The 57,671-nt window shown below is 70.7% G+C and carries 49 protein-coding genes and 2 pseudogenes; 18 read left to right on the forward strand and 33 right to left on the reverse strand.

Features of this window, described 5'->3' with window-relative positions:
* A pseudogene (locus BST11_RS28180) lies at positions 1 to 614 on the forward strand (PE family protein); the annotation flags it as partial.
* Here the strand turns inward: BST11_RS28180 and BST11_RS17580 are convergent.
* The 3 genes and pseudogenes from BST11_RS17580 to ffh all read right to left on the reverse strand — a co-directional run bounded on the left by BST11_RS17580 (position 545) and on the right by ffh (position 4,986).
* A pseudogene (locus BST11_RS17580) lies at positions 545 to 2,195 on the reverse strand (serine/threonine-protein kinase). The pseudogenes BST11_RS28180 and BST11_RS17580 sit on opposite strands and share 70 nt — an antisense overlap.
* Before the next feature lie 34 nt (positions 2,196 to 2,229).
* Complete coding sequence (locus BST11_RS17585; RefSeq protein ID WP_142276417.1) at positions 2,230 to 3,312, reverse strand: metal-dependent hydrolase family protein; 1,083 nt, start codon at positions 3,310 to 3,312, stop codon at positions 2,230 to 2,232.
* A gap of 99 nt (positions 3,313 to 3,411) precedes the next feature.
* Complete coding sequence (ffh, locus tag BST11_RS17590) at positions 3,412 to 4,986, reverse strand: signal recognition particle protein (protein WP_083139199.1); 1,575 nt, start codon at positions 4,984 to 4,986, stop codon at positions 3,412 to 3,414.
* 167 nt (positions 4,987 to 5,153) lie between these two features.
* Between ffh and BST11_RS17595 the strand changes: the two genes are divergently transcribed.
* Both BST11_RS17595 and BST11_RS17600 read left to right on the forward strand, forming a co-directional pair.
* Complete coding sequence (locus tag BST11_RS17595) at positions 5,154 to 5,945, forward strand: alpha/beta hydrolase (protein WP_083139200.1); 792 nt, start codon at positions 5,154 to 5,156, stop codon at positions 5,943 to 5,945.
* 110 nt (positions 5,946 to 6,055) lie between these two features.
* Positions 6,056 to 7,762, forward strand: a complete 1,707-nt coding sequence (locus BST11_RS17600) for a DEAD/DEAH box helicase (RefSeq protein WP_083139201.1) — start codon at positions 6,056 to 6,058, stop codon at positions 7,760 to 7,762.
* Here BST11_RS17600 and BST11_RS17605 read toward each other — a convergent pair.
* The 11 genes from BST11_RS17605 to sepIVA all read right to left on the reverse strand — a co-directional run bounded on the left by BST11_RS17605 (position 7,759) and on the right by sepIVA (position 21,097).
* Entirely contained in the window at positions 7,759 to 10,194 is a 2,436-nt protein-coding gene (locus BST11_RS17605; protein WP_083139202.1) for a [protein-PII] uridylyltransferase, read from the reverse strand. The genes BST11_RS17600 and BST11_RS17605 overlap by 4 nt on opposite strands.
* A 45-nt stretch (positions 10,195 to 10,239) precedes the next feature.
* Positions 10,240 to 10,578, reverse strand: coding sequence for a P-II family nitrogen regulator (locus BST11_RS17610; protein WP_067320752.1), 339 nt, complete (start codon positions 10,576 to 10,578; stop codon positions 10,240 to 10,242).
* A gap of 2 nt (positions 10,579 to 10,580) precedes the next feature.
* Complete coding sequence (locus BST11_RS17615; RefSeq protein ID WP_083139203.1) at positions 10,581 to 11,960, reverse strand: ammonium transporter; 1,380 nt, start codon at positions 11,958 to 11,960, stop codon at positions 10,581 to 10,583.
* A gap of 191 nt (positions 11,961 to 12,151) precedes the next feature.
* Positions 12,152 to 13,417, reverse strand: a complete 1,266-nt coding sequence (gene ftsY, locus BST11_RS17620) for a signal recognition particle-docking protein FtsY (RefSeq protein WP_083139204.1) — start codon at positions 13,415 to 13,417, stop codon at positions 12,152 to 12,154.
* 84 nt (positions 13,418 to 13,501) lie between these two features.
* The gene (smc, locus tag BST11_RS17625) at positions 13,502 to 17,101 is read right to left on the reverse strand and encodes a chromosome segregation protein SMC (RefSeq protein WP_083139237.1); all 3,600 of its coding nucleotides are present in this window, start codon (positions 17,099 to 17,101) and stop codon (positions 13,502 to 13,504) included.
* A gap of 172 nt (positions 17,102 to 17,273) precedes the next feature.
* The gene (locus BST11_RS17630; RefSeq protein WP_083139205.1) at positions 17,274 to 17,552 is read right to left on the reverse strand and encodes an acylphosphatase; all 279 of its coding nucleotides are present in this window, start codon (positions 17,550 to 17,552) and stop codon (positions 17,274 to 17,276) included.
* Positions 17,542 to 17,961, reverse strand: a complete 420-nt coding sequence (locus BST11_RS17635; RefSeq protein WP_083139206.1) for an OsmC family protein — start codon at positions 17,959 to 17,961, stop codon at positions 17,542 to 17,544. Before BST11_RS17635 ends, BST11_RS17630 begins: the two co-directional genes overlap by 11 nt.
* Positions 17,962 to 18,120: 159 nt before the next feature.
* Positions 18,121 to 18,990: a DNA-formamidopyrimidine glycosylase gene (gene mutM / locus BST11_RS17640; RefSeq protein WP_083139207.1), complete on the reverse strand. Its 870-nt coding sequence runs from the start codon at positions 18,988 to 18,990 to the stop codon at positions 18,121 to 18,123.
* Positions 18,991 to 18,994: 4 nt separating this feature from the next.
* Entirely contained in the window at positions 18,995 to 19,708 is a 714-nt protein-coding gene (gene rnc, locus BST11_RS17645) for a ribonuclease III (protein WP_083139208.1), read from the reverse strand.
* Positions 19,705 to 20,301 carry a YceD family protein gene (locus tag BST11_RS17650; protein WP_211284732.1) on the reverse strand — a complete coding sequence of 199 codons (597 nt, stop codon included), beginning with the start codon at positions 20,299 to 20,301 and terminating at the stop codon, positions 19,705 to 19,707. The genes rnc and BST11_RS17650 overlap by 4 nt, the downstream gene beginning before the upstream one ends.
* Positions 20,302 to 20,359: 58 nt before the next feature.
* On the reverse strand, positions 20,360 to 21,097 hold the full coding sequence (gene sepIVA, locus BST11_RS17655) for a cell division protein SepIVA (RefSeq protein ID WP_067320808.1): 738 nt from the start codon (positions 21,095 to 21,097) through the stop codon (positions 20,360 to 20,362).
* Positions 21,098 to 21,426: 329 nt separating this feature from the next.
* Between sepIVA and BST11_RS17660 the strand changes: the two genes are divergently transcribed.
* Entirely contained in the window at positions 21,427 to 22,599 is a 1,173-nt protein-coding gene (locus BST11_RS17660) for a permease (RefSeq protein ID WP_142276415.1), read from the forward strand.
* Positions 22,600 to 22,701: 102 nt separating this feature from the next.
* Here BST11_RS17660 and coaD read toward each other — a convergent pair whose 3' ends face one another.
* The 5 genes from coaD to BST11_RS17685 all read right to left on the reverse strand — a co-directional run bounded on the left by coaD (position 22,702) and on the right by BST11_RS17685 (position 26,438).
* Positions 22,702 to 23,181 (reverse strand): pantetheine-phosphate adenylyltransferase, encoded by a 480-nt coding sequence (gene coaD / locus BST11_RS17665; RefSeq protein WP_083139210.1) that lies wholly within the window; start codon positions 23,179 to 23,181, stop codon positions 22,702 to 22,704.
* Positions 23,182 to 23,204: 23 nt separating this feature from the next.
* Positions 23,205 to 23,759, reverse strand: coding sequence for a 16S rRNA (guanine(966)-N(2))-methyltransferase RsmD (gene rsmD, locus BST11_RS17670; protein ID WP_083139211.1), 555 nt, complete (start codon positions 23,757 to 23,759; stop codon positions 23,205 to 23,207).
* A gap of 10 nt (positions 23,760 to 23,769) precedes the next feature.
* Positions 23,770 to 24,402 carry a vitamin K epoxide reductase family protein gene (locus tag BST11_RS17675; protein ID WP_083139212.1) on the reverse strand — a complete coding sequence of 211 codons (633 nt, stop codon included), beginning with the start codon at positions 24,400 to 24,402 and terminating at the stop codon, positions 23,770 to 23,772.
* Positions 24,402 to 25,163, reverse strand: a complete 762-nt coding sequence (locus tag BST11_RS17680) for a DsbA family protein (RefSeq protein ID WP_083139213.1) — start codon at positions 25,161 to 25,163, stop codon at positions 24,402 to 24,404. Before BST11_RS17680 ends, BST11_RS17675 begins: the two co-directional genes overlap by 1 nt.
* Before the next feature lie 117 nt (positions 25,164 to 25,280).
* The gene (locus BST11_RS17685) at positions 25,281 to 26,438 is read right to left on the reverse strand and encodes an alpha/beta hydrolase (protein WP_083139214.1); all 1,158 of its coding nucleotides are present in this window, start codon (positions 26,436 to 26,438) and stop codon (positions 25,281 to 25,283) included.
* Positions 26,439 to 26,749: 311 nt separating this feature from the next.
* Here BST11_RS17685 and BST11_RS17690 point away from each other — a divergent pair, with 311 nt between their 5' ends.
* Together BST11_RS17690 and BST11_RS17695 are read left to right on the forward strand one after the other, a co-directional pair.
* Complete coding sequence (locus BST11_RS17690; protein WP_083139215.1) at positions 26,750 to 27,607, forward strand: aldo/keto reductase; 858 nt, start codon at positions 26,750 to 26,752, stop codon at positions 27,605 to 27,607.
* A gap of 399 nt (positions 27,608 to 28,006) precedes the next feature.
* A complete protein-coding gene (locus BST11_RS17695) occupies positions 28,007 to 29,071 on the forward strand; it encodes a YVTN family beta-propeller repeat protein (protein ID WP_158086798.1) in 1,065 nt (354 codons plus the stop codon).
* Between the two features lie 41 nt (positions 29,072 to 29,112).
* On the opposite strand, the gene BST11_RS17700 is transcribed toward BST11_RS17695, so the two are convergent.
* Genes BST11_RS17700 through BST11_RS17710 form a run of 3 tightly spaced genes read right to left on the reverse strand, consistent with a single transcriptional unit; the run spans position 29,113 to position 33,736 of the window.
* Complete coding sequence (locus BST11_RS17700; protein ID WP_083139217.1) at positions 29,113 to 29,823, reverse strand: HNH endonuclease family protein; 711 nt, start codon at positions 29,821 to 29,823, stop codon at positions 29,113 to 29,115.
* Positions 29,820 to 32,039: an ATP-dependent DNA helicase RecG gene (gene recG, locus BST11_RS17705; RefSeq protein WP_083139218.1), complete on the reverse strand. Its 2,220-nt coding sequence runs from the start codon at positions 32,037 to 32,039 to the stop codon at positions 29,820 to 29,822. Before recG ends, BST11_RS17700 begins: the two co-directional genes overlap by 4 nt.
* Before the next feature lie 2 nt (positions 32,040 to 32,041).
* A complete protein-coding gene (locus tag BST11_RS17710; protein WP_169834926.1) occupies positions 32,042 to 33,736 on the reverse strand; it encodes a DAK2 domain-containing protein in 1,695 nt (564 codons plus the stop codon).
* A 271-nt stretch (positions 33,737 to 34,007) separates the two neighbouring features.
* Between BST11_RS17710 and rpmB the strand changes: the two genes are divergently transcribed.
* On the forward strand, positions 34,008 to 34,202 hold the full coding sequence (gene rpmB / locus BST11_RS17715; protein ID WP_067319654.1) for a 50S ribosomal protein L28: 195 nt from the start codon (positions 34,008 to 34,010) through the stop codon (positions 34,200 to 34,202).
* 12 nt (positions 34,203 to 34,214) lie between these two features.
* Here the strand turns inward: rpmB and BST11_RS17720 are convergent, their stop codons facing one another.
* Complete coding sequence (locus tag BST11_RS17720) at positions 34,215 to 35,036, reverse strand: mycofactocin-coupled SDR family oxidoreductase (RefSeq protein ID WP_083139220.1); 822 nt, start codon at positions 35,034 to 35,036, stop codon at positions 34,215 to 34,217.
* A gap of 2 nt (positions 35,037 to 35,038) precedes the next feature.
* Positions 35,039 to 35,953 carry an SDR family NAD(P)-dependent oxidoreductase gene (locus BST11_RS17725; RefSeq protein ID WP_083139221.1) on the reverse strand — a complete coding sequence of 305 codons (915 nt, stop codon included), beginning with the start codon at positions 35,951 to 35,953 and terminating at the stop codon, positions 35,039 to 35,041.
* Between the two features lie 61 nt (positions 35,954 to 36,014).
* On the opposite strand from BST11_RS17725, the gene BST11_RS17730 reads away from it, so the two are divergent.
* The 4 genes from BST11_RS17730 to BST11_RS17745 are packed head-to-tail and all read left to right on the forward strand — an operon-like array spanning position 36,015 to position 39,730.
* Positions 36,015 to 36,458, forward strand: a complete 444-nt coding sequence (locus BST11_RS17730) for a nuclear transport factor 2 family protein (RefSeq protein ID WP_083139239.1) — start codon at positions 36,015 to 36,017, stop codon at positions 36,456 to 36,458.
* A gap of 3 nt (positions 36,459 to 36,461) precedes the next feature.
* Positions 36,462 to 37,661, forward strand: a complete 1,200-nt coding sequence (locus BST11_RS17735; protein ID WP_083139222.1) for a sulfotransferase family protein — start codon at positions 36,462 to 36,464, stop codon at positions 37,659 to 37,661.
* On the forward strand, positions 37,654 to 38,898 hold the full coding sequence (locus tag BST11_RS17740; protein WP_083139223.1) for a hypothetical protein: 1,245 nt from the start codon (positions 37,654 to 37,656) through the stop codon (positions 38,896 to 38,898). The genes BST11_RS17735 and BST11_RS17740 overlap by 8 nt, the downstream gene beginning before the upstream one ends.
* A gap of 1 nt (position 38,899) precedes the next feature.
* Positions 38,900 to 39,730: an oxidoreductase gene (locus BST11_RS17745; protein WP_083139224.1), complete on the forward strand. Its 831-nt coding sequence runs from the start codon at positions 38,900 to 38,902 to the stop codon at positions 39,728 to 39,730.
* Positions 39,731 to 39,733: 3 nt separating this feature from the next.
* Here the strand turns inward: BST11_RS17745 and BST11_RS17750 are convergent, their stop codons facing one another.
* The 4 genes from BST11_RS17750 to BST11_RS17765 are packed head-to-tail and all read right to left on the reverse strand — an operon-like array spanning position 39,734 to position 42,649.
* Positions 39,734 to 40,666 (reverse strand): NADP-dependent oxidoreductase, encoded by a 933-nt coding sequence (locus BST11_RS17750; RefSeq protein ID WP_083139240.1) that lies wholly within the window; start codon positions 40,664 to 40,666, stop codon positions 39,734 to 39,736.
* Positions 40,667 to 40,680: 14 nt separating this feature from the next.
* Positions 40,681 to 41,364 (reverse strand): uracil-DNA glycosylase, encoded by a 684-nt coding sequence (locus BST11_RS17755; protein WP_067319668.1) that lies wholly within the window; start codon positions 41,362 to 41,364, stop codon positions 40,681 to 40,683.
* Positions 41,361 to 41,651 (reverse strand): DUF1330 domain-containing protein, encoded by a 291-nt coding sequence (locus BST11_RS17760; RefSeq protein WP_083139225.1) that lies wholly within the window; start codon positions 41,649 to 41,651, stop codon positions 41,361 to 41,363. Before BST11_RS17760 ends, BST11_RS17755 begins: the two co-directional genes overlap by 4 nt.
* A 26-nt stretch (positions 41,652 to 41,677) precedes the next feature.
* Positions 41,678 to 42,649: a thiamine-phosphate kinase gene (locus BST11_RS17765; protein WP_083139226.1), complete on the reverse strand. Its 972-nt coding sequence runs from the start codon at positions 42,647 to 42,649 to the stop codon at positions 41,678 to 41,680.
* Positions 42,650 to 42,792: 143 nt separating this feature from the next.
* Between BST11_RS17765 and BST11_RS17770 the strand changes: the two genes are divergently transcribed.
* Positions 42,793 to 43,371, forward strand: a complete 579-nt coding sequence (locus BST11_RS17770) for a DUF3515 domain-containing protein (RefSeq protein WP_083139227.1) — start codon at positions 42,793 to 42,795, stop codon at positions 43,369 to 43,371.
* On the opposite strand, the gene BST11_RS17775 is transcribed toward BST11_RS17770, so the two are convergent.
* Positions 43,368 to 44,477, reverse strand: a complete 1,110-nt coding sequence (locus tag BST11_RS17775) for a D-alanine--D-alanine ligase family protein (protein WP_083139228.1) — start codon at positions 44,475 to 44,477, stop codon at positions 43,368 to 43,370. The genes BST11_RS17770 and BST11_RS17775 overlap by 4 nt on opposite strands.
* Before the next feature lie 77 nt (positions 44,478 to 44,554).
* Positions 44,555 to 45,586 (reverse strand): NAD(P)H-dependent glycerol-3-phosphate dehydrogenase, encoded by a 1,032-nt coding sequence (locus BST11_RS17780; RefSeq protein WP_083139229.1) that lies wholly within the window; start codon positions 45,584 to 45,586, stop codon positions 44,555 to 44,557.
* A gap of 129 nt (positions 45,587 to 45,715) precedes the next feature.
* Between BST11_RS17780 and cofC the strand changes: the two genes are divergently transcribed.
* The 3 genes from cofC (at position 45,716) to mutT1 (ending at position 49,689) form a co-directional block, all read left to right on the forward strand.
* Positions 45,716 to 46,393, forward strand: a complete 678-nt coding sequence (gene cofC, locus BST11_RS17785) for a 2-phospho-L-lactate guanylyltransferase (RefSeq protein ID WP_083139230.1) — start codon at positions 45,716 to 45,718, stop codon at positions 46,391 to 46,393.
* 70 nt (positions 46,394 to 46,463) lie between these two features.
* Entirely contained in the window at positions 46,464 to 48,659 is a 2,196-nt protein-coding gene (locus BST11_RS17790) for an RNA degradosome polyphosphate kinase (RefSeq protein WP_083139231.1), read from the forward strand.
* An 82-nt stretch (positions 48,660 to 48,741) separates the two neighbouring features.
* Positions 48,742 to 49,689: an 8-oxo-(d)GTP phosphatase MutT1 gene (gene mutT1, locus BST11_RS17795; protein WP_083139232.1), complete on the forward strand. Its 948-nt coding sequence runs from the start codon at positions 48,742 to 48,744 to the stop codon at positions 49,687 to 49,689.
* 64 nt (positions 49,690 to 49,753) lie between these two features.
* On the opposite strand, the gene BST11_RS17800 is transcribed toward mutT1, so the two are convergent.
* The 3 genes from BST11_RS17800 to leuC form a co-directional block, all read right to left on the reverse strand.
* Positions 49,754 to 50,431, reverse strand: coding sequence for an HU family DNA-binding protein (locus tag BST11_RS17800; protein ID WP_083139233.1), 678 nt, complete (start codon positions 50,429 to 50,431; stop codon positions 49,754 to 49,756).
* A 214-nt stretch (positions 50,432 to 50,645) separates the two neighbouring features.
* A complete protein-coding gene (leuD, locus tag BST11_RS17805; RefSeq protein ID WP_083139234.1) occupies positions 50,646 to 51,242 on the reverse strand; it encodes a 3-isopropylmalate dehydratase small subunit in 597 nt (198 codons plus the stop codon).
* A gap of 18 nt (positions 51,243 to 51,260) precedes the next feature.
* Complete coding sequence (gene leuC / locus BST11_RS17810; protein ID WP_083139235.1) at positions 51,261 to 52,688, reverse strand: 3-isopropylmalate dehydratase large subunit; 1,428 nt, start codon at positions 52,686 to 52,688, stop codon at positions 51,261 to 51,263.
* 52 nt (positions 52,689 to 52,740) lie between these two features.
* On the opposite strand from leuC, the gene BST11_RS17815 reads away from it, so the two are divergent.
* The 3 genes from BST11_RS17815 (at position 52,741) to BST11_RS17825 (ending at position 57,474) form a co-directional block, all read left to right on the forward strand.
* Positions 52,741 to 53,442: an IclR family transcriptional regulator gene (locus BST11_RS17815; RefSeq protein WP_068214211.1), complete on the forward strand. Its 702-nt coding sequence runs from the start codon at positions 52,741 to 52,743 to the stop codon at positions 53,440 to 53,442.
* Between the two features lie 130 nt (positions 53,443 to 53,572).
* Entirely contained in the window at positions 53,573 to 54,490 is a 918-nt protein-coding gene (locus BST11_RS17820; protein ID WP_083139241.1) for an IclR family transcriptional regulator, read from the forward strand.
* 608 nt (positions 54,491 to 55,098) lie between these two features.
* Positions 55,099 to 57,474 carry a PPE family protein gene (locus tag BST11_RS17825; RefSeq protein WP_158086799.1) on the forward strand — a complete coding sequence of 792 codons (2,376 nt, stop codon included), beginning with the start codon at positions 55,099 to 55,101 and terminating at the stop codon, positions 57,472 to 57,474.
* The last annotated feature ends 197 nt before the right edge of the window (positions 57,475 to 57,671 follow it).

The raw sequence follows: 57,671 nt of genomic DNA on the forward strand, positions 1-57,671 counted from the left end.
AGATGTGTATAAGGGGCGGGTACACGGACAGCCCGGCCGCGGGAGGCAACGGCGGCACCGGCGGCACCGGCGGCGTCGGCAACGCGGGTGGCAGCGGCGGCCACGGCGGCAACGGCGGCGCCGGCGGCGCCGGCGGCGGGAACGGCGGCAACGGCGGCGCCGGCGGCAACGGCGCGGCGGGGGGCAACGCCGGCGCCGGCGCCGCGGGCGGCACCGGCGGGGCCGGCGGTGACGGTGGCGCGGCGAACGGCATCGGCGCCAATACCGGCTCCCTTGGTTTGCCGGGCGGACCTGCCGGCGACGGCGGCGACGGCGGCACCGGAGGCGCCGGCGGCGATGCGGGCACCGCCGGCGACGGCGGCAACGGCGGTGCCGGGGGGGCGGCGCCGGGCGGCACGCCGGGCGCCGGCGGCACCGGCGCGGCCGGAGGGACGGGCGCTACGGGCGGTTCCGGCGGCGACGGCGGCGCCGGCGGCGCCGGCGGCACCGCCACCGGCTTCGGGGGTGCCAACGGCGCCGACGGTTCCGACGGTGCCGAGGGCGCCTACGGCGCCAACAGCGCCCACGGCGCCCACGGCTCCGATGGCGTCGCGGGCGGCAACCCCCACCCGTGACCCGTCGTAGCGGGCGCGACGGGATCAGCGCGGGAGCGGCACGGTCACGCCGGCCGGCACCTCACCCGTGCGGGCGGCCAGGACGGGCGTCCGCAGCACGGCCCCGAGCTGCTGACACTCGTTGCTGTGCACGGTGACCGTGAGCTCGCCCAGCAACGCGCCGTCGTCCCGGAGCCGCAGCGACAGCGCCTGCGTCGTGGCCTGCGTCGCCACGGCCCCGTCGGGCCCGACGCACGGGAACATCGTCGCCTCGGTCCGCGACACCCAGCGGCCGTCGCGATAGTCCAGCACGATGGGCCCGCCGCCGGGCGACTTCGCGCGCGTGAGGTCGGCCTCGTCGAGCAGCGCCCCGACGGCCGTACACCGGCCGGGCGCACAGGACGAGCGGAAGGCCCACCACGTCATCGCGTCGGGACGTTGGGGGTGGGGCCTGTCGTTGAACGTCTGCTTGGTCCGCCGAACCTCGAGCCGATAGGTGCCGTCGAGCGGGGTCGGGGGCGCGAGCGCCGGGGTCGCGGGAGTGGCCCGGGGGCTCGCGGCCGGGCGGGCGGGCACGGCGCCGATGTCGGTGCCGGTTTCGGCGTAGCGCCCGACGACGAAGCCGACGGCGAGCAGCCCGGCGGCTAGGACCGTCGCGGCGGCGCCCACCACGACCCGGCGCGGCCGACGCCTCCCCGGCGTGACCACGACCGGCGGCCGCGCGCCCATCGGGGGTGGCCGCGCGCCCATCGGGGGTGGCGCGGACACGCCGTGGCTTTCGGGCCACGCGTACGCCGGATAGTCCACCACCGGGGCGGCTTGGGGACCGCGATCCGTGTTCACCGCGATGCCGGCCAGTTGGCTTGCCGCCTCGGCGAACTCGCGGCAGCTGCCGAACCGCTGCGCGGGGTCCTCGGCGAGCGCCCGGGAGAACACGCCGTCGAGGCGCGCGAGCTCCGGACGCCAGTCGCCGAGCCGGGCGCCGGGATCCGGCAGGGCCCCGCTCAGCAGGTAAAACGCGGTGGCGGCCAGCGCGTACTGGTCGGCCCGCCCGTCGATGGGGGCACCCGTCAGCTGTTCGGGCGCGGCGTAGCCGGCCGCGCCGGGTGGCCGGCCCGCGCCGAAGTCGGTCAGCAGGATGCGTTGTTCGCCTTCCCCCCGGCCCGTCACCAGGATGTTGGCCGGTTTGACGCCGCGATGCAGCAGTCCGTGGTCGTGCGCGTGGTCGAGGGCACCGGCGACGGCGGTCACCAGGTCCGCCACCTCGCCCACCGGTGCGACCGCCGGGAATCGGTCGGCCGCCAGGCGCGCGGCGTCACTGCCCTCGACGTACTCCGTCACGCTGTAGAGCCGGCTTTCGAACTCGCCGCGTTCGCGCACCCCGACGATGTTCGGGTGGTAGAGGCTGGTCGCGAACGGGGTCTCGGCCCGGAACCGCCGGCGGAATTCGCCGTCCTTCGACATCGCCGCCGAGAGCACCTTCAGCGCCTGCCACCGCGACGATCTGGGGTCCTGAACGAGGTAGACCACACCGGTCGGGCCGGTACCCAGCCTTCGCGCGACCACGTAGCCGGCGAAGGTCGCGCCGCTGACCAACGCCATTCCGCGATCCTATCCGCCCGGCGCGCGCACGGCCCTAGGGCCGAAAGGCCTTGCCTCGCAATATCACCAGGTCGGGACGGCGCAGCACGTCCGGACCCGACCGCGGGTCCTCGGCGTAGCAGAGCAGGTCGGCCGAGGCGCCGTGCTCGAGACCGGGCCGGCCCAGCCAGCGCCGGGCATCCCAGCACGCCGCGCCGAGCGCCTCGGTGGGGCTCATCCCGATGCCCTTGAGCGCCTCCACCTCGTCGGCGATGCGTCCGGGCGCGACCATGGTGCCGGCGTCGCTGCCGGCGTAGATCGGCACGCCGGCCTCGCGGGCCGCGGCGATCCGCGGCAGGGCGCGGGCGTGCAGGTCGCGCATGTGCGCGGCGTAGGCGGGGTACTTCGACGCCGCCTCGGCGATGCCGAGGAAGTTCTCGACGATGTTGACCAGCGTGGGGACCAAGACGGTTCCCCGCTCGACCATCAGCTCGATGGTGTCGTCGGTGAGACCGCTGCCGTGCTCGATGCAGTCGATGCCGGCGTTGATCAGCCCGGGCAGCGCGTCCTCGCTGAAGACGTGGGCGGTGACGCGTGCGCCGTGGGCGTGCGCGGTCTCGATCGCGGCCTTGAGCACGTCGTCGGACCACAGCGGGGCCAGGTCACCGGCACCGCGGTCGATCCAGTCGCCGACCAGCTTGATCCAGCCGTCGCCGCGGCGCGCCTCCTCGGCCACCGCCGCGGGAAGTTGCCACTCGTCTTCCAGCTCGCGCGAGAAGCCCGCCGCGTAACGCCTGGGCCGGGCCAGGTGCTTTCCGGCCCGGATGATGCGGGGCAGGTCGTCGCGGTCGTCGAGGCTGCGGGTGTCGGTGGGTGAGCCGCAGTCCCGCAACAACAGCGCGCCGACGTCGCGTTCGATCTCGGCCTGGCCGATCGCCTCCTCGATGGGGATCTCGCCGTGGTCGCCCAGCCCGACGTGGCAGTGGGCGTCGACCAGCCCGGGCAGGATCCAGCCGCCGCCTCCAGCAGCCCCGAAGACGGTGTCGGCGCCGGCGACGGGTTCCGTGCTGATGCGCCCGTCGGCGATCCACAGCCGGATCTCGGCCTCGTCGGGCAGCCCCACACCCCGCACGTGCATGCGCACGGCGCGGCTATTTCCGTCCGGTCCAAGCGTGACGACCTGGGGGCACCTCCCGCTTGCGGGGGACTTCACCCGGCTCCGCCGCGCTCGCGATCGTCACGACTTGCCCGGGAACTTGAGCTTGGACAGGTCGAAGTCGGCCAGCCCCGGCGGCAGCTCGTTGAGGCCCTCGGGCAGCTGCGACAGGTCGGGGAATCCCGCCGGCATGCCCGGCATTCCCGCCCCGAGCGGGTTTTTGGCCTTGGGCGGTGTGGGGCCCCGGCCCCCCTTCTTGCCTTTCTTTCCGCCCTTGCCCTTGGCCCCCTTGGCCTTTCGCGTCGCCGACTTGCGGCCCATCCCCGGGATGCCCATGCCGCCGAGCATCGACGACATCATCTTGCGGGCCTCGAAGAAGCGGTCGACGAGCTGGTTGACCTCCGACACCGTCACCCCCGAGCCGTTGGCGATGCGGAGCCGCCGCGAGGCGTTGATGATCTTGGGGTCGGCGCGTTCCTGCGGCGTCATGCCGCGGATGATGGCCTGCAGCCGGTCGAGTTGGCTGTCGTCGACCTGCGCGAGCGCGTCCTTCATCTGGCCGGCGCCGGGCAGCATGCCCAGCAGGTTGCCGATCGGGCCCATCTTGCGGATGGCCAGCATCTGTTCGAGGAAGTCCTCGAGCGTCAGCTCGCCGGTGCCGATCTTGGCCGCGGCCTCCTCGGCGCGCTGGGCGTCGAAGACCTGCTCGGCCTGTTCGATCAGGGTCAGCACGTCGCCCATGCCCAGGATGCGGCTCGCCATCCGGTCGGGGTGGAAGACGTCGAAGTCCTCCAGCTTCTCGCCGCTGGAGGCGAAAAGGATTGGCACACCGGTGACCTCGCGCACCGACAGCGCCGCGCCGCCGCGGGCGTCGCCGTCGAGCTTGGTCAGCACCACGCCGGTGAAGCCGACGCCCTCGCCGAACGCCTGGGCGGTGGTGACCGCGTCCTGGCCGATCATGGCGTCCAGGACGAACAGGACCTCGTCGGGATCGACGGCCGCGCGGATGGCCGCGGCTTGGGCCATCAGCTCGTCGTCGATGCCCAGGCGCCCGGCGGTGTCGACGATGACGACGTCGAAGTGCTTGGCGCGGGCCTCGGCGAGCCCCGCCGACGCGACGGCGACGGGGTCGGGGGGCCCGACGTCGGGCCCGGGCGCCCCGGCCCCCGGGTGCGGGGCGAACACCGGGATCCCGGCGCGCTCGCCGACGACCTGCAGCTGGTTCACCGCGGCCGGCCGCTGCAGGTCGCAGGCCACCAGCAGCGGCGTGTGCCCCTGGCCGCGAAGCCAGGCGGCCAGCTTGCCGGCCAGCGTGGTCTTACCGGAACCCTGCAGACCGGCCAGCATGATCACCGTCGGCGGGGTCTTCGCGAACGCCAGCTGGCGGGTCTCGCCGCCCAGGATGCCGATCAGTTCCTCGTTGACGATCTTGACGACCTGTTGGGCCGGGTTGAGCGCGCCTGAGACCTCGGCGCCGCGGGCTCGGTCTTTGATGCGGCCCACGAACGCGCGGACCACGGGCAGCGAGACGTCGGCCTCCAGCAGCGCCAGCCGGATCTCGCGGGTGGTGGCGTCGATGTCGGCGTCGGTGAGTCGCCCCTTGCCCCGCAGCCCCTGCAGGGCACCGGTCAATCGGTCGGACAGCGATTCGAACACGCCCGCCAGCCTAGTGGTGCTCATCAGACCCGCGCTGCGCGCCGCCGCCCCCGCGACACATAACCGCGCGCAAACACGCCGGATCGCGTCGCCGTGGCATATGTTTCGGCGAGGGAGACAACGCGAGGCCGGGCGACGGCGAAGGGTGAACTGCAAAGGAGCAGTCCATGCTCGAGGTGATCGACAAAGGTTCCTGCGGCGCGGCGCATCCGGTGCCGCTGCTTTTCGTTCACGGCGGCTGGCATGCCGCGTGGTGCTGGGAGCACTTCCTGGACTTCTTCGCCGACGCCGGCTACCGCGCGGTGGCGATCAGCCTGCGCGGGCACGGCGGCAGCCCCGTGGCCGTACCCCTGCAGAAGGTGTCCGTCGCCGACTACATCGACGACGTCCGCTCGGTGGCCGACGACCTGGGCGGCGCGCCGGTGCTGATCGGCCATTCGCTGGGCGGCTACGTGATCCAGCGCTACCTCGAGGACCGAGCCGCCCCGGCCGCGGTGCTGGTGGGCTCCCTGCCGCCGCAGGGCGTGCTCCCGGCGGCGCTGCGGGTCTGGCGCCGCCGCCCGTGGATGACCGTGCACTCGTTCAACGACCCCACGCTGGTCAAGTTCCTGCGCACCCGGGCGCTGGCCCGCGGATACCTGTTCTGCGCCGACACGCCCGAGTCCATCGTCGAGTCCTGCTATCAACGCGTCGGGCCCGAGAGCATCCGCGCGGCGATGACCGATCCGATGTTCCGCCGGGTCGACACCAGGCGGGTGAGCACCCCCATCCTGGTCCTCGGCGCCGTGCACGACGGCTTCGTCAGCGTGCGCTCGGTGCGCGCCACGGCGCGCGCCTACCGGACGGAGCCGGAGTTCTTCGACATGGGCCACAACATGATGCTCGAACCGGGCTGGGCCGAGGTGGCCAAACGGATCGACGCGTGGCTTGACAGCCGCGATCTGGCCAGCGCCGGCTAACCGGACTCGGGTCGCTGCCGCGCCGAAAAGCGTTGGCATGCTACATTTCACAGCCGTCACCAAAGCGAGCCGGCCGCGTCGACGACGCAACTTCGGGGGGAGCTGTTTCGATGCAACCGGCCAGCGACACCGGCTTGCCGCTGCGCGGCTGGCAGCGCCGCGCGCTGGTGCGCTACCTCTCCGCGCGGCCGCGTGATTTCCTGGCCGTGGCCACCCCCGGCTCGGGGAAGACCACGTTCGCGCTGCGGGTCGCGGCCGAGTTGCTCGGCCAGCGCGCCGTCGAGCAGGTCACCGTCGTCGTGCCCACCGAGCACCTCAAGGTGCAGTGGGCGCTGGCCGCGCAGCGGCACGGCATCGCCCTGGACCCGAGGTTTTCCAACACCGGCGCGCGGACCTCGCCGGAGTATCACGGCGTGATGGTGACCTACGCGCAGGTCGCCGCGCGCCCGACGCTGCACCGGGTGCGCACCGAGCAGCGCACGACCCTGGTCGTCTTCGACGAGATCCATCACGGCGGCGACGCCAAGACCTGGGGCGAGGCCATCCGCGAGGCCTTCGGCGACGCGACCCGCCGACTCGCCTTGACGGGCACGCCGTTTCGCAGCGACGACAGCCCCATCCCCTTCGTCACCTACGAGCCCGGCGCCGACGGGGTGCTGCGGTCGCGGGCCGACCACGTCTACGGCTACGCCGAGGCCCTGGCCGACGGGGTGGTGCGGCCGGTGGTGTTCCTCGCCTACTCGGGGCAGGCGCGCTGGCGCGACAGCGCCGGCGAGGAGCACGCCGCGCGGCTGGGCGAGCCGTTGACCGCCGAGCAGACGGCACGGGCGTGGCGCACCGCGCTGGACCCCGCCGGCGAATGGATGCCCGCGGTGATCGCGGCCGCCGACGAGCGGCTCCGCCAGAAGCGTGCGCACGTGCCCGACGCCGGCGGCATGATCATCGCCTCCGACCGCACCGCGGCCCGCGCGTACGCCGCCCTGCTGACCAAGCTGACGTCGGAGGCGCCGACGGTCGTGCTGTCCGACGACCCGGGATCGTCGGCGCGCATCACCGAGTTCGCCGGGGGCACCGGCCGGTGGCTGGTCGCGGTGCGCATGGTGTCCGAGGGCGTCGACGTGCCCCGCCTGTCGGTCGGGATCTACGCCACCAGCGCCTCGACGCCGCTGTTCTTCGCGCAGGCCATCGGCCGGTTCGTGCGCTCGCGCCGGCCCGGGGAAACCGCGAGCATCTTCGTGCCGTCGGTGCCCAGCCTGCTGCAGCTGGCCAGCGAGCTGGAGGCCCAGCGCGACCACGTGCTCGGCCGGCCCCACCGCGACACCGGCGATCCGCTCGACGCCGGCCCCGCCACCCGGACGCGCACCGAAAAGACCGAAGCCGACCAGGGTTTCACGTCGCTGGGCGCCGACGCCGAGCTGGACCAGGTCATCTTCGACGGGTCCTCGTTCGGCACCGCCGCCCCGGCCGGCAGCGACGAGGAGGCCGACTACCTCGGCATCCCCGGGCTGCTCGACGCCGAGCAGATGCGCGCCCTGCTGCACCGGCGTCAGGACGAGCAGCTGGCCAAGCGCGCGGCTTCGGGATCGGGGGGGACGCCCGCGCCGCCGGTTTCGCTGCACGGTCAACTGCGCGAGCTGCGCCGCGAGCTCAACACCCTGGTCTCGGCCACCCACCACCGCACCGGAAAGCCGCACGGCTGGATCCACAGCGAACTGCGCCGCCGCTGCGGGGGGCCGCCGATCGCCGCGGCCACGCGCGAGCAGATCCAGGCCCGCATCGAAGCCCTGCGGCAGCTGAACTCCGAGCGCTCGAGCTAGCCGGCGGCGTCGCCGGATTCGGAGCCGCCCAGCACCGCCTGCAACTGCTTGTCCACCGCCGCCCGCGCGTCGTCGGGCGCCGCGACGCAGAACACGTCGGCGGCCGTCGAACCGAACGTGTTGACCTTGGCCCACGCGAGGTCCACTTCGGCGCGCTCCAGCGCCCGCGTCAACAGCGCCAGCAGGCCCGGGCGGTCCATGGCCCGCACCTCCAGCACGAGCTGGCCGTCGGCTCCGGTGTCGATCCACAGGATGCGGGGCGGGGCGGTGGGGCGGGTCACGGGCACCCCGGCCTGCACCTCGCCCGCCCGGGCGGACGCGAAACCCGCCTCGCCGTCCCGCTTTTCGACCATGGCCAGGACGTCGATGTCGCCGGCGAGCGCGCCGACGAACTGCTGGCGCAGCAGCTCGGCCGCCGCCGGCGCGCCGAAGAGCGGCGACACCACGAACTCGGTGATCGCCACCCCCCGGTAGCTGTTCACCGTCGCCGAATGCACCCCCAGCGAGTTCAGCGCGAGCACGGCGGCGGCCTTGGACACCAGCCCGCGCTGGTCGGGGGCGACCATGACGACCTGATACATGCGCGCGCTGTCACCCGGCGTGATCTCCACGTGGACGCCGCGGTCGGCGGCCAGCGAAAGGTAATGCGGCGCAGCGGGATCGGCCTGCGGCAGCGGCTCACCGGCCATCACCAGCCGGCAGCGCCGCACCAGGTCCTCGATCAGCGACGCCTTCCACTCGCTCCACACCCCGGGGCCGGTGGCCTTGGAGTCCGCCTCGGTCAGCGCGTGCAACACCTCCAGCAGCTGCGGGTCCCCACCCATCGCCTCCGACACGCGCTCGATGGTCTTGGGGTCGTTGAGGTCGCTGCGCGTGGCCACGGCCGGCAGCAGCAGGTGATGGCGGACCAGCTTCGACAAGAACTCGGCGTCCTTGGGCGCCACCCCGATCCGCGGCCCGATCTCGAGGGCCATCTCGGCGCCGAGCACGCTGTGGTCGACTCCCCTGCCCTTGCCGATGTCGTGCAGCAGGGCGGCCAGCGCGAGCAGGTCGGGCCGCGCCACCCGGGTGGCCAGCGGCGCCGCGTTGACCGCGGTCTCGACGAGGTGCCGGTCCACCGTCCACTTGTGCGCGACGTCGCGGGGCGGAAGGTCGCGGATCGCGGCCCATTCCGGCAACAACCGGTCCCACAGCCCGGTGCGGTCGAGCGCCTCGACCGTCGCGACCGCGGTGGGGCCCGCGGACAGCACGACCAGCAGGTCGTCCAGCGCCTCCTTGGGCCACGGGATCGGCAGGTCGGGCGCGGCGGCGGCCAGCCTGCTCAGCGTGGCGGCGCCGATCGGCAGCCCGCTGTCGGCCGACGCGGCGGCCACGCGCAGCACCAGCCCGGCGTCGGTCTCGGGCGAGGCGTCGCGGGCGAGCACGATCTCCCCCGCGTACTCGACGACACCCTCGTCCAGCGGCCGGCGCTTCGGCCGGCGCACCAGCGCCGACACGCCGCGGCGCGGCAACGCGTTTTCGGCGGTCCGCAGCCCGGTCTCGGCGTGGTAGGCGATGGTGCGTCCGGCGTCGGATAGCTTGCGCGCCAAGTCGAATCGGTCACCGATGTGCAGGGCCGCGCTGATCTCGTCGGCGTACTGCGCCAGCAGCTGGTCGCGCCCGCGCCCGGACACCCGGTGCAGCTCGGTGCGCACGTCGAGCAGCGTCAGGTAGGCGTCGTCCAGCGACCCGCCGGGCGCCTCCGGGCGGGCCATGCCGTGCCGGTCGATGAGCTGGGCCACCCCGAGCGCATCGAGCAGTTGCACGTCGCGCAGCCCGCCGCGCCCCGACTTCAGGTCCGGCTCGGCGCGCTGCGCGATCCGGCCGCACCGCTCCCAGCGGGCACCGGTGATCTCGACCAGTTCGTCCATGCGCGAACGAATTGCGCTGCGCCACTGGCGTCTTGCGCCCGCGATCAATTCCTCGGACAGCTGCGTGTCGCCGGCGACGTGCCGCGCGTCCAGCATTCCCAGGGCGGCGACCACGTCGGTGTTGGCGACCGCGAGCGCCCCGGAGACGGTGCGCACGCTGTGGTCCAGCCGAACGTTGGCGTCCCACAGCGGGTACCACAGCGCGTCGGCCACCTCCTGCAGCACCTCGGCGGAGGCGTTGGCGTGCAACAACATCAGATCCAGGTCGGAATGCGGCAACAGCTCGTGGCGGCCCAGCCCGCCGATCCCGACGATCGCGAAGCCGCTGGCGTCGGTGATCCCGACCTCGTCCGCCTTGGCCGTCAGCCACGATTTGTGCAGGTCCAGCCAGGCGTGCCGCAGCTCGGCCGCGTGCAGCCCCGAGCCCACCGACAGCAGCTGACGCCGCGAGGCGGCCAAATCGTTTGCGCCGCCGCCGTTTCCCGCCGTACTCCCGGACGGATCGGGCGACTCGGGGATCATGCCCTCCCGGCCCGCCCGGGTCGGATCACCAATGTGCGGCTGGTGTCACAGCGCATCGGTCCCGCGTTCACCGGTGCGCACCCGCACGATGGTTTCCACGGGGGTGACCCAGACCTTGCCGTCGCCGATCTTGCCGGTGCGCGCCGCGCGAACGATGGTGTCCACGACCTTGTCGACGATGGAATCGTCGACGACGACCTCGATGCGAACCTTCGGCACGAAGTCCACCGAGTACTCGGCGCCCCGATAGACCTCGGTGTGGCCCTTCTGCCGCCCGTAGCCCTGGACTTCGCTGACCGTCATGCCCAGGACGCCGGTCTCCTCGAGGTTGGTCTTTACGTCGTCGAGGGTGAACGGCTTGACGATTGCGGTGATCAGCTTCATGACTATTCCGCCTCCACTCTCTGGCCCACTCGCTCCTCCTCGAGGCCGTTACGGGTGTCCTCCACGGCGACCCGGGGAGGTAGCACCGACCCCGTGGCGACTGCGAAATCGTAACCGCTTTCGGCGTGCTCGGCCTCATCGATGCCCGAGGCCTCCGCCTCGGGATCGAGGCGCAGCCCGATGGTGTATTTCAGGATCAACGCCAGGATAAGCGTGACGACGCCCGAGTAGATCAGAACGCTGAACGCGCCGATGGCCTGGCGTTCCAGCTGCGCCCAGCCGCCGCCGTAGAACAGCCCCTTCGACACCCCGGCCACGCCGTTGATGGCCGGGCTCTCCGGGGCGGCCAGCAGGCCGACCAGCAGCGTGCCCGCCAGGCCGCCCACCAGGTGCACCCCGACCACGTCGAGCGAGTCGTCGAAGCCGAACCTGAATTTCAGCCCGACCGCCAGCGCGCACACCACGCCGGCCACCACGCCGACCACCAGGGCGCCCAGCACGTTGACCGACGAGCACGACGGGGTGATGGCCACCAGCCCGGCGACGATGCCCGACGCCGCTCCCAGCGTCGTGGCCTTGCCGTCGCGGATGCGTTCGGTGAGCATCCAGCCCAGCATGGCGGCGGCCGTCGCGATCGTGGTGGTCACGAAGGTCGTCCCGGCGACGCCGTTGGAGGTGGTCGCCGAACCGGCGTTGAACCCGTACCAGCCGAACCACAGCAGGCCCGCGCCCAGCATCACGAACGGCAGGTTGTGCGGCCGGAACAGCGTCGCGGGCCAGCCGCGGCGCTTGCCGACCACGATCGCGAGCATCAGGCCCGCGACACCGGCATTGATGTGCACCGCGGTTCCGCCGGCGAAGTCGATCGCGTGCAGCTTGTTGGCGATCCAGCCGCCGTGCTCGGACGCGAACCCGTCGAACGCGAAGACCCAGTGGGCGACCGGGAAGTACACGAACGTGGCCCACAGGCCGGCGAACACCAGCCACGCCCCGAACCTCAGCCGGTCGGACACCGCGCCGGAGATCAGCGCGACGGTGATGATCGCGAACATCAGCTGGAAGGCCACGAACACGGTGGCGGGCAGGGTCCCGGCCAGCGGGATGTCCGTCGCGGCGGTGCCCTTGCTCGGGTCGGCGGCCACGGCGTTCACGCCGATCAGGCCCTTCAGGCCCCAGAACGAGGTCGGCTTGCCGACGAAGTTGCCGGCGTCGTCGCCGAAGGCGAGCGAGTAGCCGTACAGGGCCCACAGCACGGTGACGACGCCCATCGCGCTGATGCTCATCATGAGCATGTTCAGGACGCTTCGGGCGCGCACCATGCCGCCGTAGAAAAACGCCAGGCCCGGCGTCATCAACAACACCAACGCGGCACTCGCCAGCATCCAAGCGGTATCGCCGGTATTGGGCTGGCCCAGTATCGGGTATGTCACTCGCGGTCTCCTCCGGTCGGCCCCTCACTGGTCGTCCGACACGTGCCTGACGACCTGATCCAGAACCTTGCGGAATTGTTGTTTCGGCGATGGGACCGCCGTGTTTCGGCGTCATTAACGTCCCGCGTGAGGTGGTTACGAAGTCAGCCGAGCAGCGCGTCCACGAAGGCCGCCGGTTCGAAGGGCGCCAGGTCGTCGGGGCCCTCGCCGAGCCCTACCAGCTTCACCGGCACCCCGAGTTCCTGCTGGACGCGGAAAACGATGCCGCCCTTGGCCGTTCCGTCCAGCTTGGTCAGCACCGCGCCGGTGATGTCGACGACGTCGGCGAACACCCGGGCCTGGGCCAGCCCGTTCTGCCCGATGGTGGCGTCGAGCACCAGCAGCACCTCGTCGACCGCGGCGCGCCGGGTGACCACGCGCTTGACCTTGTCGAGCTCGTCCATCAGCCCGACCTTGGTGTGCAGCCGCCCGGCGGTGTCGATGACGACGACGTCGGCGCCCGCGGCGATGCCCTTGTCGACGGCGTCGAACGCCACCGACGCCGGGTCGGCGCCCTCGGGGCCGCGCACGACCTCGGCACCGACCCGCGCGGCCCAGGTCTCGAGCTGATCGGCGGCCGCGGCCCGGAACGTGTCCGCCGCTCCCAGCACGACGCGGCGGCCGTCGGCCACCAGCACCCGCGCCAGCTTGCCGACGGTGGTGGTCTTGCCGGTGCCGTTGACGCCCACGACCAGCAGCACCGACGGGTGGTCGGCGTGCGGCAGCGCGCGGATAGCGCGGTCCATGTCGGGTCGCAGCTCGGTGATCAGGACGTCGCGCAGCACGGCCTTGGCGTCGGCCTCGGTGCGCACGTTGCCGCCGGCGAGCCGGCTGCGCAGCCGGGCGATCACCGACTCGGTGACCACGGGGCCCAGGTCGGCGACCAGCAGCGTGTCCTCGACGTCCTGCCAGGAGTCCTCGTCCAGGTCGCCACCGCCGATCAGCCCCAGCACGCTGCGCCCGAGCGCGTTCTGCGAGCGGGCCAGCCGCCCGCGCAGACGCTCCAGCCGGCCTTCGGTGGGCGCGATGGCCTCCACCTCGGGGGCGGCCGGCGGCGCGGGCGGCGCCTCGGGCGGCGGGGCCGCGGGCGCCGGCGGCTCGGGGAGTTCGACGTCGGCGATCGTGCGCCTGGGCGCGTCGCGGGGAACGGTGGCGTCGTCGCCTACCCCGGGCAACCCGGTGGTGTCGACGCCTTGGCTGAACGTGATGCCCGACGACGTGGTGTAACCGCCGGAGCGATCGAGCGCCCCGGGCTCCGGGCGCTGCAGGCGGATCCGTCGCCGGCGGGACAGCGCCAGGCCCAGGACCAGCGCGGCAATGACGACCAGAACAGCGACGACCGCGATCGCGATCCAAAGACCTTGTGACACGCCGACAATCCTTCCAGCCGCGGTTGCCCGGGCACGCAACGGGCTTCAACGGGCTTCAGCGGACACCGCGTCCGCGCCGAGGGGTCAGTTCGAGCTCGAGACCAGCTGCTCGACCTGCTGCCCGCGCATCCGCTGGGAGATCACCGCGGTGATGCCGTCGTTCTGCATGGTCACGCCGTACAGCGCGTCGGCGACCTCCATCGTGGGCTTCTGGTGGGTGATGATGATGATCTGCGAGCGGGCCCGCAGCAGCTCGAACAGCCCGATCAGGCGCCGCAGGTTGGTGTCGTCGAGCGCGGCCTCGACCTCGTCCATGATGTAGAACGGCGACGGGCGGGCCCGGAAGATCGCCACCAGCATCGCCACCGCCGTCAGCGCCTTCTCGCCCCCGGACAGCAACGACAGCCGGGTGATCTTCTTGCCCGGCGGGCGCGCCTCCACCTCGATGCCGGTGGTGAGCATGTCGTTGGGGTCGGTCAGCCGCAGCCGCCCCTCCCCGCCGGGGAACAGCGCGGCGAACACCTCGGTGAATTCGCGTTCGACGTCGGCGAACGCGTCGCTGAACACCTGCAGGATGCGGGCGTCGACGTCGGCGATGACGTCGAGCAGGTCCTTGCGGGCGGCCTTGACGTCCTCCAGCTGGGTGGACAGGAAGTTGTAGCGCTCCTCCAGCGCGGCGAACTCCTCCAGCGCCAGCGGGTTGACCCGGCCCAGCTCGGCCAGCTCGCGCTCGGCGCGTTTGGCGCGGCGCTCCTGGGTGGGCCGGTCGTAGGGCATCGGCGCCGGCGCGACCACCTGCTCGCCGCGCTCTCGGGCCTGCTCGAACTCGGCCATCTCCAGCTCGGTCGGCGGCAGCGGAACGTCGGGCCCGTACTCGGCGACGAGGTCCGCCGGCGCCATCCCGAACTGCTCGAGCACCATCTGCTCGAGCTGCTCGATGCGCATGGCGGCCTGGGCGTTGGCCACCTCGTCGCGGTGCAGCGAGTCGGTCAACTGGGCCACGCGGGCGCCCAGCGCGTGCACCTCGTCGCGCACCGCGGCCATCGCCGCCGAACGCTCCTGTCGCTCGGCGACCAGCGAATCGCGGATCGCCGACGCGGCGCCGACCACCGAGTCCAGCCGGGCCGCCAGCGCCCGCCCGGCGTCGGCCACCGCCGCGGCCACCGCGGCCGCGCGCAGCCGCGCCGCCCGGGCCTGCTGCGCCCGCAGCCGCGCCTCGCGTTCGGCCGCGGCCGCGCGGCGCAACGAATCCGCCCGTCCCCGAACCGCGTTGGCCCGCTCCTCGGCGGTCCGCACCGCCAGCCGGGCCTCCACCTCCACGCCGCGCGCGCCCTCGGCGGCGGCGGCGATCTGCTCGCGGTTGACCGGTTCGGCCGCGTGCACCTGCTGGGTTTCCTGCGCGTTGCGCAGCCGGGTTTCCAGCTCGGTGACCTCGTCGACGGTCTCCGCGCGCCCGGCCTCCAGCTCCTCGCGCTGGCGCAGCAACGCGCCCCACTCCTCGTCGGCGGCGCGGGCCTCCTGCCCGAGGCGGCCCAGCTGCTCGTACATCGCCGAGATGGCGGTGTCGGACTCGTTGAGCGCCGCCAGCGCCTGCTCGGCCGAATCCTGGCGCGCGCCCTGCTCGGCCAGCGCGCCGGACAGCGCCGCGCTCAGCCGCTCCACCCGCGCTTCCGCGGCGGCCAGCTCGTCGTGGGCCTTGTCGATTTCCGAGGTGAGCTCCAGCGTGGACAGCTTGCGGTCCGAGCCGCCGCTCACCCAGCCGGCGCCCACCAGGTCGCCGTCGAGCGTGACCGCCCGCAGCCGGGGGCGGGCCGCCACCAGCTCCAGCGCGGCGCCGAGGTCGGCGACCACCGCGACGCCCGACAGCATGGCGACCATCGCCCCGCGCAGCCGCGGGGGCGCGTCGACCAGGTCGAGCGCCCACAGGGCGCCGCCCGGCAGCGCGGGGGCGGGGGCGGGTTCCTCGGCCGGCCAGTCGCCCAGGACCAAAGCCGCGCGGCCCCCGTCGGCCTGCTTGAGGGCGGCGACGGCGGAGCGGGCCGCCCCGAGGTTTTCGGCGGCCAGCGCGTCGGCTGCCGCTCCGAGCACCGCGGCCAGCGCCGCCTCGTAACCCGAGCGCACCTTGACCAGCCTGGCGATCGGCCCGAGAAGCCCTGTGCCAGGGTGGTTTCGGGCGAGCCAGGCCGCACCGTCCTTGCGTTCCAGCCCCACCGAGAGCGCGTCGATGCGCGCGCGCAGCGAGGCCACCTCCCGTTCGGCGGCCCGCTCGGCGGTCTGCAGTTCGGCGACGCGCTCGTCGGCGGCCCGCAGCGCGGCCACCGTGCGCTCGTGGTGCTCGTCGAGACCGACCTCGCCCTGGTCCAGTTCGCCGACCCGCGCCTGCACGGTTTCGAACTCCGCGCGGGTCTGCTGGGCGCGGGCGGCGGCGGCTTCGATGCGCTCGGACAGCCGCGCGACGCCGTCGTCGATCGATTCGACCCGCGCCCGCATGGTCTCCACCTGACCGGCCAGCCGCGCCAGACCCTCGCGCCGGTCGGCCTCCGCGCGCACCGCCGCGAGATGCGCCCGATCGGCCTCGGCGGCCTCGCGCTCGCGCTCCGCCAGCTCGGCGCGCGCGGCGTCCAGGCGGGAGCGGGCCGCGGACAGGTCGGCCAGCAGCCGCTGCTCGGCCAGCTCCACCTGCTGGGCCTCGGCCTCGAGGGCGTCGGGGTCGGTGTCGCTGGGCGGCAGCGGCTCGAGGTCGAGGTGCTGAGCCCGCTCGCTGGCGATGCGCACCGTGGCGGCCACCCGTTCGGCCAACGCGGACAGGCCGAACCAGGTGTGCTGCACCGAGTCGGCCCGCCCCGAGAGCTCCGCGAGCGCGGTCTCGTGCGCGCTCAGCTCGTCGGAGGCCGCCGCGAGGCGGGCCGCGGCCTCGTCGTGCTCGCGGCGCATGATCGCCTCGGCCTCGAAGATCGCGTCGCGCTCGGTCTGCCGGTTGACCAGGTCGTCGGCCGCCAGGCGCAACCGCGCGTCGCGCAGGTCGGCCTGGATTCGTGCGGCCCGCTGTGCCATTTCAGCTTGACGCCCGAGCGGTTTGAGCTGGCGGCGCAGCTCGGTGGTCAGGTCGGACAGCCGGGCCAGGTTGGCCTGCATCGCGTCGAGTTTGCGCAGCGCCTTCTCCTTGCGCTTGCGATGCTTGAGCACGCCGGCGGCCTCTTCGATGAACGCGCGGCGATCCTCCGGGCGCGACTGCAGGATCTCGTCGAGCTTGCCCTGCCCGACGATGACGTGCATCTCCCGGCCGATCCCCGAGTCGCTCAGCAGTTCCTGCACATCCATCAAACGGCAACTGCTGCCGTTGATTTCGTACTCGCTGGCGCCGTCGCGGAACATCCGCCGCGTGATCGACACCTCGGAGTACTCGATCGGCAGCGCGTTGTCCGAGTTGTCGATCGTGACGGTGACCTCGGCGCGGCCCAGCGGCGCCCGCGAGGACGTGCCGGCGAAGATGACGTCCTCCATCTTGCCGCCGCGCAGGGTCTTCGCCCCCTGCTCGCCCATCACCCACGCCAGCGCGTCGACGACGTTGGATTTGCCCGAGCCGTTGGGCCCGACGACCGCGGTGATGCCCGGCTCGAAGCGCAGAGTCGTCGGCGAGGCGAAGGACTTGAAGCCCTTCAGCGTCAGACTCTTGAGGTACACGGCGTGCCAGACTACCGCCCAAATCGGCCGGGTCGCCGTCACCGAGGGGTGTCGCCGGGCCCGAAATACGCGCGACGGTCACCGGTCGACGCACTGGCCACAGTGGCCACATCAGTCACTGAAGAGGAGGGCATGATGCCCTCCGCTATGTGACAGCGCCGGCGCTATCACCTCAGCGCTCGACGAAGCCGTCGAACCGCTCCTGGGCCTCCGACCAGTCGGCGACGACGTTGTCGACGCGTCCCGGGGTGTCGCCGCCTTCCAGCAGCCGCAGCAGCTTCTCGCCCGCCTCCCGCGGCCCCTGGGCGACCACCAGCACACGGCCGTCGGGCTGGTTGGCCGCGTACCCGGTCAGGCCGAGCTCCAGCGCGCGGCAGCGGGTCCACCAGCGGAAACCGACGCCCTGGACGCGCCCGTGCACCCAGGCGGTCAGCCGGACGTCACGATCCATCGGCGATCTCGAAATTGACGGTCGTCCCGGACTTGAGCGTGCGCCCGACGGTGCAGACCAGGTCGACGGCCCGGTTGGCCACCACCAGCAGCCGCTCCTTTTCCTGCTCGGACAGCCCGGACAGGTCCAACTCGAGCGTCTCCTCGAGCAGCGGATAGCGTTCCTGCTCGCGGTCGGCGGCGCCGGACACCCGGACCACCGCCTTGTAGTCGTCGCCCAGCCGGCGCGCCAGCGGCTCGTCGGTCGACATGCCGCTGCACGCCGCCAGCGCGATCTTGAGCAGCTCACCCGGGGTGAACACCCCCTCGACGCCCTCGGAGCCGACGAGCACCTGCGCGCCGCGCGAGCTGTACCCGGTGTAGCGGCGAGTTCCGGTGCGTTCCACCCACAGTTGCGTCGGTTGCGTCATGGCCTCATTTCTACCGGGCGGCCGGCCCGGCGGCGGCGGCCGCCATCGAGTGTGCGGATACGGCTTCCGGCGTGAAGCCAGGGCGAGATTTTCGGCGTTCGGCCGCCCCACGCGCACACCCGACGCCCCACGCGCACACCCAACGCCCTGGGCGCACACTCAAAGCCGTTGGCGCACAGCCGAACCCCGCGGCCGGGGCTGGCACCTCGGGCAGTAGAACGACGAGCGGTTCATGAACTTCTCCCGGCGCATCACCGCGCCGCAGCGCCGGCACGGCTCGCCCTCGCGGCCGTAGGCGTCCAGGCTCCGGTCGAAGTACCCCGACTCGCCGTTGACGTTGACATACAGCGAGTCGAAGGAGGTCCCGCCCTGGGCCAGCGCCTCGCGCATCACCTCGGCGGCGGCGTCGAGCACGGTGGTCAACTGGCGGCGGCCGAGTGTGGCGGCGATCCGCGCGCCGTGCACCTTGGCCCGCCACAGCGCCTCGTCGGCGTAGATGTTGCCGATCCCCGACACCACCTGCTGGTCGAGCAGCTGACGCTTGAGCTCGGAATGCTTGCGGCGCAACGCTTTCACCACCGCATCGGCGTCGAACCGGGGGTCCAGCGGGTCGCGCGCCAGGTGCGCGACGGGCGCCGGCACCACGCTGCCGTCCACCTCCACCAGGTCGGCGAGCATCCAGCCACCGAAGGTGCGCTGGTCGGCGAAGCTCAGCACGGTGCCGTCGTCGAGCAACGCCGAGATGCGCACGTGGTCGGCGCGCGGGACGCTGCCCAGCAGCATCTGCCCGCTCATGCCGAGGTGCACTACGAGCGCGGTGTCACCGTCGAGCAGCAGCCACAGGTACTTGCCGCGCCGGTCGGTTCCGCTGATCCGCGCGTCGAGCAGGCGGGCGGTGAGGTCGGCGGGCCCGGCCTCGTGGCGGCGCACCGCGCGGGGGTGGTGCACCCGCACCGCGCTGATCGTCTTGCCCACCACGTGGGCCTGTAAGCCGCGGCGCACCACCTCGACTTCTGGCAGTTCTGGCATCGAGCTACGCGGACGTCTGCCCCGCGGTGTCCAGCGCCTCGAGCACCTTCCAGGTCGCGGCCGCGGCCTTCTGCTCGGCCTCCTTCTTGGAGCGGCCCACACCCGACCCGTATTCGGTATCCGCCAAGACGACGACCGCGGTGAATTCCTTGTCGTGGTCGGGGCCGGTGGAGGTGACGACGTAGGACGGGGCGCCCATGCCCCGCGCCGCGGTCAGCTCCTGCAGGCTGGTCTTCCAGTCGAGCCCGGCCCCCAGCGTGGGCGCGGCGTCCAGCAGCGCGCCGAACAGCCGCAGGATCACCTCCCGCGCGGTGCCGATGCCGTGCTGCAGGTAGATGGCGCCGAGCAGCGACTCCATCCCGTCGGCCAGGATGCTCGACTTGTCGGCCCCGCCGGTGTTGGCCTCGCCGCGGCCCAGCAGCAGGTGAACGCCCAGCCCCTCGTCGGTCAGGTTGCGCGCGACGTCGGCCAGGGCCTGGGTGTTGACCACGCTGGCCCGCAGCTTGGCCAGGTCACCCTCGGACCGGTCGGGGTGGCGGTGGTAGAGCTCGTCGGTGACGGTCAGGCCCAAAACCGCGTCGCCGAGGAACTCCAGGCGCTCGTTGGTGGGCAGACCGCCGTGCTCGTAGGCGTAGCTGCGATGGGTCAACGCCAGCGACAGCAACTCCTCGGGCAGGTCGACGCCGAGCGCGTCCAGCAGGGCTTGCCTCGACGTCACGACTCCTCCCCCGAGGTGTCCCCCCCGGGCGGATCGGTCGGCAACATCCCCGCCAGCTTGGCCCACCGCGGGTCGATGCGGTCGTGGCGATGGCCGGGCTCGGCGGCCAGCGCGACACCGCATTCGGGGCACAACCCCGGGCAGTCCGGCCGGCACACCGGCGAGAACGGCAGCTCGAGCACGACGGCGTCGATGACGGGCTGCTCCAGGTCGACGGTGTCGTCGACGATGTGGCCCACCTCGTCCTCTTCGGTGGTCGCCTCCGTCGTGCTGTTCGGATAGGCGAACAGCTCGGTCAGCCCGACCTGCACGCGCCCGGTGACCGGGGTGAGACAACGGGAACATTCGCCGACCGTGGGCGCGGCGACCGTCCCGCTCACCAACACCCCCTCGGACACCGACTCCACGCGCAGGTCCAGTTCCAGCGGGGCGCCCCGGTCGATCGCGATCATGTCCAGCCCGATGCGCGACGGGCTGGGGACGGTGTCGCGCAGCGTGACCATCGCGCCGGGGCGTCGCCCCAGCCGGGTGATGTCGACCCTCATCGGCGAGGTGGAATGGCGCTGCGCCGTGCTGCTGTGCTGCCGCGTCATAGAAGGAATCCTACGGCGCACGAGCCATATTGCCAGGGCGCTGACCGGCCTCTAGTGGCTAACGCGTCGCGTAGTCGTGCGTCCCCGCGGCGGTGCGCAGCTGGTGGCGACCGCGCCCCACGGACCGCAGCGTGCCGTTGAGGAACTCCTCGAACTCGGCGAGCTTGTTGTCGACGTAGATGTCGCACTCGCCGCGCAGCCGGTCGGCCTCGGCGTGCGCCGAGTCGATCAGGCGGGTGGCCTCGGCGTTGGCCGCCTCCACCACGCTGTTCTGCGACACCAGGCGCTGCTGCTCCTTGATGCCCTCCTGCACGGCCTTCTCGTAGGACAGGTTGCCGTTCTCGATCAGCCGGTCGGCCTCGGCCTGGGCGCGGCCGACGCTGGCCTCGTACTCGCGCTTGGCCGCGGTGGCGATGCGGATCGACTCCTCGCGGGCCTCCCCGACCATCCGCTCGCTGTGCTGGCGGGCCTCGCTCACCATCCGGTCGGCCTGCGCTTTCGCGTCGGACAACAGCCGGTCCGCCTCGGCGCGGGCGTGGTTGAGCATCGACTCCGCCTCGGTGGTCGCCGAGGACACCATGGACTCGGCGTGAGTCTTGGCCTCCTGCAGCATCGAGTCGCGGGCGTCCAGGACGTCCTGCGCGTCGTCCAGCTCGCCGGGGATCGCGTCCTTGATGTCGTCGATCAGTTCCAGCACGTCACCTCGGGGCACGACACAGCCGGCCGTCATCGGCACGCCGCGCGCCTCTTCGACGATGGCGCCCAATTCGTCCAGCGCTTCAAACACTCGGTACACGGCCACACCCTCCTGGCGTCCTGCAAGAAAACCCTGTTGTTACCAGTGTGCCTGCTGTTATCCCTGTGACAACGGTGGCGACGCCGGTGTGTCGGGCATTTGCCCGACAAATCCGCATGTCGGGAGTCAGATCCATGAATTCGCCCGTTCACGCTGTTGCCGCGGGCGCGTGGCCGCGCGGGGTCGTTGGTGTCCATATTTTGCCGGCCCCCGCACCGCTTGTGCCGCCATTCTAGGGTCACCCGCCGCCCACGCCGCGAAATCGGCCCGCACCTTGGGCGATAATCGCCGAATCGCGCTAGTCGACGCACGAACGGCGGAGGATTTCGGTGAGGGTGCTGGCGGCAATCGGTCATGCCTTGGGGCTGGCGGGGTCGATGACGTGGGAGATCCTGTGGGCGCTCATCCTGGGTTTCGCCCTGTCGGCGGTGGTGCAGGCGGTGGTGCGGCGCTCGACGATCGTGTCGCTGATGGGCGACGACCGGCCGCGCACGCTGGCGGTGTCGGCCGGGCTGGGGGCGGCGTCGTCGTCGTGCTCCTACGCCGCGGTGGCCCTGGCCCGATCGCTGTTCCGCAAGGGCGCGAACTTCACCGCGGCGATGGCGTTCGAGATCGGCTCGACCAATCTCGTGGTGGAGTTGGGCATCATCCTGGCCCTGCTGATGGGCTGGCAATTCACGGCCGCGGAATTCGTCGGCGGCCCGTTGATGATCGTGGCGCTCGCCGTGTTGTTCCGGCTGTTCGTGCGCTCCAAGCTCGTCGACGCCGCCCGCGAACAGGCGGAACGCGGAATCGCCGGCTCGATGGAGGGCCACGCCGCCATGGACATGTCCATCCAAGGCGACGGCTCGTTCTGGCGGCGGCTACTGTCCCGGCAGGGCCTGACGTCGGTGTCGCACGTTTTCGTCATGGAGTGGTTGGCGATCCTGCGAGACCTGGTCCTGGGGCTGTTGATCGCCGGCGCCATCGCCGCGTGGGTGCCCGAAAAGTTCTGGCAGAGCTTCTTTTTGGCCGATCACCCCGGCTGGGCGGCGGTGTGGGGCCCGATCGTGGGACCGGTCGTGGCGATCGCCTCGTTCGTCTGCTCGATCGGCAACGTCCCGCTCGCCGCGGTGCTGTGGAACGGGGGCATCAGCTTCGGCGGTGTGATCGCCTTCATCTATGCCGACCTGTTGATCCTGCCGATCCTGAACATCTACCGGAAGTACTACGGCACCCGGATGATGCTCACGCTGCTGGGCACCTTCTACGCCGCCATGGTCGCCGCCGGCTACCTGATCGAATTGCTCTTCGGCACAACGGGACTCATTCCCAAGCAGCGCGACGCCACCGTCATGCACGCCGCGATCTCGTGGAACTACACCACCTGGCTCAACATCGCGTTCCTCGCCGTCGCGGCGGCACTGATCGTCCGGTTCGTCACTTCGGGCGGAATTGCCATGGCGCGCATGATGGGCGGCTCACCCGACGCCGCGCCGGAGCACGATCACCGAAGCCACTAGCGGCCTACTAGGGGCGCACCGGCGCCCGGCTCACGGCGACGGTGAAGATGGTTTCGGCTGCCTGACGGGCCGACCCGCACCAGCGACCGACGCCCGGTGCGGCTAATCCTCGGACAGCTTCCCGCGCAATCGGCGATTCACCGGTTCGGGCAGCAACTCCGAGACGTCGCCGCCGAACATCGCGACCTCCTTGGCCAGCGACGACGACACGAACGAATACCGCGGCGCGGTCGCCACGAAGAAGGTGTCGACGCCCGCGATGTGCTTGTTCATCTGCGCCATCTGCAGCTCGTATTCGAAGTCGGTGCCGGTGCGCAGGCCCTTGACGATGGCGGTCATCCCCCGGGACCGGACGAAGTCGACCACCAGACCCTGGCCGGTCTCCACCCGCAGGTTGGGCAGGTGCGTCGTCGACTCCTCGATCATGGCGATGCGCTCGTCGAGGTCGAACATGCCCTTTTTGGCGGGGTTGGTCAGGATCGCGACCACCACCTCGTCGAACTGGGCCGAGGCGCGTTCGAAGACGTCGATGTGGCCCAACGTCACCGGGTCGAACGACCCCGGACACACCGCGCCGGCCATAACGGATGACGGTACACGGCCGATCAGAGCCGCTCGGCCAGCTCCAACCGGGTGTCGCCGTAAACCCGCTCGGGCCACGGCGCCCAGCCCTCTTGCCAGGTCAGCGGGGTGCCACCGGCCGCGCGCTCGACGACCACCAGGGTTCCCCCGCGCACCCAGCCGTGCGCGCCCAGGGCGGCCAGCGCGGCGCCGACCTCCGCGGCGTCGACGTCGTAGGGCGGGTCGGCCAGCACCAGGTCCACCGGGCGCGCCGCCCCGGCCGCGAGCACCGTCGCCACCGCGCCGCGGCGCAGGCTCGCGCCGGGCAGGCCCAGCGCCTCGATGTTGCGCGCAATGACCGCCGCGCTGCGCGGATCGGACTCGACGAAGATCGCCGAGGCCGCCCCCCGCGAGAGCGCCTCCAGGCCCAACGCGCCCGAGCCCGCGTACAGGTCGAGCACCGCCAGGCCGGTCAGGTCGCGCCGCGCGGTGACGATGTTGAACAGCGACTCGCGCACGCGATCGGTGGTCGGCCTGGTTCCCTTCGGCGGGACTTCGATGCGCCGGCCCCCGGCGACGCCGCCGATGATCCGGGTCACGCGCGCGCGTTCACAACAGCGTCGACCAGTAGTCCCAGAACCGCGCCATGATCAGCAGGAACACCGCCGTGAACCACAGCGCGGCGATCGACCACCGCCACTGGTACAGCACCCACCCCGCGCCGCCGCGGCGGTGCAGCGCCGGCCGGAGCGCGATCGAGGCGACCACCACCAGCAGCGAGATGGTGACCGCCCAGACCACCATGCAGTACGGGCACAACGCCCCGATGCGATACAGGCTCTGAAAGATCAGCCAGTGCACGAACACCGCACCGATCAGCACCCCGCCCGTCAGCCCGGCCCAATACCATTGGGGCAGAGCCACATTCGCCAACGCCAGCACACCGGTGACGATCACCACGGTGAAGGCGACCAGGCCGAGCAGCGGGTTGGGGAATCCCAGCAGCGACGCCTGCGGCGTGACCATCACCGAGCCGCACGACACGATCGGGTTGATGTTGCACGACGGCACGTAGGACGGGTTGAGCAGGATCTCGATCTTTTCCACCGTCAGGGTGGTCGACGCGACCAGGCCGATCACGCCGGCGATCAGCACCCACCACGCGCTGGGCGCCGGCACCCGCGCCACGGCGGGCGAATCCGGTGTCAGGTCGCCGGCTGGTGCGGACACCGGCGTGGTCATCAGGCCGCGGGAGCGACGACGGCGTTGTCGATGCCCGGCACCTCGCCGACGATGGACTTGATCTTGTCCACCAGGGCCTGGGGGGTCGACTGTTCGTAATCCTCGCCGTTGATCTTGACCGTCGGGGTCCCGGTGATCTTCGCCGCGGCGGCCTCGCCGGTGACCTTGGAAATGTACTTACCGCTGTTGATGCAGTCGGGGACCTTGCCCACGACGCCGGCCTGGCGGGCGAGCTCGATCAGGCGCGCGTTGTCGGGGAAGCTGGTGCCGCGCTCGTCGGGCTGGATGCCGTTGTCGAACAAATGGTTGTGGAAACGGCGGAACGCGTCGACGGATTCGTCGGCGACGCACAGCGCCGCCGCGCCCGCCCGCGACGAGTAGTTCTGGCTGCGCTGGCTGTCGAGGATCGACACCATCGAGTAGTCCGCCGCGATCGCGCCGATGTCGACGAGCTTGGAAATCGTCGGGCCGAAGGAGCGCTCGAAAATGCCGCACGCCGGGCACAGGAAGTCCTCGTAGATCGTCACCACGGCCTTGGGGGTGTTCGTGCCCGGCTGGGTGACCACCTTGCTCGAGGCCACCCGCACGGTGTCGCCCTCGCCGGTGGCGCCGCCCTTCTTGTGGTGCGACGTCACGATGTAGAAGACGAGCGCGACCGCGAAGATCACGATGAAGGCGGTGCCGCCGATCTGGACGAGCCGGCCGGATTTGCCGGTGGCGGACTTCACGTCGAATCGCGGGGGTTTGGGTTTGTCGGCCACGGGTTCGCTGATCCTTCGGGTGCTGGCTGGTCCGGCGGTCGGACGGTGGTCTTTAGCGGGCGCCTGGGACGCCGGCTGGCGAGGCGCCTCTAGAGTACCGGCGATCCGTCCGGCGACTCAGGCGCGACTCAGGTGCGCGCGCAGGGCCGAGATCAATTCGCTGGTCGCGACCGCGCTGTCGCCGCCCAGGGGGAACAGGTTGAAGAACCCGTGGGTCAGCGAACCCATGTAGCGCAGGTCCACCGGGGTGTCGGCGGCCCGCAGCGCGGCCGCGTAGGCCTCGCCTTCGTCGCGCAACGGGTCGAAGCCGCCGACCGCGATCAGCGCGGGCGCCAGCCCCGCCAGGGACTCGGCCAGCAGCGGCGACACCCGCGGGTCCGTCGGGTCGATCCCCGACCCCCGCAGGTACTGGGACTCGAACCAGTCCATGTCCCGCTTGGTCAGCAGGAAGCCGCGGGCGAACAGGCTCAGCGACCGGGTTCGCGCGGTGAAGTCGGTGCGCGGATAGATCAACCACTGCAGGACGGGAACGGGTCCACCCTCTCGGGCCTCTCGGGCCTCTCGGGCCTCTCGGGCCTTGTCGCGCGCGAGCTGGGACACGACGGCGGCCAGGTTGCCGCCCGCGCTGTCGCCGCCGACCGCGACCCGCCCGGGGGCCGCGCCGAGCTCCGCGGCGTGCTCGCAGGCCCAGGTGAAGGCCGCGTACGCGTCCTCGATGCCGGCCGGGGCGGGATGCTCGGGGGCCAGCCGGTAGTCGATCGACAGCACGTGGATCCCGGCGTCGCGGCACGTCAACCGGCACACCGCGTCGTAGGTGTCCAGGTCGCCGATCGACCAGCCACCGCCGTGGTAGAAGACCAGCAGGGGCGCGGGCGCGCCCTCGTTGGCGGGACGATAGTGCCGCGCCGCGATCGCGCCCGCCGGTCCCGGCAACGAGAGCTCGTCGACCTCGACGTGAATCTGCGGGCCGGGCAGGTTGACCACCGTCTCGCGCAGCTGGGCGCGGGAGGCGGCCGCGTCGTCGTCGACGACCAGCCCGTCGATGCCGACGGCGTGCAGGCCCGACAGCATCAGCTGCAGCGTGGGATCGAGGGTGTTGCCGTCGATGATGACCGAACGACCGCGGAACAGCAGCCGCCTCGCCACCGCCGGGATCCACGGGATGACCTTCACGCCGACGCTGGTGACCGCGCCCTGCACGCGGCTGGCCCACCGCGCCGGCGCGCGCTTGGTCACGAGATCGAGGTCCACTACGCCCGGCAGGCTTCTGGTCATCGCTGCTCCTGCTCCCCTGCTGTTCCCCTGAAAAACCGCGGCCACGGTGGGCGGCGACAACCGGATACCCGCATTCGGCGCGGTTTTTCGCGGGCCCGGAGAGGATCGGCCGACGCGCGGCTGGACCAACTCTACGTCGTCGGCCAACCCGCGACGTGTCCCGGGCGGGACGCGCGACGCGCACACGGGTGTTGGCTACCAGGCACATCGTGCTGGGTAATATCGTTCCCCGAGTCGGTGGCACCCCGTTACGGATCGCGAGCAACTGGCCCACATGCGTGAACCCTCAATTGCACAGGCAGGTGAATGACATGACTGGCGAGTCGGGCTCGGCAGGATCCTCGGCCATCCCGTCCGTAGCTCTCAACGACGAAAACACCATGCCGGTGCTCGGCGTGGGGGTCGCCGACCTGTCGGAGGGCGAGGCCGAACACGCCGTGTCGGCCGCGCTGGAGATCGGCTGCCGCCTCATCGACACCGCCGCGGCCTACGGCAACGAGGCGGCCGTCGGGCGCGCCATCGCCGCGTCCGGGATTCCCCGCGCGGAGCTGTTCGTCACCACCAAGCTGGCCACCGAGGACCACGGCTTCAGCAGGGCGCAGGCGGCCTGCACCGAGAGCTTGGAGCGCCTCGGCCTCGACTACGTCGACCTCTACCTGATTCACTGGCCGGCCCCGGGGCAGGGCAAGTACGTCGACGCGTTCGGCGGCATGATCCAATCCCGCGGCGAGGGCCACGCCCGCTCGATCGGCGTGTCCAACTTCACCGACGACCACCTGTCGACGGTCATCGACCTGACCTTCGTCACCCCCGTGGTCAACCAGATCGAGCTGCATCCGCTGCTCAACCAGGCGGATCTGCGCAAGGCCAACGCGGAGCACAACGTCGTCACGCAGTCCTACACGCCGCTGGTGCTCGGCAAGCTGATGGACAACCCGACGGTGACCTCCGTCGCCGCCGAATACGGCAAGACGCCCGCGCAGGTGCTGCTGCGGTGGAACGTGCAGCTGGGCAACTCGGTCATCTTCCGGTCCAGCAAGGCCGAGCACATCGCCGGCAATCTGGACATCTTCGATTTCGAATTGGCCGGCGAGCACATGGACGCGATCAACGGCCTCAACGACGGCACCCGGCTGCGCCCGGACCCGGATTCCTACGAAGGTTCGTGACGGTCGGCGACGTCGACGATCGGTTGACAACCAACGTGCGCCACATTCCGAGGTTGGGCGAACTGCGGCCGCCATGCTGAGCCCGTGGCCGCACGCGCTCGACGACAAACGAAATCGACGAACTCGCACATGGCGGCTGGGCGTCGGGCGCACACTACAACACAACAAAAGACGACCGGGAGAGCGCATATGACCGCCGGCGGCGATGCTCAACCACCCCGAGAACGCCGGCGGCTCTTGCCGGTACTGGTTAACACCGGCGTGCTGGCGGCCATCGGTGCCGTCGTGTTGGCCGTGTCTCTGTCTGGATGCCGGGGTTCGTCCGGAGGATCGGGCACGGCCACGAGTTCCCGCGCGCCCGCGCCCTCGACTGGCCCGACCTACAGGGTTACCGCCACCGTGCCCTTCGCCAACGACCCGTCGGAGGTGGCCAAGGCCCTGTCGGTGGTGGCGGTGGATCCGGGCAGCCACGCCGTCTACGTCGCCGTGGACGACTCGGTGTCGGTGATCAACGGGTCGACGCACACTGTGACCGCCACCGTGCCCGTCGGCAAGGACCCGCGCTGGATGGTGGTGGATCCGGGCAGCCACACCCTCTACGTCATGAACGTGGGGGACGGCACGGTCTCGGTGATCGACGCCTCGACGCACACCGTGACCGCCACCGTGAGCGTCGCCAAGCCATACTGGATGGCGGTGGATCCGGGCAGCCACACCGTCTACGTCGCCAACGGCGGCGTGCACAACTCGGTGTCGGTGATCGACGGGTCGACGCAAACCGTGACCGCCACCGTGCCCGTCGGCAAGAACCCGGACGGGGTGGCGGTGGACCCGGGCACCCACACCGTCTACGTCACCAACCTCGGCACGGTGGGCCCGGACGGGCAGGTCGAGGAGGACGGCACGGTCTCGGTGATCGACGCCTCGACGCACATCGTGACCGCCACCGTGCCCGTCGGCAAGCACCCGGATGAGGTCGCGGTGGACCCGGGCACCCACACCGCCTTCGTCACCAACACCGGCCCGTTGCGTCCGGACGGGCAGGTCGAGAGGGACGGCACGGTCTCGGTGATCGACGCCTCGACGCACACCGTGACCGCCACCGTGCCCGTCGGCAAGCACCCGTTCTCGATGGCGCTGGATCCGGGCAGCCACACCGTCTACGTCACCAACTTCGGCGACAACACCGTGTCGGTGATCGACGCCTCGACGCGCACCGTGAGCGCCACCGTGCCCGTCGGCAAGTACCCGCAAGCGGTCGCGGTGGATCCCGGTACCCACACTGTCTACGTCACCAACGACGGCGACAACACCGTGTCGGTGATCGACGGGTCGACGCGCACCGTCACCGCCACCGTGCCCGTCGGCGGGCAGCCGAACCGGGTCGCGGTGGATCCGGGCACCCACACCGTCTACGTCGCCAACACCCTGACCAGCACGGTGTCGGTGATCGAATCTCGATAGTGGTTGGCGTCGGTGCCTGGGCGCGGCGGCCGGTCACGGGCTCAGCCCGCCGGGCAGGTGGCCGCGGCCTGCCGCAGCGCGCCCGCCGACGCCGCATCCACCGGCAGCTGGTAGCCGCGCAGCACGGCGATGAACTGCATCGCGTACTGGCACGCGAACGCAGCGTTGGGCGGCATCCACCGGCCCGGGGGCGAGTCCCCTTTGTCTTGGTTGGCCCGCCCCTCGACGGCCAGCAGGTTGGCCGGATCGTTGGCGAAACGCCGCCGCTCGGGGAACGGCCAATCGTAGGCGCCCATGTCCCAGGCGTAGGCCAGCGGCACGATGTGGTCGATCTGCACCGCCTCGCCGACCTTGGCGCCGCGCTGAAACGCGATGGTGGCGTTGGTGTACGGGTCGTGCAGGGTGCCGGTGGCCACCGCGTCCGGGCACCGCTTGGTCCACACGTAGGTTTTGTCGACGAGGTCGCGGTCGAGGATGTCGTCGCGGGTGTCGCACCCGTTGTGGCCGAGCGGGGCGTCGTTGTCGTCGTCCCAGGCGTCGCCGAACGCCGGGCGGCGGTAGTCGTAGCGGTGCCGGCGTTCGGGCAGCACAGGCACGCCCCCGAGGACGTCGATGCCGGGCTGCACCGTGGGCACGTCGGCGCGCGCGGCGACCTCGGCGCGCCTGGCCGCCGTCGATCCCAGCGTCTGGTAGGCGACGAGCACCGCGAGCACCGCGGCCGCCGTCAACCACAGCAGCAGTTTGCGATTCATGCCTTGTCGATGTATTCGATGCGGTCGGTGTCGGTGAAACGCGCCGCCAGCACCGCCATTTCGGGGTTCGACGGATCCCGCTCGTAGGTGTGGACGCAGAACTCGCGGGCGGTTTCGATGTAGGTTCCGTGCTCTGCCAGCGACAGCAGCCGCAGGGTCACCGCCCGGCCGGATTGGTTGCGGCCCAACACGTCTCCTTCGCGACGCTCCTTGAGGTCCAGGTCGGCGAGGGCGAACCCGTCCATGGTCCCGGCGACGGCGCGCAGCCGCGCCCCGGCTTGCGACTCCGGGGGCACCCAGCTGGCCAGCAGGCACAGGCTCGGGTGCTCGCCGCGGCCGATGCGCCCGCGCAGCTGATGCAGCTGGCTGATCCCGAACCGGTCGGCGTCCATCACCAGCATCACCGTGGCGTTGGGGACGTCGACCCCGACCTCGATGACCGTGGTGCACACCAGCACATCGATCTCGCCCGCGCGAAAGGCGGCCATCGCGGCGTCCTTCTCGTCGGCCGACAAGCGGCCGTGCATCAGGCCAAGCCGGAGGTCCGCCAGCTCCCGGGAGCGCAATCGGTCGAAGAGTCCCACCGCCGTCGCCGAAGGCCGGCGGCCCTCCTCGCTCTTTTCGGCGTCGTCGGCCTCGTCGATCCGGGGCGCCACCACGTAAGCCTGGCGGCCCGCGGAGACCTCCTCGATGATGCGATGCCAGGCACGATCGAGCCAGGCGGGTTTGTCGCCGACGAAGATGACGTTGGTGGCGATCGGCCGGCGTCCGCGCGGGAGTTCGCGCAGCGTCGAGGTCTCCAGGTCGCCGTAGAAGGTCAACGCGACGGTGCGCGGAATCGGCGTCGCGGTCATCACCAGCAGGTGCGGCGTGATGCCGGCACGGGCCTTGGCGCGCAATTGGTCTCGCTGTTCGACCCCGAACCGGTGCTGTTCGTCCACCACCACCATGCCCAGGTTGTGGAAGTCCACCGCGTCCTGCAGCAGCGCGTGGGTGCCGACGACGATGCCGGCCTGACCGCCGGCGACCTCGTCGCGGACGTGCCTCTTGTGCGTGGCCGTCATGGAGCCGGTAAGCAGCGCCACCCGGGTCGCGTTGTCGGCCCCGCCCAGCTGGCCCGCCATCGCCAGCTCGCCGAGAACGTCGCGGATCGAGCGGAGGTGTTGCGCCGCAAGCACTTCCGTTGGGGCGAGCAACGCGCACTGGTAGCCCGCGTCGACCATCTGCAGCATCGCCAGCACCGCGAGGATCGTCTTGCCGGAGCCGACCTCACCCTGCAGCAGGCGGTTCATCGGGCGCGTCGCCGCCAAATCGTCGGCAAGCACGTCGAGCACCTCGCGCTGTCCCCCCGTCAGCTCGAAGGGCAACCGCCGCAACAACTCCGCTTTCAGTCCGTCCGACCGCGAGGGCGCCGGCGGCCCCGACTCGGACAGCTCTCCGTGGCGGCGGGCCACCAGCGCCCACTGCAGCCCGACGGCCTCGTCGAACGTCACCCGTTCACGGGCCCTTTGCCGTTGGCGCTCGTCCTCGGAGGTATGGATCGCGCGCAGGGCCTCGTCCTCGGGGATCAGGCCGAGCCGCTCCAGCAGTTCTGGGGGCAGCGGATCGGGCACCGGGTCGAGCAGGTCGAGCACCTGGCGCACGCAGGCGTAGATGTCCCAGCTCTGCAGCTTGGCGCTGGCCGGATAGATCGGGAAGAAGTGGCGCTGGTAGGCGTCCGCGATGTCTTCGCCGCTGGCGGCGTGCGAGGCGACGGCGATCTTCTTCAGCGACCGGGTGCCGTAGCTCTTGCCACCCGGTGACTCGAGGATGAGAAAAGCGGGATGGGTCAGCTGCATGGCGCCCCGGAAATACCCGATCTCCCCCGACAGCATCACCTTCGCGTGCTTGACCAGATCCTGCTTGAGGTAGTTGGCGTTGAAGAACGTGGCGGTCACCTTGCCGCGGCCGGTGCCGACGGTGATGCGGTGACACATCCGCCTCCGATCCTTCTTCATCGGAAACGTCTCGGTGGCGGTGATCGTGTCGACGATGGTGATGTGCTGACCCTCTTCCGGCCGCTCGTCCCCCGCGCCCCAGCGGGCCGCGCCCTCGGTGTAGCTGCGGGGGTAATGGCGCAGCAGGTCGTCGACGGTCCGGATGCCGAACACCTCCTCGAGGGGCTGCGCGGCCTTGGCGCCGACGAGGAAGTCCAGCCGGTCGGACAGCGACGCCACGGCTACTCGACCCCGATCAGCAGGACGTCACCGCGGTGGCCGGTGCGGTAGGTCATCAGCTCGGTGCCGGGATGGTGGTCGTGCACGTGGTTCTGCAGCAGGTCCCCCACCGCGGTCGCCCCATCGTCGATGCCGGCCCCGATCAGCACGGTCACCAGGTCGCCGCCGGACGCCAGCAGCAGGTCGAGCAGGCCGATCGCCGCGCCGGCCGCGTCGGGGGCCACGATCAGCACCTCGTCCCCCGCGATGCCCAGGCCGTCGCCCGGCCCGCAGTGACCGGCCCAGGTCAACGCGCTCTGGGTCGCGATGCGCACCGAGCCGTGCCGCGCCGCGCCGGCGGCGCGGGCCATGGTGTAGCCGTCGTCGACCGCCTGCCTGTCGTTCTCGTGCACGGCCAGCGCGGCCAGGCCCTGCACCATCGAGCCGGTCGGTATCGGCACCACGTCGATCCCCCAGCCGATGGCCGCGGTGCAGCCGGCCACCAGCTCCTCGGCGGCGACATAGCCGTTGGGCAGCAGCATCACCTGGGCCGCGCCGGTGTCGACGACGGCCCGCATCAGCCGGTGGGCGGTGATGTCCGCCTCGGCATCGGGCCGCAGCACGCAGGCGCCCTCCGCGGCGAACAGCTCCGCGGCGCCGTCGCCGTCGACGACGGCCAGCACCGCGCGTTCCCGCGTCCAGCCGCCCGCGGGCAGCCCGGCACCGGCGCTCAGCGCCGAGATGACGATGCGGCTGAGCCGCCCCGCGGCCAGTCCGGCCTCGACGGCGGCCCCGGCGTCGTCGGTGTGCACGTGCACGGAATAGGTGCCCCCGGCCGTCGACGGCGCGATGCCCACCGAATCGCCCAGCTCCCGCAGCCGGTCGCGCAGCGCGCCCGCGGCCGGCGCATCGCAGCCGTCCAGGCGGTACATCACCTCGAACTGCGGCGCCGGCTGCGCGGCGCCCGCCTCGGGCTGCGCCGCGCGCGGCGACAGCTCGTACACGGGGCGCGGGGGCGCCTGCCCGGTGACGGTGTGGCGCAGCGCGTCCAGCAACACCAGCAGGCCGCGCCCGCCGGCGTCCACGGCGCCGGCGTCGGCGAGCACGTCGAGCTGCTCGGGGGTCTTTTCCAGCGCGACCACCGCCGCGTCGCCGGCCGCGGTGACCGCCGCGGCCAGCCCCTCGCCGGCGCACTCCTCGACGGCGCCGGCGGCGGCGCGCAACACCGACACGATGGTCCCGGGGACCTCGTCGCCGCCCATCGACGCGATGGCCAGCTCGACGGCGCGCCGCAGCGCCGCCCCGAGCAGGGCGGCGTCCAGGTGCGCCAGCTCGCCGCCGGCGTCGGCCGCCGCCGCCGCGGTGACGTCGGCGACCCCGCGCAGGATCTGCGACAGGATCACGCCGGAGTTGCCGCGGGCCCCGTTGAGCGCGCCGGCCGACAGGGCCGCCGCCACCCGGGCCACGCACCCGGCGCCGCCGTCCGCGCCGGCGCCCGCTCCGACGTTGGCCTCCGCCAGCGCCGAACGCATGGTGAACAGCATGTTGGCGCCGGTGTCGGAGTCGGCGACGGGGAAGACGTTGAGCCGGTTGATCTCGTCGATGTGGGTGATCAGGTCGCTGACACAGGTATGCGCCCAGTTGCGCAGCGCGACGGCGTCGAGCAGGGCATCCTGCGACGCCCGAGCGGTGCCCTCCGACGTGCCCAAGCGACCCACCTCTCCTGAAAGCCTCCCAACGCCGGCCCCCGGTGGGCGCCAGCGTAGCCCGCGACCCGGCGCCCGGCGGCCAGCCGCGGCCGAGGGCCCGCTGGCCTGGATGAACCGGCCCATCGAGCCTAGCCACCCGGGGCGACAGCGCCGGGCCTAAGCTGCCTCGGGGGTGTTGATCGTTTTGGTGATCGCCCACGTCAGTCGGTATCCTGGGCGGGCCCGAGTCGCCAGGTCCATCCTGTGTGCCGGACCCCCGAACATTTGAGGAGTTTGAACCATGGCCGCTGTGTGCGATATCTGCGGGAAAGGCCCCGGCTTCGGCAAGTCGGTGTCGCACTCCCACCGCCGCACCAGCCGCCGGTGGAACCCCAACATCCAGACCGTGCACGTCGTCGCCCGTCCCGGCGGCAACAAGAAGCGGCTGAACGTCTGCACGTCCTGCATCAAGGCCGGCAAGGTCGTCCGGGGCTAGCCCGCCGGCCTCCTACATCACGACGTGACCGGCGTCGACCGGTATCGACACGCCCGTCACGTAGCGCGATCGCGGCCCGGCCAGCCACAGCACCGCCTCGGTGACGTCCTGCGCCTCCACCAGCGGCACCCCGGGCAGCAGCATCTGCGAAACGGCCGGGTTCGGGTTCTCGGTCATCCGGTTCACCACGAAGTCGTTGAGGATCATCGGCGTCGCCACCCCGCTGGGGTTGACCGAGTTGACCCGGATCTTGTGCGGCGCATAGGCGTTGGCCGCCGAGCGCATCAGCCCCACCACGCCGTGTTTGGACGCTGCGTAGGCGAACATCGCGGCGCTGCCGTCGCCGCCCCGGCCGGTCAGCCCCTGCGACGAACTGACCAGGACCATCGAACCGCCCCGGCCCTTGCGCACGATGGATCCCACGGTGGCCAGCATCGTGTGCCACACGCCCTTGAGGTTGGTGTCGACGATCGCGTTGAAGACCGGTTCGGACGCGGCGTCGGGGTCGCCGATGGCCACCACCCCGGCGTTGGCGACGACGATGTCGATGTCGCCCAGCTCGTCGATCCCCTCCCGCACCCCGTCCCGCAGCTGCGCCAGGTCGCGCACGTCGGCGACGACGGGAACGGCCCTACCGCCGGCGGCGCGGACCAGCCGGACGGTCTCGTCGAGGTCGGCCCTGGTGCCCAGCGAGTACGGGATCGCGTCGACGTCGGCGCAGATGTCGACCGCGATGACGGCGGCGCCCTGTTCGGCGAAGGCGACGGCGTGGCTGCGGCCCTGCCCGCGCGCCGCGCCGGTGATGACGGCGACCTGGTCGTCGAGTTCACCCATGGCTACACCGCCAGCCCGGTGCCGGTTTCGCGCTCGGCGAAGGCCACGAGGCGCGCCGCGGCGGCGTAGTCGCACGCGACCGCCGACCGCCCGATCAGCACCGGGCCGCCGCGCAGGCCGAAGCGCCCGCTGACCCCGACGTAGCTGCCCGGCGGTATCGGTTCGCTGATGCAGTACAGGGTGGGCGCGGCGCCCTGGTCGATGTCGTTGCCGAACCGGTCGGCCACCGCCTTGACGCCCCGGTGCGCCAGCGCCATCAGCCGGGAGTCGCCGATCTGCGACAGGTTGGAGGCCACCCAGCCCGGGTGGGTGAGGTGGGTGACGACGGCGGATCCGGCGGCCCGCAGCCGGCGATCGAGCTCCAGGCCCCACAGCATGACCGCGAGCTTCGACTGCGCGTAGGCGTTCAGCCGCGTCCACTTGTGGTGGCGCAGGTGTAGGTCGTCGAGCCGCAGCGTGGCCGACCGGTGGGCGTCCGAACCGACGTTGATGACCTGCGAGCGCACCCGGGGCAGCAGGAGGTTGGTCAGCGCGAACGGTCCGAGCAGGTTGGTGCCCAGGGTCGCCTCGAAGCCGTCGACGGTGTCGGTGCGGCGGTCGGTGAGGGTGCCGGCGTTGTTGACCAGGATGTCGATTTGCCCGTGGCCCAAGCCGTCGATCAGGCCCGGGAAGGCGCGCACCGACGACAGGTCGGCGAGGTCGAGCCTGACCACCGATGGGGTGGGGCCGCCCAGGGCGGAGATTTCGGCGGCGCGCCGCTCGCCGAGTTCGGTGTTGCGCACGGCCAGGATCACCTCGGCGCCGGCCTTGGCGAGCGCGCGGGCGGTGCCCAGCCCGACGCCGTTGGTCGCTCCGGTCACGACGACGCGCTTGCCGGTCAGGTTGCCGAGCCGGGCCGGCGTCCACGGTAACGTCACGGCGACTAAGAATAGTGAACGGTTCTATGTAAATTGGCGGCGGTCTGCCAACATGATCGACATGGCCGACAGCGCAACGGAAATCACCAACCTGATCTACCGCTACGCGGAGCTGCTGGACGTCGGCGACCTGGACGCGGTGGCGCAGCTCTTCGAGCACGGCCGCATCTGCGGGGTGGAGGACGGACCGCCGGAGACGGTGTTCGAGGGCGCCGCCCGGGTGCGGGAGATGTACGAGATGGCCACCCGCATCTACGCCGACGGCACCCCGAAGACCAAGCACAACACGTCCAACGTGCAGCTGCACATCGACGAGGCGGCGGGGACCGCGCGCAGCACGTCGTACTACTGCGTCACCCAGGCCACCGACGAGCTGCCGCTGCAGGTGATCGTGACCGGGCATTACAAGGACACCTTCCACCGGCTCGACGGCGCCTGGCGCTTCGACAGCCGCACCATGTTCGTCGACCAGGTCGGCGACGTCAGCCACCACCTGAAGTTCTGACGCGTGGGAGCGAGCTTCGATGCGGCCGGCGTGCTGGCCGACGCGCAACGTAAGGAGGCGCTGACCGACTGGGGGCCCGGGGATTTCGAAACCCCGCTGCGGGTATTGCTGGACGACTACGCGCGGGCCGACCTCAATTCCGTTGGGACGCATGTGTTGCGGTCGGGCATCGTGCACAGCCTGCGCATGCGGCTGCGCGCCCAGGAGTGGATCCGCCGCCACCCGGAGATCCTCGACGAGCCGGTCGCGCCGCCGATCGTCGTCGTCGGGATGATGCGCAGCGGCACCACGCTGCTGCAGCGACTGCTCGCCGCCGATCCCCGCTTCGTCTGCGCCTACGGCTGGGAGGTCGTCGAGGTCGCGCCGCGACTGGAGTACCGCTTCGACGGCCCCGACGTTCCCGATCCCCGGATCGCCATCAGCGAGGCGCGGGAGGCGAAATCGCGCGAATTGGCGCCGGAGCTGTTCGCCATCCACCCCATGTACGCGCGGGAGGCCGAGGAGGAGATCGTCTTTCTGGCCGACGCGTTTTTGTCGCATGTCCCCGAGTCGGGCGCGCACCTCCCGCACTACCGGTCCTGGATCGACGCCCAGGACTTCACCCCCGCCTACGACTACCTGTACCGGATGCTGCAATTCCTGCAGTGGCAAAAGCGGCAAAGGCATCCCCAGCGGTCCGCACCGGGACGGCGCTGGGTGCTCAAATCGCCTGCGCACCTTGGCTATCTGGACCTGCTGCGCGCGCGGTTTCCCGGCCTGCACGTCGTGCACATGCATCGCGACCCGGGCACCGCGATCGCCTCGGGGGCCGGCCTCAACGCGACCCTGCACGCGATGCACGCCGACACCGTCGATCGGCGCCGGGTGGGCGCGCAGTGGCTCCAGCGGATGGGCTGGACCAACGACCGGGCGATGGCCGCCCGCGACGGCTGGCCCGACAACGCCGTCACCGACATCGGGTTCGACGACGCGGTGGCCGACCCGATCGGGCAGGTGGCCCGCGTCTACGACGCGGTCGGCGTGCCGCTGACCGCCGAGGCGGAGCGGGCCATGCGGCGCTGGCTGGCGCACCGCCCCCGCGAGGCGCCGCGCCCGCCCTACGGGCTGCAGACCTACGGCCTGCTTCCCGAACAGATCGACGAACGATTCATGTTGTATAACAAGCGTTTTCGCCAATACATTGGAGGCCCCCCGCATGCCTGAGAACCCCGTCGCGACGCCATCCCAGCATGAACAGGAGCTGGCCGCGCTCGACCTGATCGAACACCCCACCGTCAAGGCCGCCTACCGCACCGTGGCCGAGGCCTGGCTGGAGCGAGCCAACCCGTCGGACGCGATGCGCGAACGGTTCGACGACGCGTTCGCCGAGGTGATGTTCTCCGCGGCGGTGTGGTCGTCCAACCAGGACAAGCTGCGCCCGAAGGTCTGCTGCATCACCCGCCTCGCACACCCCGTGGACGGCCGCCGGATCCCCGGATCGCGTTGGGGCATCGACAATCCCGACAGCGTGTACCGGGTGATCCCGATCTCGGGCGACGAGCGCTACGAGATCCACGGCCGGGTCGGCGAGCACCGGATGACCGAGAACTACTTCACGCTCTGGGACGCCCACATGGGCACCGTCGACGTGCTCAACGGGCGCACCATGCGGGTCGACTCCGACGGCAGCTTCACCATCACCGTCGACGCCGAACCGGCCAACGGGCGGCCCAATCACGTGCGCTCCACCGCCGCGGCGCACGAGTTCTACATCCGCGACGTCCTGCTGGACTGGGGCCGCGACGACCCCAATCACTTCGAGGTGCGACGGCTCGGGACGGCCCCGGGCACTCCGGCCCGCACGCTCGACGAACAGGCCGAGGCGACCGCGGCGATGATGGCGCATTTCGCCGACTTCTCCGGCAAGCTCGCGCACGGCGTCTACAAGATGCCGCCTAACCATTTCAACCTGGCGTGGTCGGCCGACAAGGTCGGCGCGATGCGCAACCAGGTGTATGTGATGGGCCGTTTCGACCTCGGCCCCGACGAGGCGTTCGTCGTCGACGTCAACGACGGCGGCGCCGAATACTTCACGGTGCCGCTGAGCAACGTCTGGGGCACCACGCTCGACATCGTCGACCGCACCGGCAGCCTCAACAAGGCGCAATCGGTGGCCAACGAGGACGGCGGTTACACCTACGTCATCTCCCCGGCCGATCCCGGCGTGGCGAACTGGATCGACTCCGACGGGCTGCGCGAGGGCATCCTGACGCTGCGGATGGCGGAGTTCGGCGAGGCGGGCCCGCGGGAAAACCTCGGCGCGCGCGGGCGGGTGGTCCGCCTCGACCGGCTCGACGCCGAGGTTTCCCACCTGCCGCGGGTGAGCCGGGAGGAGCGCGCGGCCCAGCTGGCCGAGCGCCGCGCGGCGTATCTGCGGCGGCTGCCGGAGGGGACGGCCTGAGATGGGGCGGTGGCTGGTCACGGGATGCTCCACCGGCTTCGGCCGCGAGATCGCGCGCGCCGCTTTACAAGCCGGCCACAGCGTGGCGGTGACCGCGCGGCGGGCCGAGACCGTGCGGAACTTCGTCGACGAGTTCGGCGATCGGGCGCTGGCGCTCGCGCTCGACGTGACCGACGCCGGCCAGATCGCGGCGGCGGTGGCGGCGGCCGACGAGGCGTTCGGCGGGGTCGACGTGCTGGTCAACAACGCCGGTCACGGCTACCTGTCGGCCGTCGAGGAAGGCGAGGACGCCGAGGTCCGAAAGCTGTTCGACGTCAACTACTTCGGCGCCGTCGACATGATCAAGGCGGTGCTGCCCGCGATGCGCGCCCGCCGCTCCGGCCACATCGTCAACATCTCCTCGATGACCGGCCTGGTCGCCAACCCGCCCAACGCCTACTACTCGTCGACCAAGTTCGCGCTCGAGGCGGTGACCGAGGCGCTCGCCACCGAGGTGCGGCCGCTGGGCATCAGGGTGACCGCCATCGAGCCGGGGGCGTTTCGCACCGACTGGGCGACGCGGTCGATGAAGGAGTCGGCGGGCCCGATCGACGACTACGCCGACGTCGCGGCGCGCAAGGACCTGATCAAGCAGTTCGCCGACCACCTGCCCGGTGACCCGCGCAAGGTGGCCGAGGCGGTGCTGATGGTCACCGAACTCGACGACCCGCCGCTGCGCCTGCTGCTGGGCCGCGACGTGCTCAAGGCGACGCGGGACAAGATCGCCGCGATGTCGGCCTCGATCGAGGAGTGGGAGCGCGTGACCAAGGACGTCAACTTCGCGGGCTCGTAGCGGTCAGTCCCGCACGACCAGGACGGTCTTGCCCGCGCGCCGGCCGGGCAGCCGGCCGCTTTCGAAGGCGTCCCGCCCCGCATCGAGGGGAAACGTCGCGGCGATCTCCACGTGCAGGCGCCCGCCGTCGACGAGCGCGGCCAACTTCCCAAGCTGGCCCCGATCGGGGGTGACGATGAAAAACGTTGCCGTGACGCCATGCTCGTCGGCCTTGCCCTCCGGCGGGGGCGCCGACAGGGTGATCAGCCGCCCGCCGCGGCGCAGCACGCCGAACGACCGTTCCAGCGTCTCCCCCCCGACGGTGTCGATGACGACGTCGTAGGCGGGGCCGCCCTCGTCGAACGCCTCGGCGCGCACGTCGATCACCCGCCGCGCGCCGAGGCCGGCGACGAGCTCGCGGGCATCGCTGCGGACGGTGGCGCTGACCCGCGCGCCGAGGCCGGCGGCCAGCTGGACGGTCAGGGCGCCCACCCCGCCCGCGCCGCCGAGCACCAGGACCTCCTCGCCCGATTGGACCGCGGCGTGGTCGACCAGGGCCTGCAGGGCGGTGAGCCCGGCCAGCGGCAGGGCGGCGGCGACGACGTGCGACACGGTCGCCGGCCTGGCGGCCAGGTCGGCGGCGGGCACCGCGACGAACTCGGCGGCGGCACCGTCGCGCTCGAAATCGATCAGCCCGTAGACCTCGTCGCCGACCGTGAAATCCGTTGCACTGGAACCGACATCGCACACCACGCCGGACACCTCGTGCGACGGGATCACCGGCGTGCGGTCGGCGCCGTCGCGGGTCCACGTCTCCTCCCACGTCAACTCGTCGAATGTGATCGCCGCGGCGTACACCGCGACCAGGACTTCGCCGGCCGCGGGAACCGGGACGGGGGCGCGCTCGACCACCAGCACCTCCGGCCCGCCCCGACGGTGTGCGCGCAGGGCCGTCATCTGTTTCAGCTCTTTCACGGCAGCCGCCAATCGATCGGGTCGGCGCCCATGCCGGCCAGCAGCTCGTTGGCGCGGCTGAACGGGCGCGAGCCGAAGAACCCGCGCGATGCCGACAGCGGCGAGGGGTGCGGCGACTCGATCGCCACGCAGTCACCCTCGGCCAGAATGGGTTTCAGTGTCGACGCGTCGCGGCCCCACAGTATGGCGACCAGCGGCCGCGACCGCGCGGCCAGCGCGCGAATGGCGCACTCGGTCACCGCTTCCCAGCCCTTCCCCCGGTGCGACGCGGGGTTGTTGGGCCGCACCGTGAGCACCCTGTTCAGCAGCAGCACGCCCCGCTGCGCCCACGGCGTCAGGTCGCCGCAGGACGGTTGGGGGTGGCCCAGGTCGTTGGCGTACTCGTCGAAGATGTTGGCCAGGCTTCGCGGCAGCGGGCGCACCCCGGGCGCCACCGAAAAGCTCAGGCCGACGGCGTGCCCGGGGGTCGGGTAGGGGTCCTGCCCGACGATCAGGACCCGGACGTCGTCGAACGGATAGGTGAACGCGCGCAGCACGTTCGGCCCCGCGGGCAAATACCGGCGGCCGGCCGCGATCTCCGCCCGCAAAAATTGCCCCATCTGGGCGACGTGGTCGCTGACCGGCGCCAGCGCGCTCGCCCAGCCCGGCTCGACGAGCTCGCTCAGCGGGCGCGCCGTCATCGCAACCCTTGGGCTAGCAACACCACGGTGTCGGCACCCGCCAGCCGGTCCTTCGAGATCTCCTGGTACTCCGGCGATTGCGCCCAATCGCGGAACGCGGCCTCGTCCGGAAACGACATCAGCACCAGCTTCTCGCGGTCCCACCGTCCCTCGATCACCTGGGGCGACTCGTCGGCGGCCAGCAGCGTCCCGGGGTGGCGACGGAACACCTCCATGAACCTCGCCTGGTACCGGTCGTAGGCCGCCCGGTCGGTGAATGTCAGCTGGGCGATGGCGTAGACGGTCACGCTCAAATTAAAGGCCACCCCGATACCTAATACGATTGCCACCCCGCGTAACCGCCCCACTCCTCGCCGTCGACCAGCACGCGGGCCGGCCCGTCGACCACGCCGCCGATGACCCGCCACCCGGGCGGCGCCGCGCCGGCGTAACACGCCACCAGGGCGTGGTCTTCACCGCCGGCCAGCACCCACGCCCAGGGATCGGCGCCGGCGGCGTCGGCCGCGGCCACCAGCGCGTCGCGGTCGGCGCCCAGCGCCTCGGTGGACAGCTCGATACCGGTCCCCGACGCCTCGGCGACGTGGCGCAGGTCGGCGACCAGGCCGTCGGAGACGTCGATCATCGCCAGCGCGCCCGCGGCCGCGGCCGCCGGCCCCTGCCCGTAGGGCGGCTGCGGCACCAGGTGCCGGCGACGCAGCTCGTCGAAACCGCCAATCGCGCTGTGCCACAACGCGTATCCGGCCGCCGAGCGCCCCAGTTCGCCGGCGACGGCGACCACCGCGCCGGCCCGCGCCCCCGACCGCAACACCGGCGCGCGGCCGTCGAGGTCACCCAGCACCGTCACCGACACCACCCACTGCGGGCAGCTGACCAGGTCGCCGCCGACGATGCCGGCGCCGACCCGCGCCGCCTCGGCCCACATGCCGTCGACCAGCGCGCCGGCCTGGGCCGCCGGCGTGTCACCGGGCGCCGCGAAGCCGACCACGAAGGCCGTCGGCCGCGCGCCCATCGCCTCGATGTCGGCGGCGTTTTGGGCGATCGCCTTGCGGCCGACGTCGTGCGGCGACGACCAGTCCAGCCGAAAGTGCCGATCCTGCACCAGCACATCGGTGGAGACCACGGTGCGGCCGTCGCCCGCGGAGACCACCGCCGCGTCGTCGCCGGGCCCGAGCAGCACCGCGTCGGGCTGCCGGCGGCCGCGCACCAACTCATCGATGACCGCGAATTCGCCCAGGCCGTGCAGCGTGGGGGGCTCGTCGCCCGTTCCGGACGTCTCGTCGCGCACGCCACCTCCTCCGGCGCCCGACCTGCGGTAATTTGGTCACTGCACGCGCGACCGGACCGCGCCATTTTAGAGCCTTACGACGCGGGCCGTCTGCGCCCCGAGGTGCGCGGCCCGTCGTCGGAGAGACAGGAGGTGCGCGGGCGGTGACGACCAGCCCCGACACCGGCGCCGACACCGGACCGCCGCGCGCCGTGCTTTTCGCCGCGGTCGCGCTGGCCGTGGTGACCGTCGGCGTGATCCTGGCGATCGCGGCCGCCCGTCACGCGCCGCCGCCGCCCGTCGTCCTGCCCGCCGCGCCGGCGCCGCACGCGAACGACGCCGCATGCCGGGCGCTGGCCGACGCGTTGCCGCACCGCCTCGGCGACTACGAACGGGCGCCGCTGGCCCAGCCGGCGCCCGAGGGGGCCGCGGCCTGGCGCGCCGGGTCCGGCGGCGAACCGGTGGTGCTGCGCTGCGGGCTCGACCGCCCCGGCGAGTTCGTGGTGGGATCCCCGATCGAGGTCGTCGACCGCGTGCAGTGGTTCCAGGTGGCCGCCGGCCCGCAATCCGCCGGTCCCCCATCGGGAAATGCCGGGCGCTCCACGTGGTACGCGGTGGACCGGCCCGTGTACGTGGCCCTCACGCTGCCCTCGGGATCGGGCCCGACGCCGATCCAGGAGCTCTCCGACGTGATCGACCGCGCCGTCGCGGCCGTGCCGATCGATCCGGCACCCGCGCGTTAGCGCAGGCCCACGCCACGCGCCAGCGCCGTTTCCACCATGGTGGCCAGCAGGGTGGGATAGTCGACGCCGCTGGCCGCCCACATCCGCGGGTACATCGAGATCGTGGTGAACCCCGGCATCGTGTTGATCTCGTTGACGATCGGGCCGTCGTCGGTGAGGAAGAAGTCGACCCGGGCCAGGCCCTGGCAGTCGATGGCCCGGAAGGCGCGCACCGCCAATTGGCGCACCGCGTCGGCGATTTCGTCGTCCACCTTCGCGGGCACGTCCAATTCGGCCGCGTCGTCGAGGTATTTCGTCGCGAAGTCGTAGAACGAGTCCTCGCGCCCACGCACCCCGGCCACCCTGATCTCGCCCAACGTGCTGGCTTGCACTGTGCCGTCGGGCATTTCGAGCACGCCGCACTCGAGTTCGCGCCCGCTGATCGCCGCCTCGACGATCACCTTCGGATCGTGCCGGCGGGCGTTCGCGACGGCGGCGGGCAGCTCGTCCCAGCTCGTCACCCGGCTGACGCCGATCGAGGAGCCGCCCCGCGCGGGCTTGACGAACACCGGCAGGCCCAGCCGTTCGCGCTCCTCGAGATCCAGCGCCGCGCGCGACCGGCGCAGCACCGCGTGCGGTCCGACTGGAAGTCCCTCGGCCACAAGGAGCTTCTTGGTGAACTCCTTGTCCATGCCCGCGGCGCTGGCCAGCACGCCGGCGCCGACGTAGGGGACCCCGGCGAGCTCGAGCAGCCCCTGGAGCGTGCCGTCCTCGCCGTAGGCGCCGTGCAGCACCGGGAACACGACGTCGACCGACGCCAGGACCTCACTCGCGCCGTGCTGCAGCGACACCAGCTGGCCGCCGCGCCCCGGGTCGGCCGGCAGGGCCAGCGCGGTGCCCGATTCGGCCGTCACCTCCGGCAACTGCCGGTTGGTGATCGCCAGCGCGTCCGGGTCGCCGTCGGTGAGCATCCACGAACCCTCCGGGGTGATGCCGATCGCGATCACCTCGAAGCGCCGCGGGTCGAGGTTGCGCAAAATGCTGCCCGCCGACACGCAGGAGATGGCGTGCTCGTTGCTGCGCCCGCCGAAGACGACGGCGACGCGCACGCGCTCGCTGGCACTCACAACTTAAAGAGGCTACCGGGTGCGGGGCCCGCCGGCCGGGCGTCGGGCCGCCAGCTGGGGTTTCTTCATCCGCCGGGTCATTCGGGTTTGGTGCTGCGGCCCAGCAGCAACGCCATCGCCTCGTCGACCGACAGCCCCTTGTGGCACACCCGGTGCACGGCGTCGGTCAGGGGCATTTCGACGTCGTAGCTGGACGCCAGCGCGAGCACCGCCTCGCAGGACGTCACGCCCTCGACGACGTGCCCACCGCTCGCCCGCATCGCCGAGTCCAGAGTCCCGCCACGGCCCAGGCGTTCCCCGAACGAGCGGTTGCGCGAGTCCGGCGAGGTGCACGTGGCCACCAGGTCGCCCACGCCGGCCAGCCCGGCCAGCGTCGCGCCCTTGGCGCCCAGGGCGATCCCCAGCCGCATGATCTCCGCCAGGCCCCGGGTGATGATCGCCGCCGCCGTGTTCTCGCCCAGCCCGACGCCGGCCGCCATCCCGCACGCGAGCGCGATGACGTTCTTGCAGGCCCCGCCGATCTCGGTGCCGACGACGTCGCCGTTGGTGTAGGGCCGGAAGTATCCGGTGTTCAACATGCGCTGCACGGCCACCGCGCGGCCGGAGTCGTTGCACGCGACGACGGTGGCCGCGGGCTGGCACTCGGCGATCTCGCTGGCCAGGTTCGGCCCGGAGATCACCGCGACCTGTGTGGGATCCACGCCGGTCACCGACACGATGACCTGGCTCATCCGCATGAGGGTGCCCAGCTCGATGCCCTTGGCCAGGCTGACCAGGGTCGCGCCTTCGGCCACCGACGGCGCCCACCGCTCGAGGTTGCCGCGCATCGTCTGCGCGGGAACCGCCAGCAGCACCGTCGTGACCCCGGCCAGCGCCTCACCCGCATCGACGGTGGCGCGGATGCCCGGCGGCAGCAACGTTCCCGGCAGATACGCCGGGTTGTAGCGGGTGGTGTTGATCTCCTCGGCGACGTCGGATCGCCGGGCCCACAGCCTCACCTCCGTGTCGCTTCCCCCGGCCTCGGCGAGCACCTTGGCCAGCGCCGTGCCCCAGGCACCGGCGCCCATCACCGCAACGGCGTCCTTCGGGCCGGCCGTAGCGCTGCCCATCAACCCACCCCAATCCGAGGCACTCCGTGTTCGGTGTCGTTCGGCGCGAAATCCGCGGCCGCTACACCCTAGCGCCGCCACGCTACCGCTTGCGCGCGATGCCGCCGGGCCGCTGGCAGGATGGCACCCATGAGCGGCACGCGGGGCGACGGCGCCGGGCGCCCCGGGGACCCCGGAGGCCCCGGAGATATAGCCCTGATCATCGCCGTCAAGCGGCTGGCCGCCGCCAAGACCCGCCTGGCCCCGGTGTTCTCGGCGCGCACCCGCGAGAAGGTGGTGCTGGCCATGCTCGTCGACACCCTGACCGCCGCCGCCGGCGTCGCCGCGCTGGGCTCGATCACCGTCATCACGCCCGACGACGCCGCGGCGGCCGCCGCGTCCGAGCTCGGCGCCGGCGTGCTGGCCGATCCGACCCCCGAGGGCGACAGCGACCCGTTGAACAACGCGATCGCCACCGCGGAACGAGCGGTCGCCGGGGCCTTCTCCAATATCGTTGTGCTACAAGGGGATCTGCCGGCGCTGCAGACCCAGGAGCTGGCCGAGGCGATCGCCGCCGCGCGCCATCACCGGCGCAGCTTCGTCGCCGACCGGCTGGCGACGGGAACCGCCGCGCTGTGCGCGTTCGGGGCCGCGCTGGATCCGCAGTTCGGCCCGGATTCGTGCGCGCGGCACCGCCGTTCGGGTGCGATCGAGCTCACCGGCGCATGGCCCGGCCTGCGCTGCGATGTGGACACGCCCGCCGACCTGACGGCCGCCCGTCGCCTCGGGGTGGGCGCGGCGACCGCCCGGGCCATCGCGCAGCACTAGCTTTGCGGGCAAACCTCTACGAACGGGGAACACCGCCCCCACGGCGCTGCGGCGCTGGCCGCACCCGCGGGTGATGAGCGATGATCGGATAGTGACCGAAACCGAAGCCCAGGCGCGGCCCGACGACACCGTATGGAAGTCGGGCGGCTCCGGCGTGGCGGCACCACCGGCGGCCACCCCCGCCCCGATCGCCGATGAGCTGCCCGAGGACCGCTATCTCAACCGGGAACTGAGCTGGCTGGACTTCAACGCGCGCGTTTTGGCACTGGCCGCCGACAACTCGCTGCCGCTGCTGGAGCGGGCCAAATTCCTGGCCATTTTCGCCTCCAACCTCGACGAGTTCTACATGGTGCGGGTGGCCGGCCTCAAGCGCCGCGACGAGATGGGACTTTCGGTCCGCTCCGCCGACGGGCTGACGCCGCGCGAGCAACTTGCACGCATCGGCGAGCAGACCCAGCTGATCGCCACCAGGCACGCGCGGGTGTTCCTCGATTCGGTGCGACCCGCGCTCGCCGAGGAGGGCATCCACATCGTCACGTGGGCCGACCTGGATCAGGCCGAGCGCGACCAACTGTCGACCTATTTCAACGAGCAGGTCTTCCCCGTGCTCACGCCGCTGGCGGTCGACCCCGCCCACCCGTTCCCGTTCGTCAGCGGCCTGAGCCTGAATTTGGCGGTCACCGTGCGGCAACCCGAAGACGGCGGCCAGCATTTCGCCCGGGTCAAGGTGCCCAACAACGTCGACCGCTTCGTCGAGCTCGAGGACCGCGCCGGCGCCGAACCGGGCGAGGGCCAGGGCGTCATCCGCTACCTGCCGTTGGAAGAACTGATCGCGGCCTTCCTTCCGGTGCTGTTCCCGGGCATGGAGATCGTCGAGCATCACGCGTTCCGGATCACCCGCAACGCCGACATGGAGGTCGAGGAAGACCGCGACGAGGACCTCTTGCAGGCGCTGGAACGGGAATTGGCGCGCAGGCGGTTCGGGCCGCCGGTGCGCCTCGAGATCGCCGACGACATGACCGAAGGCATGCTGGAACTGCTGCTGCGCGAACTCGACGTGGACCCCGGCGACGTCATCGAGGTTCCGGGCCTGCTCGACCTCTCGTCGCTGTGGCAGATCTACGGGCTGGACCGCCCCGCGCTGAAAGACCCGGCGTTCGTCCCCGACACCCATCCCGCCTTCGCCGACCGCGAAACGCCCAAGAGCATCTTCGCGACGCTGCGCGAAGGCGATGTGCTGGTCCACCATCCGTACGACTCGTTCTCCACCAGCGTGCAGCGGTTCATCCAGCAGGCCGCCGCCGACCCCAACGTGTTGGCGATCAAACAGACGCTGTACCGCACCTCCGGTGATTCGCCGATCGTTCGGGCGCTGATCGAAGCCGCCGAGGCGGGAAAGCAGGCGGTGGCGCTCGTCGAGATCAAGGCGCGCTTCGACGAACAGGCCAACATCCAGTGGGCGCGCGCGCTGGAGCAGGCGGGCGTGCACGTGGTGTACGGGCTGGTCGGCCTCAAGACGCACTGCAAGACGTGCCTGGTGGTGCGCCGCGAAGGGTCGACGATCCGGCGCTATTGCCACATCGGAACGGGCAACTACAACAGCAAGACGGCGCGGTTGTACGAGGACGTCGGGCTGCTCACCGCGGCTCCCGACATCGGCGCCGACCTGACCGATTTGTTCAATTCGCTTACCGGATACTCGCGTAAGGTCTCCTACCGCAACCTCCTGGTCGCCCCGCAGGGCATTCGCACGGGGATCATCGAACGAGTCGAGCGCGAGGTCGCCGCGCACCGCGAACGCGGTGACGGGCGGATCCGGCTCAAGATGAACGCTTTGGTCGACGAGCAGGTCATCGATTCGCTGTACCGCGCGTCGCAGGCCGGCGTGCGCATCGAGGTGGTGGTGCGCGGCATCTGCGCGCTGCGCCCCGGCGCGGAGGGCTTCTCCGAAAACATCTCGGTCCGCTCGATTCTGGGCCGCTTCCTGGAGCACTCGCGCATCGTGCACTTCCGGGCCATCAATGAATTCTGGATCGGCAGCGCGGACATGATGCACCGCAACCTCGACCGCCGCGTCGAGGTGCTCGTTCAGGTCAAGGACCCCAAGCTGACCGCGCAGCTCGACGACTTGCTCGAGTCCGCTCTGGACCCGTCGACCCGGTGCTGGGAACTTGGTTCCGACGGGCAGTGGACCGCGTCGCCGCGCGAGGGTCACACCGTGCGTGACCATCAGGTCTCCCTGATGGAGCGCCACCGCAGCCCGTAGCGGCGTGTGGTAGCTTTCCAGGTCGCAACAGGGCCGACAGCGCCCGGGCGCGACCCGCCCGAATTGACCTGCAGGAGCTTAGGTGTCGAACGAGACCTCGTCGGCGGGCCAGAGTTCGGGGAGCAGGGTCGTGTACGCCGCGGGCGCGGTCCTGTGGCGGACGGCCGGTACCGATCCCGCGGCTCCGGCCCTCGAGGTCGCGGTGATCCACCGCCCCCGCTACGACGACTGGTCGCTGCCCAAGGGCAAGATCGACCCGGGCGAAACGGCCCCCGTGGCGGCCGTGCGCGAGATCTTCGAGGAGACCGGTCACCGCGCCGTCCTGGGCAGGCGGGTCAACACGGTGAGTTACCCGATCGAGCAGGGCGTCAAGAAGGTCCACTACTGGGCGGCGCGCAGCCTCGGCGGCGAATTCACGCCCACCGGCGAGGTGGACGAACTCGCCTGGCTGCCGGTCGCCGACGCGATGAAGAAACTCGACTACGCCCAGGACCGAAAGACGTTGCGCCGCTTCGGAAAGCGGCCCGCGAATACCCATACCGTACTCGTGGTGCGGCACGCCACCGCCGGCCGAAAGTCCCGGTTCTCCGGCGACGACACCAAACGCCCGCTCGACAAGAGGGGCCGCGCGCAGGCGCAGTCCCTCGTGGGTCAGCTGATGGCTTTCGGCGCATCCGAGGTGTATGCGGCGGACCGGCTGCGCTGTCACCAGACCGTTCAACCGCTCGCCGACGCGCTCGGCGTGAGCGTGCACAACGAGCCCGCGCTGACCGAGGAGTCCTACGCGAAGAACCCCAAGCGCGCCCGCCAACGGATGCTGGCCATCGCCGAGGAGGCAGGCACCCCGGTGATTTGCACGCAGGGCAAGGTGATTCCGGACCTCATCACCTGGTGGTGCGAGCGCGACGGCGTGCGCCCCGACAAATCCCGCAACCGCAAGGGCAGCACGTGGGTGCTGTCCTTGTCAGCGGGCCGGCTGGTGGGGGCCGACCACATCGGCGGCGCGCTGGCCGCCAACGTGCGGGCCTAACGGGCGAAATGCCCTCCGGGACGGCACAGCTGCCGCCCCGAAAGGCATTCGCGCGTCGAACCTCTTACCGGCGACCGCGCCGCGAGCTGGCCTTCTTGGCAGCAGCCTTGCGGGCCGGGCTCTTTGATGCGGCCTTCTTGGCCGGCGCCCGCTTGGTCGCGGCCTTCTTGGCCGGCGACTTCTTGGCGGCCGTCTTCTTGGCCACTGACTTCGTAGCCCGCTTCGTCGCGGCCTTCTTGGCGGGCGACTTCTTGGCGGCCGTCTTCTTGGCCACTGACTTCGTAGCCCGCTTCGTCGCGGTCTTCTTGGCCGCGGCCTTCTTGGCGGGAGCCTTCTTGGCCGCCTTCTTGGCCGCGGTCTTCTTGGCGGCGGCCTTCCTAGCCGGAGCCTTCTTGGCCGCCTTCTTGGCCGCACCGCCCGATACAACACCACGTTTCACTGCAGGTCCTTCCGCCGGGAGGCGCTGTGCGCCAGACACAACCGCTTTGAATTGGGCACCGGGCCGGAACGCGGGGACCGATGTCGGCTTCACCTTTACCGTCTCGCCGGTACGCGGATTGCGGGCAACCCGCGCCGCACGCCGACGCTGCTCGAACACGCCGAATCCCGTAATGGTGACACTGTCGCCCTTGTGCACCGCGCGCACAATGGTGTCGACGACATTCTCGACGGCAGCAGTCGCTTGCCGACGGTCCGAGCCCAATTTCTGTGTGAGCACGTCAATGAGCTCTGCTTTGTTCATCCAAACCCTCCGAAGCTAGTGGTCCTCGTTTTGCGAACCGACTAGTGGACACGGTAAACCCTCACCCGACAAATTTCCAAGAGCCACGCGCAATTTCAGGACCGAACGAACGAGGTTTTTCGCAATCCGGTTGCCGCGCTTGACCGGTGGCGGGAGTGGGAAATCGGCCGGGTTTACTTAGCTCAGCGAGAAGAAAAGCCGCCCGATTGGCCCGTCAGGAGGCGGGTAGAGTGCGCGGTTTCCACTCCGGACGCGCCGCTTCGAATGCTTCGATCTTATCGAGTTTTCGCAGCGTAAGCGCTATATCGTCGAGACCCTCGAGTAGTCGGTAGGCGGTATGGTCGTCAATCTTGAACGGCAGCACCGCCGTTCCGGCGGTGATATTTCGATCTTGAAGATTGGCAGTGATTTCCAAGCCCGGGCTGCCCTCGATGAGCTTCCAAAGGAGTTCGACGCCGTCTTGAGAAACTTCGGCCGCCAGCAGCCCCGCCTTGCCGGCGTTGCCCCGGAAAATGTCACCGAAACGAGACGAGATGACCACCCGGAACCCGTAGTCCATGAGCGCCCACACCGCGTGCTCGCGCGACGAGCCGGTCCCGAAATCGGGTCCGGCCACCAGAACCGAGCCGCGGTCAAAGGGGCTGAGATTTAGCACGAATGAGGGATCCGACCGCCACGTGGCGAACAATCCGTCCTCGAAACCGGTTCGGGTGACGCGCTTCAAGAACGAGGCGGGAATGATCTGGTCGGTGTCGACATTGGAGCGCCGCAGCGGGACGCCGATGCCGGTGTGGATGCGAAAGGCTTGCATTTTCGTCCTCGATTCAACTCAGTTGGAGTTCAAGTCGTCCGGCGCGGACAGCGTGCCGCGCACCGCCGTCGCGGCGGCGACGGCGGGCGACACCAGATGGGTGCGGCCGCCTTTGCCCTGCCGCCCTTCGAAGTTGCGGTTGGAGGTCGAAGCGCAGCGCTCCCCCGGCGCGAGCTGATCGGGGTTCATGCCCAGGCACATCGAGCAGCCTGCCTGACGCCATTCGGCGCCCGCGGCGGTGAAAATTTCGCCCAGCCCTTCGGCTTCGGCCTGCGCGCGCACCCGCATGGAGCCCGGCACCACGAGCATGCGCACCCCCTTGGCGACCGTGCGGCCCCGCAACACCTCGGCCACCGCCCGCAGGTCTTCGATGCGCCCGTTGGTGCAGGAGCCGACGAACACGGCGTCGACGCCGATGTCGCGCATCGGGGTGCCCGGCCGAAGGTCCATGTACGCCAAGGCTTTCTCGGCGGCCTGTCGCTCGCCGTCGTCGGGCATCAGCTCGGGGTCGGGCACGGCCGCGTCCAGCGGCACCCCCTGGCCGGGATTGGTCCCCCACGTCACGAACGGGCTGAGCGCGGCCGCGTCCAGGTACACCTCGCTGTCGAACACTGCGCCGCGATCGGTGCGCAACCGCTGCCAGTGGGCGAGCGCGGCGTCCCATCGCGCACCCGTCGGCGCGTGCGGACGGCCGCGCAGGAATTCGTAGGTGGTCTCGTCGGGGGCCACCATGCCCGCGCGCGCACCGGCCTCGATGCTCATGTTGCAGACGGTCATCCGGCCCTCCATCGAGAGCGATTCGATGGCGCTGCCGCGGTATTCGATGACGTGCCCCTGCCCGCCGCCGGTGCCGATCTTTGCGATCAGCGCGAGGATGATGTCCTTTGCGGTGACGCCGGGGGGCAACTCGCCGTCGACGTTCACCGCCATCGTCTTGAACGGCCGTAACGGCAGGGTCTGCGTCGCCAGCACGTGCTCGACTTCGGACGTGCCGATCCCCATGGCCAGCGCGCCGAACGCGCCGTGGGTGGACGTGTGACTGTCGCCGCAGACGATCGTCATTCCGGGTTGAGTGAGGCCCAATTGGGGGCCGACGACATGCACGATGCCCTGCTCGATGTTGCCCATCGGATAGAGCCGCACGCCGAATTCTTCGCAGTTGCGCCGCAACGTCTCGACCTGCGTGCGCGATATCGGGTCGGCGATCGGCTTGTCGATGTCGATCGTCGGCACGTTGTGATCCTCGGTGGCCAGCGTCAGGTCGGGCCGCCGCACCGGACGGCCGGCCAGGCGCAAGCCGTCGAAGGCCTGCGGGCTGGTGACCTCGTGCACCAGGTGCAGGTCGATGTAGATCAGGTCGGGCGCCCCCGCTTGTTCATCACCATCGCCCGGTGCCACAACGTGGTCGTCCCAGACCTTTTCGGCCAGCGTGCGCGGGTTGGACATGTGCTTCCCTCGTTCGGCTTGATCTCACGATATGAGACGTTAGTATCCTTATATGAGACAGCATAGCGGCATCGGCGTCCTCGACAAAGCGGTGGTGGTCTTGCACACGGTCGCGGAATCCCCGTGCGGATTGGCCGACCTGTGCGAGCGAACCGGGTTGCCCAGGGCCACGGCGTACCGGCTGGCGACCGCGCTCGAGGTTCATCGGCTGCTGGCCCGCGACGACGAGGGGCGGTGGCGGCTGGGCCCGGCGGTGACCGAACTGTCCGCGCGCGTCAACGATCCCCTGCTGGCCGCGAGCGCGGCCGTGCTGCCCGCGCTGCGTGAGGCGACCGGCGAAAGCGTGCAGCTGTATCGCCGCGAGGGCACGTCGCGGGTCTGCGTCGCGGCACTGGAACCGGCTGCGGGTCTTCGCGATACGGTCCCCGTCGGCGCGAGACTGCCGATGACGGCGGGCTCGGGCGCCAAGGTGCTCCTCGCCCATGCCGACGCCGCCATCCAGCAGGCCGTGCTGCCGTCGGCGAAGTTCACCGACCGCGCGCTGGCCGAGGTGCGCCGGCGCGGATGGGCGCAGAGCGTGGCCGAGCGCGAGCCCGGCGTGGCGAGCGTGTCGGCGCCGGTGCGCGACGGCCGCGGTGTTGTGGTCGCGGCCATCTCGGTGTCCGGGCCGGTCGACCGCATCGGCAGGCGGCCAGGGGTCCGCTGGGCCGCCGACCTGTTGTCCGCGGCCGACGCGCTCACCCGCCGGCTTTAGGCGGGCGCGCCGAGTGTGAACGGCGCGACGGCTGATACCGGCTAATACATAAGTGCGGCTGCGCCGGCGTGAGCTGACGAGTATTTGACGTATGATCGGTGCTCTTCCGGCACAGCTGACGAGGAGCGAGATGGCCGAGCCCCGCGCAGGCGACGGAAGTCAGCGCCCCGGATCGCCGCCGACCGATCGAGTAGTCGCAGTCGTCGAACTGCTGGCGACCCAGCCGGAGCCGAGTTCGGTCGCGTCGATTGCCGCCCGGCTGGAGCTCAACCGATCGACCGCGACATCGATCCTGCTCGCGCTCGAGCGTGCCGGGTGGGTGACTCGGCACTCGGATCGCAGATACACGTTGGGTCCGGGGCTGATCGCCGTGGCCGACGCGGTGCACCAAGCCTTCCCGGTTTCAGCCGAAATCAGCCACGCGCTCGAGGAATTGGCGCGGCGCGCGGGTTGCGGGGCAACGCTGGCCTGGGTCGGTTCCACTGACATGACCTTCCTCGCCAGCGTCCCCGGCGGGGGCAAGATGCCGCCCGGGGTCGGTGTCGGCCTCCGGTTGCCGATTGGCGCGCCCGCCGGCGCGGCGGTGATTGCGCACCGTGATCTGCCCGCGCGCCGCGAGTGGCTGGCCACGGCTAGGCCGGCTGATCGGCATATCCTCGAGGAGGTGCTGTCACAAATACGCACTACCGGCGTGGCGGTTTACGGGTTGGGTGAGTCGGACCCGATGGTGCTCGACTTGCTGGGCGAGGTAGCCGAACTGCTGGCGGAGAACCCGCAGCGCAGCTCGCTGCGGCGGCGCATGTTCAGGCTGTTTTCCCAACTCGCCCCAATCCCTTATACGCAAGAGCAACTGGAGTCCGCGCAGCCGCTGTCGATCGGCTTTCTCGGGGCTCCGGTCTTCGCCGACGGCAAGGCGAGTTACGTGTTGCAGCTCGGGCCGTTGCGCGCGGAAGTCAGCCGATCGGAGCGTGAACGCTATATCGCTGAGATCCGTGCGACGGCGGACAAGCTCAGCTCCGGTGCAAAGGCGTTGTACCGCAAGGGTTGACGATCCGCCCTTCGAGATGCCTTGGGGCGGCTGCCATTCGATCCGGTCGAACCGCTGATGACAAACGATGGCCAGCGGGAACGAAGTGGCGGCGGTGTCAGGGGGTACCCCGCGGCTCGGGAATGACTCGAGGGTTGAGGCCACCGGGAGTTGGGTTGCACCACCACCTATTCGGGCGGCGGAGGAATGGGTTTCCGCTCGACCCGGTGCTGGTTCGATCGCGCAGCCCAACTCCCCACAACTGCGCGTCCTCGAACCTCCGTACCCATGTGCGGATTACGGGGCCGGCACCCAGGCGCACCACCTCGGCCGCATCCCACCCGCGCGAGCATGCACGGAACCCGCGATGCCGCAACGCCGAACCCTTGTGTGCGTTTACGCCCTCAGGTAGATTGATTATCTGTCATCAAGATGACGAATAATTGTCATACCGCGACGAGTGGTGATGCTTGGCGCACGGCGAGAACGGTCGAGCAAGGCTCCGGGTTGCCATTCGCGCGGGCGTGGTCTCGCTGCCGGCAGTGGGCTTGTCGTCACGCGTAACGAGGTGCGCATGAAACCGGGGATGCTCCATCCCGCCCGCTTGCATGAACACAAGGAGTAATGCAATGAGTTTCCAGCTGCTCCCGCCCGAGATCACCTCGATGCAGATGTTCGGTGGCACGGGGCCGGGACCGCTGCTGGCGGCAGCGGCGGGCTGGGATGGGCTGGCCGCGGAGTTGGGCTCGGCGGCGGCTTCGTTCGAATCGCTGACCTCGGGGCTGGCGGACGGCGCGTGGCAGGGTGCGGCTTCGGCGGCGATGACGGCCGCGGCCGCCCCGCACATAGGGTGGCTGAGCGCCGCCAGCGCGCACGCCGACACGGCGGCCGGCCTAGCTCGGGCGGCCGCGGCAGCGTTTGAAGCGGCGCAGGCGGCGACGGTGTATCCGGCGGCGATCGCGGCCAACCGCAACGAACTCGTCGCGCTGGTGAACTCGAACCTGCTGGGACTCAACACGCCAGCCATTTTTGCCGCCGAAGCCGACTACGAGATGATGTGGGCCCAGGACGTAGCGGCGATGGTGGGCTACCACGGCGAGTCTTCGGCGATCGCCGCGGCGTTGACGCCAATCGTCCGACCGCTGGCGAACCTTGCAAGCCTGCCGGCTCAGGTGGCCGCGGCTGTGTCCGCCCCCACGGCGACCGGACCGCAACCCGCCGCCCTGTCCGTCCCGCTGCCCAAAATAACCATTCCCCCCGTCAATATCCCCAACTTTCAGCTACCGCCGTTAAACCTTTTGGGTTTGGGATTCGGGAGCTTTAGCACACCCGAACTCAACATTCCCCAGATATCCATACGTAGTTTCAGTCTGCCACCCACCACCATATCGACATCGGTGCAAAGCCTGACCATACCGTCTTTCACCTTCCCCGCCATTTCCATACCGAGCGTAACTCTGGGAGGATTTAGCACGCCACAACTCGCTACCTCCCCAATCGTCCTGCCCTCACTGCAAATACCACAAAGCGGATTCTGGATCCCATCTGGCGGTTCCGACATCCCTAGTGATATGGGCAAGCTAATCAGCCACAACGTTGGTGCCGATTACATTAGCGTGAAGGTGGACGGTGTGCCAGATGTCAAGATCAGCGGGTTGCCCGGAGTCAGCAAGTTCGATTTGAACCTTCCGCCCACCCTCTACATTAACTTCGCCGTCCAGGTACAGGGGCCAACTTCCACCCCCGGAATATACATCGGCGACTTCGACATCAATCACGGGCAGTTCACCGGAAATACCGGTTTCGTCCTGCCGCCCATCGAGGTCACGGGGTTCACCATCCCGAACATATCCATTCCCTCCTGGCAAACCCCCGCTATCACCCTCACCAACCCCGGCGTGACGATCGACATCGGGTCGATCGGCGCGTCGGGGGCCGCCTTCGGCCCGGTGGTCGTTCCCCCCATCAGCGTCGGGGCATTCCAGATCCCCAACCTCACCGTCGACCCAATCGATGTCGGCGCATTCAACACCCCTGGCCCCATCCCCCTGACCGGCTCGCTCGACGTCAGCCTCCTCGGTCTGATCCCACGGATCGGCATCGACTGGCAAAACCCGTTCTCGGGCCTCATCAACCCGGGTCCCACCGGCCCCACTTTGGGGCCCATCACCACGCCGGCCATCACCGCCACAGTTGACCTACCCCAAATAACCGTCCCCTCATTGTCCATTCCTCCGTTCAACCTGAACGGTATAACTGTGCCGCCTATTAATGCGGCACCGTTTAACCTGGGTCAAATTGGGGTGCCGAGCGTTCAGGTAAACGGGGTCAACGTCGGCGCAATCAACATACCGACCATCAGCATTGCTCCGCAATTGCCCAATATCGCCGTGGGAGCATTTACGACACCCGTGATTACGGTGGGCGCCGGCGGCTTCAGCCTACCCACGGTCAAAATACCACAAATAAGCCTGCCCGAAATATCGCTATATAACCCCCTCGATCGGACAACCGCTTTTGGCGTCGACATCACCTCATATGTATTCATCGACCTCACCACTTCACACATTGATATCAACGGCGGCCTCCCATTTCGCACAGAGGTGACAATCGGGATTCCCCCAACTCAAATCCCGTCCCTGACATTAGTAAACGCTACCGACGTCGGCGACCCATATAGCCTGGTCATCGACGGAACAGTCGGGGCCTTGACCCTGCCAACCTTCACGATTAGCCCGATCGATCTGGCGTTGCCCACCGGCCCGCAGGTGAACCTGTCGGATCTCGACATCGGCAACATCGCCCTTGGTAGCTTCAACCTCCCCCAAATCACCGTTCCACCCATCGCGGTCGGACCGCTCACCGGCACCAATTTGCCGCAGATCGACCTCAGCGGCATTCAGGTTGGGGGCTTCAGCGGCCCCTCCCCCATCGTGATTCCGCCGGTGAGCCTCACCGAGACCATCTTGCCGAGCTTCACCCTGCTCCCGGCCATACCGCTGTAGCACCTGCCCGGTATCTCGCGCGGGATTCCTTGTGTGCGTTTTCGCCCTCCGGTATATTGACTATCTGTCACTATGATGACGAATAGTTGTCATATCGCTATGAGTGGCGACGCTTGGCGCAAGGCGAGAAGCGGTCAGGCAAGGCTCCGGGTTGCCATTCGCGCGGGAGTGGTTCGCCGCCCTGCGTTGGGTTTGTC

Source organism: Mycobacterium alsense (assembly GCF_002086635.1).
Taxonomy (GTDB): Bacteria; Actinomycetota; Actinomycetes; order Mycobacteriales; family Mycobacteriaceae; genus Mycobacterium; species Mycobacterium alsense.

Coding starts and splice junctions, on each gene's coding strand:
- BST11_RS17585 (WP_142276417.1), bottom strand. CDS start 3,312: ATGCACGTGCGGGGTGTGGGGCTGCCCGACGAGGCCGAGATCCGGCTG.
- BST11_RS17595 (WP_083139200.1), top strand. CDS start 5,154: ATGCTCGAGGTGATCGACAAAGGTTCCTGCGGCGCGGCGCATCCGGTG.
- BST11_RS17600 (WP_083139201.1), top strand. CDS start 6,056: ATGCAACCGGCCAGCGACACCGGCTTGCCGCTGCGCGGCTGGCAGCGC.
- BST11_RS17605 (WP_083139202.1), bottom strand. CDS start 10,194: ATGATCCCCGAGTCGCCCGATCCGTCCGGGAGTACGGCGGGAAACGGC.
- BST11_RS17610 (WP_067320752.1), bottom strand. CDS start 10,578: ATGAAGCTGATCACCGCAATCGTCAAGCCGTTCACCCTCGACGACGTA.
- BST11_RS17615 (WP_083139203.1), bottom strand. CDS start 11,960: ATGCTGGCGAGTGCCGCGTTGGTGTTGTTGATGACGCCGGGCCTGGCG.
- BST11_RS17630 (WP_083139205.1), bottom strand. CDS start 17,552: ATGGATCGTGACGTCCGGCTGACCGCCTGGGTGCACGGGCGCGTCCAG.
- BST11_RS17635 (WP_083139206.1), bottom strand. CDS start 17,961: ATGACGCAACCGACGCAACTGTGGGTGGAACGCACCGGAACTCGCCGC.
- mutM (WP_083139207.1), bottom strand. CDS start 18,990: ATGCCAGAACTGCCAGAAGTCGAGGTGGTGCGCCGCGGCTTACAGGCC.
- BST11_RS17650 (WP_211284732.1), bottom strand. CDS start 20,301: ATGACGCGGCAGCACAGCAGCACGGCGCAGCGCCATTCCACCTCGCCG.
- coaD (WP_083139210.1), bottom strand. CDS start 23,181: ATGGCCGGCGCGGTGTGTCCGGGGTCGTTCGACCCGGTGACGTTGGGC.
- BST11_RS17675 (WP_083139212.1), bottom strand. CDS start 24,402: ATGACCACGCCGGTGTCCGCACCAGCCGGCGACCTGACACCGGATTCG.
- BST11_RS17685 (WP_083139214.1), bottom strand. CDS start 26,438: ATGACCAGAAGCCTGCCGGGCGTAGTGGACCTCGATCTCGTGACCAAG.
- BST11_RS17690 (WP_083139215.1), top strand. CDS start 26,750: ATGACTGGCGAGTCGGGCTCGGCAGGATCCTCGGCCATCCCGTCCGTA.
- BST11_RS17700 (WP_083139217.1), bottom strand. CDS start 29,823: ATGAATCGCAAACTGCTGCTGTGGTTGACGGCGGCCGCGGTGCTCGCG.
- rpmB (WP_067319654.1), top strand. CDS start 34,008: ATGGCCGCTGTGTGCGATATCTGCGGGAAAGGCCCCGGCTTCGGCAAG.
- BST11_RS17720 (WP_083139220.1), bottom strand. CDS start 35,036: ATGGGTGAACTCGACGACCAGGTCGCCGTCATCACCGGCGCGGCGCGC.
- BST11_RS17730 (WP_083139239.1), top strand. CDS start 36,015: ATGGCCGACAGCGCAACGGAAATCACCAACCTGATCTACCGCTACGCG.
- BST11_RS17740 (WP_083139223.1), top strand. CDS start 37,654: ATGCCTGAGAACCCCGTCGCGACGCCATCCCAGCATGAACAGGAGCTG.
- BST11_RS17745 (WP_083139224.1), top strand. CDS start 38,900: ATGGGGCGGTGGCTGGTCACGGGATGCTCCACCGGCTTCGGCCGCGAG.
- BST11_RS17750 (WP_083139240.1), bottom strand. CDS start 40,666: ATGACGGCCCTGCGCGCACACCGTCGGGGCGGGCCGGAGGTGCTGGTG.
- BST11_RS17755 (WP_067319668.1), bottom strand. CDS start 41,364: ATGACGGCGCGCCCGCTGAGCGAGCTCGTCGAGCCGGGCTGGGCGAGC.
- BST11_RS17780 (WP_083139229.1), bottom strand. CDS start 45,586: ATGGGCAGCGCTACGGCCGGCCCGAAGGACGCCGTTGCGGTGATGGGC.
- cofC (WP_083139230.1), top strand. CDS start 45,716: ATGAGCGGCACGCGGGGCGACGGCGCCGGGCGCCCCGGGGACCCCGGA.
- BST11_RS17800 (WP_083139233.1), bottom strand. CDS start 50,431: ATGAACAAAGCAGAGCTCATTGACGTGCTCACACAGAAATTGGGCTCG.
- leuD (WP_083139234.1), bottom strand. CDS start 51,242: ATGCAAGCCTTTCGCATCCACACCGGCATCGGCGTCCCGCTGCGGCGC.
- leuC (WP_083139235.1), bottom strand. CDS start 52,688: ATGTCCAACCCGCGCACGCTGGCCGAAAAGGTCTGGGACGACCACGTT.
- BST11_RS17815 (WP_068214211.1), top strand. CDS start 52,741: ATGAGACAGCATAGCGGCATCGGCGTCCTCGACAAAGCGGTGGTGGTC.
- BST11_RS17820 (WP_083139241.1), top strand. CDS start 53,573: ATGGCCGAGCCCCGCGCAGGCGACGGAAGTCAGCGCCCCGGATCGCCG.
- BST11_RS17825 (WP_158086799.1), top strand. CDS start 55,099: ATGAGTTTCCAGCTGCTCCCGCCCGAGATCACCTCGATGCAGATGTTC.